The 56,720-nt window shown below is 66.5% G+C and carries 53 protein-coding genes (1 of these 53 running past the window's edge); 24 read left to right on the top strand and 29 right to left on the bottom strand.

Translation table 11 applies throughout. From position 1 onward, the window contains the following. Positions 1-161: 161 nt before the first annotated feature. From AC6H42_RS04685 to AC6H42_RS04745, 13 genes are all read right to left on the bottom strand, one after another. The gene (locus AC6H42_RS04685; RefSeq protein WP_057152990.1) at positions 162-842 is read right to left on the bottom strand and encodes an OmpW/AlkL family protein; all 681 of its coding nucleotides are present in this window, start codon (positions 840-842) and stop codon (positions 162-164) included. Positions 843-869: 27 nt separating this feature from the next. After that, entirely contained in the window at positions 870-2,243 is a 1,374-nt protein-coding gene (locus tag AC6H42_RS04690; RefSeq protein WP_057152989.1) for an SGNH/GDSL hydrolase family protein, read from the bottom strand. Between the two features lie 170 nt (positions 2,244-2,413). Then, a complete protein-coding gene (locus tag AC6H42_RS04695; RefSeq protein ID WP_497547505.1) occupies positions 2,414-3,925 on the bottom strand; it encodes an alpha/beta hydrolase family protein in 1,512 nt (503 codons plus the stop codon). 59 nt (positions 3,926-3,984) lie between these two features. Further along, a complete protein-coding gene (locus AC6H42_RS04700; protein ID WP_082551481.1) occupies positions 3,985-5,619 on the bottom strand; it encodes an alpha/beta hydrolase family protein in 1,635 nt (544 codons plus the stop codon). 56 nt (positions 5,620-5,675) lie between these two features. Then, positions 5,676-6,809 carry an L-threonylcarbamoyladenylate synthase gene (locus AC6H42_RS04705; protein ID WP_497547506.1) on the bottom strand — a complete coding sequence of 378 codons (1,134 nt, stop codon included), beginning with the start codon at positions 6,807-6,809 and terminating at the stop codon, positions 5,676-5,678. Next, entirely contained in the window at positions 6,806-8,038 is a 1,233-nt protein-coding gene (locus AC6H42_RS04710; RefSeq protein WP_497547507.1) for a 5-(carboxyamino)imidazole ribonucleotide synthase, read from the bottom strand. Before AC6H42_RS04710 ends, AC6H42_RS04705 begins: the two co-directional genes overlap by 4 nt. 16 nt (positions 8,039-8,054) lie before the next feature. Further along, positions 8,055-8,567 carry a 5-(carboxyamino)imidazole ribonucleotide mutase gene (gene purE, locus AC6H42_RS04715; RefSeq protein ID WP_057152981.1) on the bottom strand — a complete coding sequence of 171 codons (513 nt, stop codon included), beginning with the start codon at positions 8,565-8,567 and terminating at the stop codon, positions 8,055-8,057. 2 nt (positions 8,568-8,569) lie between these two features. Beyond that, positions 8,570-9,463, bottom strand: a complete 894-nt coding sequence (locus tag AC6H42_RS04720) for a phosphoribosylaminoimidazolesuccinocarboxamide synthase (RefSeq protein WP_497547508.1) — start codon at positions 9,461-9,463, stop codon at positions 8,570-8,572. Positions 9,464-9,578: 115 nt separating this feature from the next. Continuing rightward, positions 9,579-10,643 carry a class II fructose-bisphosphate aldolase gene (fba, locus tag AC6H42_RS04725; protein ID WP_057152977.1) on the bottom strand — a complete coding sequence of 355 codons (1,065 nt, stop codon included), beginning with the start codon at positions 10,641-10,643 and terminating at the stop codon, positions 9,579-9,581. 36 nt (positions 10,644-10,679) lie between these two features. Beyond that, complete coding sequence (gene pyk, locus AC6H42_RS04730; protein ID WP_057152975.1) at positions 10,680-12,134, bottom strand: pyruvate kinase; 1,455 nt, start codon at positions 12,132-12,134, stop codon at positions 10,680-10,682. A gap of 72 nt (positions 12,135-12,206) precedes the next feature. After that, a complete protein-coding gene (locus tag AC6H42_RS04735; protein ID WP_497547509.1) occupies positions 12,207-13,421 on the bottom strand; it encodes a phosphoglycerate kinase in 1,215 nt (404 codons plus the stop codon). A gap of 63 nt (positions 13,422-13,484) precedes the next feature. Next, positions 13,485-13,817 (bottom strand): AzlD domain-containing protein, encoded by a 333-nt coding sequence (locus tag AC6H42_RS04740; protein WP_057152973.1) that lies wholly within the window; start codon positions 13,815-13,817, stop codon positions 13,485-13,487. Continuing rightward, positions 13,810-14,601, bottom strand: coding sequence for an AzlC family ABC transporter permease (locus tag AC6H42_RS04745; protein WP_082551479.1), 792 nt, complete (start codon positions 14,599-14,601; stop codon positions 13,810-13,812). Before AC6H42_RS04745 ends, AC6H42_RS04740 begins: the two co-directional genes overlap by 8 nt. A gap of 152 nt (positions 14,602-14,753) precedes the next feature. On the opposite strand from AC6H42_RS04745, the gene AC6H42_RS04750 reads away from it, so the two are divergent. The 4 genes from AC6H42_RS04750 to AC6H42_RS04765 are packed head-to-tail and all read left to right on the top strand — an operon-like array spanning position 14,754 to position 17,047. Beyond that, positions 14,754-14,951 (top strand): zinc-finger domain-containing protein, encoded by a 198-nt coding sequence (locus AC6H42_RS04750; RefSeq protein ID WP_057152971.1) that lies wholly within the window; start codon positions 14,754-14,756, stop codon positions 14,949-14,951. A 37-nt stretch (positions 14,952-14,988) separates the two neighbouring features. Continuing rightward, a complete protein-coding gene (locus AC6H42_RS04755; protein WP_057152970.1) occupies positions 14,989-15,408 on the top strand; it encodes a YybH family protein in 420 nt (139 codons plus the stop codon). 37 nt (positions 15,409-15,445) lie between these two features. After that, positions 15,446-16,438, top strand: coding sequence for a YheT family hydrolase (locus AC6H42_RS04760; RefSeq protein ID WP_057152968.1), 993 nt, complete (start codon positions 15,446-15,448; stop codon positions 16,436-16,438). A 3-nt stretch (positions 16,439-16,441) separates the two neighbouring features. Then, positions 16,442-17,047 (top strand): DUF2946 family protein, encoded by a 606-nt coding sequence (locus AC6H42_RS04765; protein WP_057152966.1) that lies wholly within the window; start codon positions 16,442-16,444, stop codon positions 17,045-17,047. A 115-nt stretch (positions 17,048-17,162) separates the two neighbouring features. On the opposite strand, the gene AC6H42_RS04770 is transcribed toward AC6H42_RS04765, so the two are convergent. After that, complete coding sequence (locus AC6H42_RS04770; RefSeq protein WP_057152964.1) at positions 17,163-18,653, bottom strand: beta-barrel assembly-enhancing protease; 1,491 nt, start codon at positions 18,651-18,653, stop codon at positions 17,163-17,165. A gap of 119 nt (positions 18,654-18,772) precedes the next feature. On the opposite strand from AC6H42_RS04770, the gene moaC reads away from it, so the two are divergent. Further along, on the top strand, positions 18,773-19,270 hold the full coding sequence (gene moaC, locus AC6H42_RS04775; protein WP_057152962.1) for a cyclic pyranopterin monophosphate synthase MoaC: 498 nt from the start codon (positions 18,773-18,775) through the stop codon (positions 19,268-19,270). A 16-nt stretch (positions 19,271-19,286) separates the two neighbouring features. Here moaC and AC6H42_RS04780 read toward each other — a convergent pair whose 3' ends face one another. Then, on the bottom strand, positions 19,287-22,253 hold the full coding sequence (locus AC6H42_RS04780) for a sensor histidine kinase (protein ID WP_497547510.1): 2,967 nt from the start codon (positions 22,251-22,253) through the stop codon (positions 19,287-19,289). A gap of 131 nt (positions 22,254-22,384) precedes the next feature. Here AC6H42_RS04780 and AC6H42_RS04785 point away from each other — a divergent pair, with 131 nt between their 5' ends. Beyond that, positions 22,385-23,098, top strand: a complete 714-nt coding sequence (locus AC6H42_RS04785) for a flagellar brake protein (protein WP_057152959.1) — start codon at positions 22,385-22,387, stop codon at positions 23,096-23,098. Positions 23,099-23,182: 84 nt separating this feature from the next. Here AC6H42_RS04785 and AC6H42_RS04790 read toward each other — a convergent pair whose 3' ends face one another. The 7 genes from AC6H42_RS04790 to recA form a co-directional block, all read right to left on the bottom strand. Beyond that, entirely contained in the window at positions 23,183-23,680 is a 498-nt protein-coding gene (locus AC6H42_RS04790; RefSeq protein WP_082551478.1) for a pilin, read from the bottom strand. Between the two features lie 182 nt (positions 23,681-23,862). Next, positions 23,863-24,567 (bottom strand): FHA domain-containing protein, encoded by a 705-nt coding sequence (locus AC6H42_RS04795; RefSeq protein ID WP_057152955.1) that lies wholly within the window; start codon positions 24,565-24,567, stop codon positions 23,863-23,865. Between the two features lie 67 nt (positions 24,568-24,634). Further along, positions 24,635-25,516, bottom strand: coding sequence for a succinate--CoA ligase subunit alpha (gene sucD / locus AC6H42_RS04800; RefSeq protein WP_056401948.1), 882 nt, complete (start codon positions 25,514-25,516; stop codon positions 24,635-24,637). A 13-nt stretch (positions 25,517-25,529) separates the two neighbouring features. Further along, complete coding sequence (gene sucC / locus AC6H42_RS04805) at positions 25,530-26,699, bottom strand: ADP-forming succinate--CoA ligase subunit beta (RefSeq protein WP_497547511.1); 1,170 nt, start codon at positions 26,697-26,699, stop codon at positions 25,530-25,532. 68 nt (positions 26,700-26,767) lie between these two features. Continuing rightward, positions 26,768-27,337: a DUF2889 domain-containing protein gene (locus AC6H42_RS04810; RefSeq protein WP_057152951.1), complete on the bottom strand. Its 570-nt coding sequence runs from the start codon at positions 27,335-27,337 to the stop codon at positions 26,768-26,770. A gap of 221 nt (positions 27,338-27,558) precedes the next feature. Beyond that, positions 27,559-28,014: a recombination regulator RecX gene (recX, locus tag AC6H42_RS04815; protein WP_057152949.1), complete on the bottom strand. Its 456-nt coding sequence runs from the start codon at positions 28,012-28,014 to the stop codon at positions 27,559-27,561. Positions 28,015-28,051: 37 nt separating this feature from the next. Then, positions 28,052-29,119 carry a recombinase RecA gene (gene recA, locus AC6H42_RS04820; protein ID WP_057152947.1) on the bottom strand — a complete coding sequence of 356 codons (1,068 nt, stop codon included), beginning with the start codon at positions 29,117-29,119 and terminating at the stop codon, positions 28,052-28,054. Positions 29,120-29,279: 160 nt separating this feature from the next. Here recA and AC6H42_RS04825 point away from each other — a divergent pair, with 160 nt between their 5' ends. The 10 genes from AC6H42_RS04825 (at position 29,280) to AC6H42_RS04870 (ending at position 45,454) form a co-directional block, all read left to right on the top strand. After that, a complete protein-coding gene (locus tag AC6H42_RS04825; protein ID WP_497547512.1) occupies positions 29,280-29,972 on the top strand; it encodes a response regulator in 693 nt (230 codons plus the stop codon). Between the two features lie 51 nt (positions 29,973-30,023). Beyond that, positions 30,024-31,514, top strand: coding sequence for a sensor histidine kinase (locus tag AC6H42_RS04830; RefSeq protein WP_497547555.1), 1,491 nt, complete (start codon positions 30,024-30,026; stop codon positions 31,512-31,514). After that, entirely contained in the window at positions 31,507-31,848 is a 342-nt protein-coding gene (locus tag AC6H42_RS04835; RefSeq protein WP_057152943.1) for a DUF4212 domain-containing protein, read from the top strand. Before AC6H42_RS04830 ends, AC6H42_RS04835 begins: the two co-directional genes overlap by 8 nt. Further along, entirely contained in the window at positions 31,845-33,893 is a 2,049-nt protein-coding gene (locus tag AC6H42_RS04840; RefSeq protein WP_057152942.1) for a sodium:solute symporter family protein, read from the top strand. Before AC6H42_RS04835 ends, AC6H42_RS04840 begins: the two co-directional genes overlap by 4 nt. A gap of 66 nt (positions 33,894-33,959) precedes the next feature. Beyond that, the gene (locus AC6H42_RS04845; protein ID WP_229418017.1) at positions 33,960-35,999 is read left to right on the top strand and encodes an alpha/beta hydrolase family protein; all 2,040 of its coding nucleotides are present in this window, start codon (positions 33,960-33,962) and stop codon (positions 35,997-35,999) included. A 3-nt stretch (positions 36,000-36,002) separates the two neighbouring features. Next, a complete protein-coding gene (locus AC6H42_RS04850; protein ID WP_497547513.1) occupies positions 36,003-38,009 on the top strand; it encodes an alpha/beta hydrolase family protein in 2,007 nt (668 codons plus the stop codon). 45 nt (positions 38,010-38,054) lie between these two features. Next, positions 38,055-40,079 carry an alpha/beta hydrolase family protein gene (locus AC6H42_RS04855; protein WP_497547514.1) on the top strand — a complete coding sequence of 675 codons (2,025 nt, stop codon included), beginning with the start codon at positions 38,055-38,057 and terminating at the stop codon, positions 40,077-40,079. Further along, complete coding sequence (locus AC6H42_RS04860) at positions 40,076-42,103, top strand: alpha/beta hydrolase family protein (RefSeq protein WP_229418016.1); 2,028 nt, start codon at positions 40,076-40,078, stop codon at positions 42,101-42,103. Before AC6H42_RS04855 ends, AC6H42_RS04860 begins: the two co-directional genes overlap by 4 nt. An 83-nt stretch (positions 42,104-42,186) precedes the next feature. After that, positions 42,187-44,196 carry a S9 family peptidase gene (locus tag AC6H42_RS04865; protein WP_082551477.1) on the top strand — a complete coding sequence of 670 codons (2,010 nt, stop codon included), beginning with the start codon at positions 42,187-42,189 and terminating at the stop codon, positions 44,194-44,196. A gap of 43 nt (positions 44,197-44,239) precedes the next feature. After that, positions 44,240-45,454, top strand: coding sequence for a 6-phosphofructokinase (locus tag AC6H42_RS04870; protein WP_497547515.1), 1,215 nt, complete (start codon positions 44,240-44,242; stop codon positions 45,452-45,454). Here the strand turns inward: AC6H42_RS04870 and AC6H42_RS04875 are convergent. The 4 genes from AC6H42_RS04875 to AC6H42_RS04890 are packed head-to-tail and all read right to left on the bottom strand — an operon-like array spanning position 45,444 to position 47,563. After that, positions 45,444-45,836: a nuclear transport factor 2 family protein gene (locus AC6H42_RS04875; RefSeq protein WP_497547516.1), complete on the bottom strand. Its 393-nt coding sequence runs from the start codon at positions 45,834-45,836 to the stop codon at positions 45,444-45,446. The genes AC6H42_RS04870 and AC6H42_RS04875 overlap by 11 nt on opposite strands. A gap of 58 nt (positions 45,837-45,894) precedes the next feature. Further along, entirely contained in the window at positions 45,895-46,545 is a 651-nt protein-coding gene (locus tag AC6H42_RS04880; protein ID WP_057152933.1) for a DsbA family protein, read from the bottom strand. Continuing rightward, positions 46,542-46,781: a tautomerase family protein gene (locus tag AC6H42_RS04885; RefSeq protein ID WP_057152931.1), complete on the bottom strand. Its 240-nt coding sequence runs from the start codon at positions 46,779-46,781 to the stop codon at positions 46,542-46,544. The genes AC6H42_RS04880 and AC6H42_RS04885 overlap by 4 nt, the downstream gene beginning before the upstream one ends. A gap of 41 nt (positions 46,782-46,822) precedes the next feature. Beyond that, positions 46,823-47,563: an SDR family NAD(P)-dependent oxidoreductase gene (locus AC6H42_RS04890; protein ID WP_497547517.1), complete on the bottom strand. Its 741-nt coding sequence runs from the start codon at positions 47,561-47,563 to the stop codon at positions 46,823-46,825. 127 nt (positions 47,564-47,690) lie between these two features. On the opposite strand from AC6H42_RS04890, the gene AC6H42_RS04895 reads away from it, so the two are divergent. After that, positions 47,691-48,623: a LysR family transcriptional regulator gene (locus tag AC6H42_RS04895; protein WP_497547518.1), complete on the top strand. Its 933-nt coding sequence runs from the start codon at positions 47,691-47,693 to the stop codon at positions 48,621-48,623. 34 nt (positions 48,624-48,657) lie between these two features. Here the strand turns inward: AC6H42_RS04895 and AC6H42_RS04900 are convergent, their stop codons facing one another. The 3 genes from AC6H42_RS04900 to purM all read right to left on the bottom strand — a co-directional run bounded on the left by AC6H42_RS04900 (position 48,658) and on the right by purM (position 51,465). Next, positions 48,658-49,641 carry an enoyl-CoA hydratase/isomerase family protein gene (locus tag AC6H42_RS04900; RefSeq protein ID WP_082551475.1) on the bottom strand — a complete coding sequence of 328 codons (984 nt, stop codon included), beginning with the start codon at positions 49,639-49,641 and terminating at the stop codon, positions 48,658-48,660. Between the two features lie 10 nt (positions 49,642-49,651). Next, on the bottom strand, positions 49,652-50,206 hold the full coding sequence (locus tag AC6H42_RS04905) for a flavodoxin family protein (RefSeq protein WP_057152925.1): 555 nt from the start codon (positions 50,204-50,206) through the stop codon (positions 49,652-49,654). Positions 50,207-50,421: 215 nt separating this feature from the next. After that, positions 50,422-51,465, bottom strand: a complete 1,044-nt coding sequence (gene purM, locus AC6H42_RS04910) for a phosphoribosylformylglycinamidine cyclo-ligase (RefSeq protein ID WP_497547519.1) — start codon at positions 51,463-51,465, stop codon at positions 50,422-50,424. Between the two features lie 139 nt (positions 51,466-51,604). Here purM and AC6H42_RS04915 point away from each other — a divergent pair, with 139 nt between their 5' ends. The 7 genes from AC6H42_RS04915 to panB all read left to right on the top strand — a co-directional run. Beyond that, positions 51,605-52,687 (top strand): AI-2E family transporter, encoded by a 1,083-nt coding sequence (locus tag AC6H42_RS04915; protein ID WP_497547520.1) that lies wholly within the window; start codon positions 51,605-51,607, stop codon positions 52,685-52,687. Positions 52,688-52,723: 36 nt separating this feature from the next. After that, positions 52,724-53,392, top strand: coding sequence for a DnaA regulatory inactivator Hda (gene hda / locus AC6H42_RS04920; RefSeq protein ID WP_057152919.1), 669 nt, complete (start codon positions 52,724-52,726; stop codon positions 53,390-53,392). Then, positions 53,392-54,063, top strand: a complete 672-nt coding sequence (locus AC6H42_RS04925) for a histidinol-phosphatase (RefSeq protein WP_497547556.1) — start codon at positions 53,392-53,394, stop codon at positions 54,061-54,063. The genes hda and AC6H42_RS04925 overlap by 1 nt, the downstream gene beginning before the upstream one ends. Further along, a complete protein-coding gene (gene pcnB / locus AC6H42_RS04930; RefSeq protein ID WP_497547521.1) occupies positions 54,056-55,654 on the top strand; it encodes a polynucleotide adenylyltransferase PcnB in 1,599 nt (532 codons plus the stop codon). Before AC6H42_RS04925 ends, pcnB begins: the two co-directional genes overlap by 8 nt. Next, a complete protein-coding gene (gene folK, locus AC6H42_RS04935; protein WP_057152917.1) occupies positions 55,651-56,148 on the top strand; it encodes a 2-amino-4-hydroxy-6-hydroxymethyldihydropteridine diphosphokinase in 498 nt (165 codons plus the stop codon). The genes pcnB and folK overlap by 4 nt, the downstream gene beginning before the upstream one ends. A 6-nt stretch (positions 56,149-56,154) precedes the next feature. Further along, on the top strand, positions 56,155-56,490 hold the full coding sequence (locus AC6H42_RS04940; RefSeq protein WP_056401868.1) for a DMT family protein: 336 nt from the start codon (positions 56,155-56,157) through the stop codon (positions 56,488-56,490). A gap of 120 nt (positions 56,491-56,610) precedes the next feature. Then, positions 56,611-56,720 carry the beginning of a 3-methyl-2-oxobutanoate hydroxymethyltransferase gene (panB, locus tag AC6H42_RS04945; RefSeq protein WP_082551473.1) on the top strand. The gene runs 790 nt beyond the window's last position, so the window shows 110 of its 900 coding nt (coding positions 1-110); its start codon is at positions 56,611-56,613; the stop codon falls past the right edge of the window.

Genomic DNA, 56,720 nt, shown 5'->3' on the forward strand with positions numbered 1-56,720 from the left:
CACATGGTGAACCTGGAAGTGGTCAACACCTATGAAGGCACGCACGACATCCACGCGCTGATCCTGGGCCGCGCCCAGACCGGCATCCAGGCTTTCCAGTAAGCCGGGCCCGGACGAAAAAAAAACCGCCGTGAGGCGGTTTTTTTTTCGTCTGCCGCGGCTTAGAAGTGGGTGCCGAGCATGATGGCAACGGCGGTCGGGTCCAGGCGCGCTTCCTGCGTCTGGCCGGTGGAGTAGCTGGCGGTGGTCTTGAGCCTGGTCTTGACCACGTTCACGTCCGCGAACCACTTGGCGTTGATGGCCATGGTGGCACCCAGTTGCACGCTGGCGGCCCACTTGTTCTTCATCGTGAAGGTCGACGCGGGGCCGCCCGGGTTGAGCAGCGCGGTCAGCTGGCCGGAACCGGTTTCCTTGCGGAAGTAGGCGTAGGTCAGGCCGACGCCGGCGTAAGGACGGATCGTGGCGGTCGGCTGGAACAGGCGGTATTGCAGGAAGGCGGTGGGCGGCAGCACTTCCGAGGTGGCCAGCTGGCCCGTGCCTTCCAGCGATCCGGCGCCATAGATCTTGTGCTTGTACGGCAAGCCCAGGTCCAGTTCGGCCGAGATGTTATCGGTCAGCATGCGGCCGATGGTGAAGATCGGCTGGGTGTCCGCGCCGATGTCGGCTTTGCTCTCCGGCAGCGCCGGGGCGCTGACGTTGCCGCTCTTGACCTTGGGCGTGATCTTGTTGATACCGGCTTTCACCACCCATTCGCCGGCCGCCTGCGCCGACGCGCCCGAGGCGGCGCCCATGGCGGCAGCCAGCGCCAGCATTTTGACAGCGCTATTGAAACGAATTTTCATCTTGTTATGTCTCCAGAATTGCAGTGATTACAGCCAGCCCTTGACGACCATTTTTTCCGACACGTAGCGCGCCAGCAGGAAGTGCAGGAACGGGGTCGGGTGCACGGTGTCGGCGTACGAGTAGTGGCTGACGTCGCCGGCTTTCAGGTTGGAGCCGTTGCAGGTCAGCGAGCTGCTCAGCGGGTTCTTGGCCGCCGTCAGGTCGCAAGCGGTTTCCTTGACGTTGGTCAGGCCGTACGGGCCCGGGTTGGTGGCCTGGTCATGGCTGACGCTGTAGGTGTCGATGATCAGCACGCCGTCGGTGGTGCCCAGTTCGGCGGTCAGCGTATCGTTGAAGCCCTTTACCATGGCGTTGATCAGCGTGCGCGTCGATTCCGAGCGCGACAGGCCGGACGGCGTGTTGGCCACGTCCGGGATGTTGTTGACCACCACGTACTTGGCGCCGTTGGCCAGGATCTGCGTCTTCACCAGGGCCGAAACTTCCTTGGCGGCGGTGATCATCACCGGCACCAGTGCCGGGCCGTTGGCGGCGGCGTAGTCGGCGCCAGCCTTGGCGCCGGCGGCAGCGCCGTCTGCCTTGGCCTTGGTGACGATGGCCAGCTGGTTGGCCGGCACCGCGGCGGCGGTGTTGCCGGCCATGACGGCGGCGGTCACGGCGGCGGTCACCACCGAGGTCTCGGTCTTGCCGGGACGCGCGTTTTCGGTGGCCAGGGCCAGGCCGATGGACGCTGCCGCCGTTTGCGGGTTGGTCGCGCCGGCCGCCAGCTGGGCCACCAGGCTGTTGGCGAAGGCGGTGTTGCCGGCGGCGGCGCCGGCGGCGGTGGCGGCGGTGGACAGGTGCTCCAGGCCCAGCAGCAGGTCGTTATTGCCGCTCCACATGAAGACGATCTCGTCGCCCTTGAACTTGCCGCCCACGGCCGCCAAGTGGTTTTTCACCTGGGTCACGGCCGGCACGGTCAGCGCGCCGACGTCGCTGCCGGTGGACTTGTGGTTGTCGCCCACCGGGTTGGTGACGCGCGAGCCGCCCTGGCCGTAGGCGTAGCAGCCGGTGTGGTTCTGCACCGGCACGCTGAAGCCCTTGGCCGCGTTGCCTTCCAGGCCGGTCTGCGCCGCGCAGGGGGCCGGCAGGCCGAACTGGGCCGCCAGCAGCTCGATCCAGATCTTGCCGGTCAGCGCGGGATTGGCGGCGGTGTTGTTGCCGTTGATGGTGAACTTGCCGCCGCCCAGGGCTGCCACGGTGCCGACCTTGTAGGTGCCGACGTCGGACAGGCTGTCGCCGAACGACACCTGGGATGCGAATTTGACTTTGAGGGTTTGGTCGCCGCCGGTTGGGCTGCCGCTGCCGCAAGCGGCCAGAATTGCCGCGGCCATGACCGCCAGGGCGAGTTTGGTGTGACGCATTGTATCTCCTGAAAAGAATATTCTTGTTTTAAACGCACGGGCGTGCTATTTGCAACCCGATTAATATGCCAGCCCCGGCAGGGGTTGTATAGCGCAATTTTGTAAATTGGGCAGTTTAGACTAAAGCGTCAAATAATTACAGTACGGATACATTTCACTCAGGATACATTTCACCGGGCACGGAAGAAGTCGCGCGCCGCGCGCAGGCAGAACGGCGCCACCAGGCCGGCGTGGTAGGCGTCGCGCACGGCGGCGTCGCCCGAGCCGCCGCTGACGGCGGCATTGGCGCGCACCGCCGTCTTGGCGGCCAGGAAGCCCAGCTTGGGCTGGGAATAATCGTCGCCGAACAGCGACGGGGTGGCGTCGAGGTTCACCACGTGCAGCGTGCCGCCCGGATTGCGGGCGCGGAAATGGTCGGCCGCCGCGCTGGTGTTGTAATAGGGAACCAGGGGATCGGCGTCGCCGCCGCACAACAGCAGCGGCGCGGCCGGCGCGTAATTGCGCAGGTCGTTCTTCTGCAGCCACAGGCGCAGCGGGTGCTGGGGCGCGCAGGCCAGCGCGTCGGCGGCGGCAGTCCCGCTAGCGTCACAGGGCCGCGCGCGCAGGTCGGCCGTGTAGGCATCGCGGTAGCTGGTGCGGACCAGGTTGCCGTCATTGAAGTAGGCCTTGCTGCCGTCCGCCTGCGGCATGGAATCCAAGGCGAACAAGGCACTGGTGGGCAGCTTGCCCAGGCTGGCCAGGTCGCCCAGGCTGAGCGTGCCGGGCAGGATGTCTTCGACGCCGAAGGCGTACGGCGCCTCGTACATCTCGCCGGGGCTGGCGTACAGGCGCGCGCCGGCGTGCTGGCCGGCGTTGACCAGCATGGGCAGGAAGGCGGTGGCGCCGTGCGTGGGCGCGCCGCCGAACATGGCGTCGCCGAATTTGAGCAGCGCGTAGGGACCGGACAGGCCGGCGGCGGCGGTTACCGTGAACTCGGCGGCGTGGCGCGTCTGCATGGCGCGCTGCGTGGCCAGCGCCACGTAGCCGCCCTGCGAATAGCCGGTGACGTACAGCCGCGCCGAGGCGCTGGCGCCGACAGCGCTGAACGCGGCCCGGGCCGCGCGCAGGCCGTCCACCATGTCGGCCGATTGCTGCTCGGCGTCCAGGTAGGCGTGGTAGCCCAGCGAGGAGCCGGCGTAGCCGGCATAGTTGGGCGCGACCACGATGTAGCCTTGCGCGGCGAAGATGGCGGCGATCAGGCGCGCCTCGGTGCCGTCCAGCTTGCTCATATCGTAGGACTTCAGCGGCGAGGTGCCGTGCGCGTACAGCAGCACCGGGCGCGGACCGGTGCAGGCGGGATCGGCGCCGGACGGCAGCATGAGGGCGGTGCTGGCGTCGGTGTCTTCGCCGGCCGAACCGATGGTGCGATAGCGCAGCCTATAGGTGCTGACGGCGCACAGCGGCGTGCTGGTGATGCTGCTGGCGCCGCTCTGCGCGCTGTCAAGCAGCTGCTTGAGCGCTTGCGCGTCGTAGGCAGCGACCGCCGTGGGGCCGCCCACCAGGGTGCCGCGCTGGGATGGCGGCGGCGCCACCACCACGGGGCTGGTGCCGCCCGGCGCGCCGCTGTTGCCGCCGCCACTGCCACTGCCTGCGCTGCCGCCACCGCAAGCGGCCACTGCAACCGCCAGTAGTGAAACTGTCAAAAACTTCTGGTAAAACATGCCAACTCCGCCGATTTTTCTGTCAAATCAGCATAGCAGAGTCAGGGCATTGCGGACTGGAAAAAGCTGCGCGCGGACATCAGGCAGAACTGCGCAGCCAGCCGGCTGTGGTATCGATCGGACACCGCCTTGACAGGATCGCTACCCTTTTTGACAGCATCGGCGCGCATCGTGTCGCGTTCTCGCGCGAAACCTTGTTTGAACGGCAAATAAGGATCGTCCGGCAGCGGCGTTTCCAGGTCCACCAGCACCGCTGCCGCGCCATGCGCGGCAAAGTAGGCATGGGTGGCGACGGCGTTCGCGAACGGCACCACCGGGTCCTTGCCGGCGCCGCACAGCATCAGCGGCGAGGTCGGCGTGAAGGTGCGCAAGTCGTTCTTCTGCATCCATTTGCGCAGATTGTGCTGGGGCGCGCAGGCCAGCGGTTCGGCCGGGTCGCGCTCGCAGGGGTTGCTGGCCATGTCTTGCAGGTAGGCATTGCGGTAGCTGGTGCGCACCAGGTTGCTGTCCGCGAAGAAGGCGGAGGCGTCCGCCGCCTGCGGCTGCGAGTCGCGCGCAAACAGGGCGCCGCCCTTGGGCAGCCGGCCCTTCCTGACCAGGTCGTCCAGCCGGACCTTGTTGGGCAGCAGGCTTTCTATGCCGCTGGCGTAGCGCGCTTCGTACAGGTCTTCCGGCGCGGCGTACAGGGCGGCGCCGGCGCGCTGGCCGGAGGTGGTGAGCAGCGGCAGATAGGACGTGACGCCGGTGTTGGGGCGACCGCTGAAGATGCCGTCGGCCATTCTCACCAGCGCATACGGGCCGGACAGCGCCGCAGTGGCGGTGACGGTGAATTCGTCCGCGTGGTGCAGCTGGATGGCGCGCTGCGTGGCCAGCGCCACGAAGCCGCCCTGGGAGTAGCCGGTCAGGAAAAGCTGGGCGGACGCCTTGGCGCCGAGCACGGCGTAGGCGGTGCGCGCGGCGCGCAGCGCGTCCACCATGTCGCCGGCCTGCTGCTCGGCGTTCAGGTAGGGGTGGTAAGGCAGGCTGGAGTTGCCGTAGCCGGCGTAGTCCGGCGCCACCACGATATAGCCCTGGGCCGCGAACATGGAGGCGACCAGGCGCGCTTCGCCGTTCAGGCGCGCCATGCTGAAGGTCTTGTCGAGCACGGTGCCGTGGGCGTACAGCAGTACCGGGCGGGGGCCGCTGCACTGCGGATCGGCGCCGGAGGGCAGCATGATGACGCCGCCGGCGTCGGCCGGCTCGCCCTGCCCGCCCACGGTCTGGTAGCGCAGGCTGTGGACGGCGATGGTGCAGCGCGGCTCGCCGGTGACGGCCAGCAGGCCGTCGCGCCGTTCCAGCAGCGTGCGCAGCAGCGCAGCTTCAAGCTTGTCGACCTTGTCGGTGACCAGGTCGATCGGCACCACGGCGGGACCGGCCAGCAAGGTGCCGCGCGGGGCCGCCGGCTGCACGGACATGGCGGCCGATGGCACCGTCTTGTGGACCGCGCGGGCGCTTGCAGGGGCGGTCGGGGTGGCAATTGCGGGGGCGGACGGGATGGCAGCAGGAGGCGGCGCGGAGGCGGCGCCCGGCCGGGGCATGCTGACCGGCGCGAACGGCGGCGGCGCGTCCTGGGCCGGCGAGCTTGCAGGTGCGGCGGCAAGGATCGCCGCCAGCCAGGCATACAAGGTTCGGGTCATGGCGACCTCCTCTTCTTGTTATGCGCGCCGGACCGCTCCGGCGTGGTTCCCTTTCACTATTGCAGGAACGTCTCAACAATACCAGAAGAACCGAAAGCTGCGCGCCGGAGTCGGTCATTGACGCCCAGCCATGCGTCGTTTTGTGGCGGCGTTTCGACGAGGATCAACTCGGCGCCGGTCTGGTCCATGGCGCGTAGCGCGGCGTACAGGCCGAAGGCATAGCCGGCGGCGTCCGGCGGCATTTGCTGGTGCGGCCCCTGCTTCGCCTGCGGCAGGGCCGAATAATGGATCACGGCTGCCTTGCGGCCCTTGGCGGCCAGCTTGGCCAGCAGGTCGGGCAGCACCGCGCTGTCGGCCAGGACGACCGGGGCCTTGGGCGCGTAGTGCGATTCCAGCGTGCCGGAGGCGCGCGGGGCGCTCTGGTCGGGCAGGTTGGGCATGGCGCCGATGACGTCGGCGATGTCCTGCGCGCCGATATGGCCGGGGCGCAGCAGCACCGGGCCGTGCGTGGCCAGGCGCGACAGGTCGAGGATGGTCGATTCGATGCCGACCTGGCTGGAACCGCCGTCGAGCACGGCAAGGCGCAGCGCGCCGGCGGCCGACGCCGCGCCGGCGGCTGCATCGGCCGGGTCCGCCATGCTGGCGGTGATGGCGGCGGCGTAGGCGTGGGCGGCGGCTTCGGCCGCTTCCGCCTCGCCCAGCACCATGGCGCCGAATTCGTCGCGCACATGCTGCGCGGTGGTCGGGCTGACGTTGCCGAACTTGTTGGCCGACGGCGCGGCCACGCCGCCCTTGCCGCCCTTGAAGGCGGCCAGCAAGGCGATGGCCACCGGGTGCGACGGGCAGCGCATGCCCACCGTGTCCTGGCCGCCGGACACGGCGTCCGGGATATGGGCGTTGCGCTTGAGGATCATGGTCAGCGGGCCGGGCCAGAAGGCCTTGGCCAGCTGGTAGGCCTCGGCCGGGATGTCGCTGCACCAGTAGCCGAGGTCGGCGCCCGGCGCCACGTGCACGATGACCGGATGGTCCTGCGGCCTGCCCTTGGCGGCGTAGATGGCCGCCACCGCTTGCGGGTTTTCGGCGTCCGCACCGAGGCCGTACACGGTCTCGGTGGGAAACGCCACCAGCTTGCCCGCTTCCAGCAGCACGGCGGCCGCGCGGATGGCGGCCAGGTCGATCGCTGCGGTCACGGTGCGATGCCCAGGATGGCGCAGGCCGCTTCCAGCTGCCGCCGTGCCTCCGCCAGCGTAGGCGCGACGAAGGTCACATGGCCCATCTTGCGCGCGCGGCGCGGGTCGTCCTTGCCGTACAGGTGCAGATTGGCGCCGGACAGCGCCAGCACCTGGTCCCAGGCCGGCTCGCGCGTGGCGTCCGACTCGTCGCTGAACCAGACGTCGCCCAGGATGTTCAGCATCACGGCCGGCGAATGCTGGCGCACGTCGCCCAGCGGCAGCCGCGCCATGGCGCGCACCTGCTGCGCAAACTGGCTGGTGACGCAGGCGTCCATGGTGTAGTGGCCGCTGTTGTGCGGGCGCGGCGCCATCTCGTTGACCACCAGCGAGCCGTCGGCCAGCACAAAGAACTCGATGCACAGCACGCCCACGTAGCCCAGTTCGGCCACGATGGCTTGCGCCGCCGCCTGCGCCTTTTTCGCGCAGTCGTCGGACACATTCGGGCCCGGCACGGTGGTGGTAAACAGGATGCCGTCGCGGTGCACATTTTCGGCGATCGGGTAGACCACCGACTGGCCGTCCGCACCGCGCGCGGTCAGCACCGACACTTCGTAGGCCAGCGGCAGCATTTTCTCCAGCAGGCAGGTCACCTTGCCCATGGATTCAAACGCGGCGCGCACGTCCTCGCGGGAGCGCACGCGCACCTGGCCCTTGCCGTCGTAGCCCATGCGCACGGTTTTCAGGATGCCCGGCAGCAACGCGTCGCCGATGGCGTCGATGTCGTCCTGCGAGGCGATCACCTTGTGCGGCGCCGGCTGCACGCCGGACTTGGCCGCGCAATCGACGAAAAAGCGTTTCTCGGCGATGCGGTCCTGCGCCACCGACACGCCGTGCGCGTCGGGCGCAACGAAGACGTGCTGCGCCAGGCGCGACAGACTGTCGGCCGGCACGTTCTCGAACTCGGTGGTGACGGCGAAGCACTGCGCGGCCAGCACGTCGAGGCCGGGGCCGTCGCTGTAGCCGGCGTTGATCAGGCGCTGCGCGACCTGCCCTGCCGGGCAGTCGTCGGACGGTTCCAGCACGGCCACCTGGTAGCCCATGCTTTGCGCGGCTTGCGCGAACATGCGGCCCAGCTGGCCGCCGCCCATGACGCCCAGCCAGGCTTGCGGATTGGCGGTGGGCAGGAACGGGGCCAGCGCGGTTGCAGGCTGGCGGGCCGCCTGCGGTGAAGACTTGGGATTACTCATTATTCAAGCGCACCATTCAAGCGGCAAAGTCGTGGAGCGGCAAGGTCATGGCCTGGGCCACGCCGGTTTGCTGGACGCGGAACGCTTCCAGCTTGTCGGCCAGCGCGTCGTCGGTGGCGGCAAGCATGGCCACCGCCGTCAGCGCGGCGTTGGCGGCGCCCGCTTCGCCGATGGCGAAGGTGGCCACCGGCACGCCCTTGGGCATCTGCACGATGGACAGCAGCGAGTCCTCGCCGCGCAGGTACTTGGACGGCACCGGCACGCCCAGCACCGGCACGATGGTCATGGCGGCCACCATGCCGGGCAGGTGGGCCGCGCCGCCGGCGCCGGCGATGATGGCGCGCAGGCCGCGCGCGCGCGCGCTCTTGGCGTAGGCGTACATCTGGTCGGGCATGCGGTGCGCGGAAATGACTTGCGCCTCGAACGGCACGCCGAACTGCTTGAGGATGGACACCGCGTTCTGCATCACGTCCCAGTCCGAGGACGAACCCATGATGACGCCGACGACAGGCTTGTTCTGATCGGCCATGCTTATACCTTCAGCTTCTCGCCGGTCAGGCGTTCGATGGCTTCGAAGTACTTGGCCTGGGTTTTGGCGATGACGTCGGCCGGCAGCGCAGGCGCCGGTGCGGTTTTGCCCCAGGCCAGCGTTTCCAGGTAGTCGCGCACGAACTGCTTGTCGAACGACGGCGGCGACATGCCGGGCTGGTAGGAATCGGCCGGCCAGAAGCGCGACGAGTCGGCCGTCAGCACTTCGTCCATCAGGTGCATCACGCCGTTTTCGTCCAGGCCGAATTCGAACTTGGTGTCGGCGATGATGATGCCCTTGGTGGCGGCGTATTCGGCGGCCGCCCGGTACAGGGCGATGCTGGTGTCGCGCATCTTGGCGGCCAGTTCGGCGCCGATGCGGCTTTCCATTTCGGCAAAGCTGATGTTTTCGTCATGCTCGCCCAGGTCGGCCTTGGCGGCCGGGGTGAACAGCGGCTCGGGCAGCTTTTCAGCCTGCTTCAGGCCGGCCGGCAGCGCGATGCCGCAGATGCTGCCGGTGTCCTGGTAATCCTTCCAGCCGGAGCCGATGATGTAGCCGCGCACCACCGCTTCCACCATGATGGGCTTGAGGCGCTTGGCCACCACGGCGCGGCCCTTTACCTGCTCCACTTCATCGGCGGCCACCACGGATTCCGGCGCCACGCCGGTCAGGTGGTTCGGCACGATGTGGCCCAGTTTCTCGAACCAGAAGTCGCTCATCTGGTTCAAAACCATGCCCTTGCCGGGAATCGGTTCGTTCATGACAACGTCGAAGGCCGACAGGCGGTCGGTGGTGACGATCAGGATCTTGTCGTCGCCGACAGCGTAGTTGTCGCGCACTTTGCCATGGCCGAGCAGTGGCAGGGATTTGATGGAGGATTGGTAAAGGCTGTTCATAGCGGGGAGGGTGATGTGATAAAGCGAGACAAAGCGAAACCGGCGCGCGGGCCTGCGTGCCCGCCGGTCAAGAAAATCGGGCCGGGGAATCCCCCGGCCCGTTCCAGACAGAATTTTACTTCACAATCTGCGCCAGGGCGCCGGCCTTGTAACGCTCGGCCATTTTTTCCAGCGGCAGCGGCTTGATCTTGCCGGCCTGGCCTTCGCAGCCGAACGCCAGCAGGCGCGCCTTGACGATCTCTTCAGCGGCGGCGCGGGCCGGCTTCAGGTAGTCGCGCGGGTCGAACTTGGCGGGGTTCTCGAACAGGTATTTGCGGATGGCGGCGGTCATGGCCAGGCGGATGTCGGTGTCGATGTTGATCTTGCGCACGCCGTGGCGGATGCCTTCCTGGATCTCTTCGACCGGCACGCCGTAGGTTTCCTTCATGTCGCCGCCGAATTCGCGGATGATGGCCAGCAGTTCCTGCGGCACCGACGAGGAGCCGTGCATCACCAGGTGGGTGTTCGGAATGCGGGCGTGGATTTCCTTGATGCGGTCGATCGCCAGGATGTCGCCGGTCGGCTTGCGGGTGAACTTGTAGGCGCCGTGCGAGGTGCCGATGGCGATGGCCAGCGCGTCGCACTGGGTGCGCTGCACGAAGTCGGCGGCCTGGGCCACGTCGGTCAGCAGCTGCTCGCGGGTCATGGTGCCGTCGGCGCCGTGGCCGTCTTCCTTGTCGCCCTTCATGGTTTCCAGCGAACCGAGCACGCCCAGTTCGGCTTCCACCGTCACGCCGATGGCGTGCGAGAACTTGACCACTTCGCGCGACACTTCCACGTTGTAGTCGTAGGAAGCCACCGATTTGCCGTCCGCTTCCAGCGAACCGTCCATCATCACCGAGGTGAAGCCGGAGCGGATCGCGGCCATGCAGACCGCCGGCGACTGGCCGTGGTCCTGGTGCATGACGACCGGGATGTGCGGATAGGCTTCGACGGCGGCGTCGATCAGGTGGCGCAGGAAGGCTTCACCGGCGTATTTGCGGGCGCCGGCCGATGCTTGCATGATGACCGGGCTGTTCAGGGCATCGGCGGCAGCCATGATGGCCTGCACCTGCTCCAGGTTGTTGACGTTGAAGGCTGGGATGCCATAGCCGTTTTCGGCGGCATGGTCCAGCAGCTGACGCATGGATACGAGGGACATGGTATTACTCCAAACAATAAAAAAATCGGTACGTGATCAGGCCGGGGAGAATTCCCCCACCTTCACTATCTTCAATGCGTTGGTGCCGCCCACCTGGCCCATCGGCTCGCCCCAGGTGACCACGATCATGTCGCCCTTCTTGACGATGCCGTACTCCACCAGCAGCTCTTCGACCTGGTGCAGCACCACTTCGCTCGAATCGCCCTGCGCCAGCTGGTAGGCGCGCACGTTGCGGTACAGCGAGGCCTTGCGGGCGGTGGTCACGCTCGGGGTGAGCGCGAAAATCGGCGTGTCGATGCTGTGGCGGCTCATCCACAGCGCGGTGGAGCCGGATTCGGTCAGCGCCACGATGGCCTTCACGCGCAGGTGGTGCGCGGTGAACAGCGCGCCGTAGGCGATGGACTGGTCGATGCGGGTGAAACGGACGTTGAGGAAATCGGCGTCCAGCTTGTTGTATTCGGATTGCTCGGCCTCGACGCAAATCGCGGCCATCATTTCGACGGTCTCGATCGGGTACTTGCCGGAGGCCGTTTCGGCCGAGGTCATGACGGCGTCGGTGCCGTCCAGCACGGCGTTGGCCACGTCGGACACTTCGGCCCGGGTCGGCACCGCGTTGACGATCATGGACTCCATCATCTGGGTCGCGGTGATGGCCAGCTTGTTCGATTCGCGCGCCATCTTGATCATGCGCTTTTGCAGCGCCGGCACGGCGGCGTTGCCCACTTCCACGGCCAGGTCGCCGCGCGCCACCATGATGCCGTCGGACGCGTCCAGGATCTCCTGCAGCGCCGGAATCGCTTCGGCGCGCTCGATCTTGGCGATCATCATGGCCTTGTGGCGGTATGGCTCGCCGGCGATGTTGGCCAGCTGGCGCGCCATCGCCATGTCGGTGGCGTTTTTCGGGAAGGAAATGGCCAGGTAGTCGGCCTGGAAGCTCATCGCGGTCTTGATGTCTTCCATGTCCTTGGCCGTCAGGGCCGGCGCGGTCAAGCCGCCGCCGTGGCGGTTGATGCCCTTGTTGTTGGACAGCTCGCCGCCGATTTTCACGGTGGTGTGGATTTCGCTGCCGCTGACGCGCTCCACCACCAGCACGATCAGGCCGTCGTTCAGCAGCAGCACGTCGGCCGGGCGCACGTCGGTCGGCAGCGCCTTGTAGTCCAGGCCCACGCGCTCCTGGTTGCCCAGTTCGCCGTTCTCGCCCCACTTCGCGTCGAGGATGAACTGGTCGCCGTTGGCCAGTTCGATCTTGCCGCTTTCAAACTTGCCGATGCGGATTTTCGGGCCCTGCATGTCCGCCATGATCGCCACCTCGCGGCCGCACTCGGCGGCCGCCTTGCGCACCAGCGCGGCGCGCTCGATATGGTCCTGCGCCTTGCCGTGCGAGAAATTCAGCCGCACCACGTCCACGCCGGCCCGTATCATTTTGACCAGGATGGCGAAGTCGGTGGAAGCGGGGCCGATGGTGGCGACGATTTTGGTACCACGGGACATAGAGTTCCTTTGCTGGGAGCGGACAAGCAGATGCGACGGGCGGGGCAGACCCATCGGGTCCGCCCCCAGGTTTTACTTGTTGAAACGCTGGGTCAGGATTTCCACCGCAGGCAGAGTCTTGCCTTCCAGGAACTCCAGGAAAGCGCCGCCACCGGTCGAGATATAACCAATTTTATCGGTAATGTCATATTTTGCAATCGCCGCCAGCGTATCGCCGCCACCGGCAATCGAATATGCCTTGGAACTGGCGATGGCCAGCGCCAGCGTCCTGGTGCCTTCGCCGAACTGGTCGAACTCGAACACGCCAACCGGGCCGTTCCACACCACGGTGCCGGCCGCGGCGATCTTGTCGGCCAGCAGCTTGGCCGTTTTCGGGCCGATGTCCAGGATCATGTCGTCGTCCGCCACGTCGGCCACATCCTTGATGGTGGCCGCCGCCGTTGGCGAGAATTCCTTGGCGCACACCACGTCCACCGGGATCGGCACTTCGGCGCCGCGCGCGGCCATGATGTCGATGATGGCCTTGGCTTCGGCCACCAGGTCGTTTTCCACCAGCGACTTGCCGATGTTCAGGCCGACCGCCTTCATGAAGGTGTTGGCGATGCCGCCGCCGACGATCAGGCCGTCCACTTTCTCGGACAGCGCCTTCAGGATGGACAGCTTGGACGACACTTTCGAGCCGGCCACGATGGCCAGCAGCGGACGGGCCGGGGCGCCCAGCGCCTTGCCCAGCGCGTCCAGCTCGGCCGCCAGCAGCGGACCGGCGGCAGCCACCGGCGCGAACTTGGCGATGCCGTGGGTGGAGGCCTCGGCGCGGTGCGCGGTGCCGAACGCGTCGTTGACATAGACGTCGCACAGGGCGGCCATCTTCTGCGCCAGCTCGTCGGCATTCTTCTTTTCGCCCTTGTTCACACGCACGTTTTCCAGCAGCACCACCTGGCCGGCCTGCAGGCCTTCCAGACCGGCGCCGTCCACCCAGTCCTGCTTCAGTTCGACCGGCTGGCCCAGCAGCTCGGCCAGGCGCCTGGCGACCGGCGCCAGGCTGTCTTCCGGCTTGAACTCGCCCTCGGTGGGGCGGCCCAGGTGCGAGGTGACCATGACCTTGGCGCCGGCCGCCACGGCGGCGCGGATGGCCGGCACGGAGGCGCGGATGCGGGTATCTTCGGTGATGTTGCCGGCGTCATCTTGCGGCACGTTCAAGTCGGCGCGGATGAACACGCGCTTGCCTTGCAGCGCATGTTGGTCGATCAGATCTTGCAGACGAATGAAGTTCAGAACAGCTTGCATGGCTACCCAAAGGACGAAGGTTGGAAAGACCGCTATTCTACCGCAACGCCGGGCCCGATTCCCTTAGAAGATATGCAACAGTCTCAGGGTTGTGAAGAACAGCATGCCGAAAATGATGGTTTCCAGCATGTTCCTGCGCACCACGTAAAACGCGATTGAGACCGCGCCGGCCACCAGTTTCAGGTTGTCGAAGCCGATATGCACCGCGCCGTCCTGCGCCAGCAGCAAGTCCGGCGCCACGATGGCCGCCAGCGCGCAGGCCGGCGCATAGCGCAGCATTTCGTTGACCCGTTTCGGGATGGTGATGTGGTGCCCCACCAGCCAGAACGAGGCGCGCGTGGCGGCCGTGGCGATGGCCAGCGCCGCGATGGTCAGCCAGATTTCCCAGTCAGCCATGCTTGTCTTCCTTCAGGCGTCCGCGCTTTTCCGTCAATTCTTCCACCGCCATGGCGCTCAGCATGCCGATCACGACAGCGGCCAGCAGGCCCAGCTTGTATGGCAGGCCGGCGCCGGCCACCGCCACCGCGCCCGCCACGATCACGCCGACCACGGCCGGCCGGTTGGCCGTCAGCGGCACCATGATGCAGATGATGGCCAGGGTGCCCGCGAAGCCCAGCCCCCACTCGGCCGGCACGGCGCTGCCCAGGAACACGCCGGCGATGGAGCCGATCTGCCAGGCGGCCCAGTTGGGGTACATCAAGCCTTTCAGATAGGAGACCTTGCCGCGCACCGGTTCCACGCTGGGGTATTTTTGCAGGAACAGCGCGGCCGTCATGTCGCCGGAGCAATAACCGAGCACGAAGCGCTGGCGCCACGGCAAGCCGGCGAAATGCGGCGCCAGGATGACGGAAAAGATCACGAAACGCAGGTTGACGGCAAACGCGGTCAGGAAAATGACCCAGATCGGCGCGCCTGCCGCGATCAGCGGCAGCGAGGCCAGCTGGGCCGAGCCGGCAAACACCATCAAGGTCATGCCCAGCGCCTGCGGCACCGTCAGCCCGCTCTTGACCATGGCCACGCCCACCACCAGGCCCCAGGCGCCGATGCCGAACAAGGTGGGAATGCCGGTGCGCAGTCCCTCGCGCCAGGCGGCTTCGTCGTGCAGGGCTACGTCGGCGGCTGTGACTGTGGCGGTGGCGGCGGCGGTGGCCGGAACAGGGGCAGGCGTGGCTTCGTTCATGTGGTTTTCCTGCCACGCGCGCCTCGTTTCAGTGGAAGCGAACGCCATCGGCCGGTACTGTAGATCAGGTGCTATTCTACCGATGATTCTTGGAATTGCGCGAATCCGTTAAAATCGGTGTTTTCAGCCTAAGTTTCACGGAGATAGCCAAGATGACCCAAGCCACCCAAGCCGCTGCAGTTGAGCTCGACGGAAAAGACCTGCCGGCCCATTGCCCGAACCCAGCCATGCCGCTGTGGTCCTCGCACCCGCGCGTATTCCTGGAGTTCAACCATGATGGCGTGGCCAAATGCCCGTACTGCGGTACCGCCTACCGCCTGAAGCCGGGCGCGGTGGTGCCGCACCACTAAGCATCAGCATGTTTTCCATCAACGCCCGGAGGCTGCCATGCCAAAAAAGCAATTAAACGGTAGCGCAAGCGAAGTCGAAGCCGCTTTTTACGATGCGCTGAACCGGGCCGACGTGGAAGCCCTGATGGCCCTGTGGGCTGACGACGAGGAAATCGCCTGCATCCACCCGGGCGGTCCGCGCCTGGTGGGGCACCGCGCGATCCGCGAATCGTGGTCCATCATCCTGGAACATGGCGGCCTGCACATCCGGCCGGCGGTGTTGCATGAAACGCACAATCTGATGAGTTCCATCCACTCCGTGGTGGAAGGCACCACCGCCGCCACCGGCGAGCCGGCCCACCTGGTGGCCAGCAACGTCTACATCAAGACGCCGAAGGGCTGGCGCATCGTGCTGCGCCATGTGTCCGTGGCGCCCGGCCCGATCCCGGTGGACAATCCGCAGCAGGTGCTGCATTAAGGTTGCCGCAGCCGAGTTCCGTTGTGAGTACAGGGCCATGAACTACACCGCACCACTGTGGCTGCCCAGCGGCCACCTGCAAACCATCTACCCCGCCACCTGCATCAGCAAGCCGCCGGTGGCCTTCCGCCGCGAGCGCTGGCAGGCGCCGGACGGCGACTTCATCGATGTCGATTTCGTCGACGGCCAGCCCGGCCAGCCCTTCGTGGTGCTGTTCCACGGCCTGGAAGGCTCGTCCGACAGCCACTACGCGCGCGCGCTGATGGCCGACGTGTGCGCACGCGGCTGGTCCGGCGCGGTGCCGCATTTCCGGGGCTGCTCGGGCGAGGCCAACCTGGCGCCGCGCTTCTACCATTCCGGCGACGCGGCCGAGATCGAATGGGTCATCCGTCGCCTGCACGCGCGCGCCATGGATGCCGCCTGCAGCCGCTTCTACGCCACCGGCGTGTCGCTGGGCGGCAATGCGCTGCTGCGCTGGCTGGGCGAGTCGCAGCATGGCGCCGAGATCGTCGATGCGGCGTGCGCCGTGTCGGCCCCGCTGGACCTGGCGCGCGGCGGCGAATCGCTGTCGCGCGGCTTCAACCGCATCTACACGCGCATGTTCCTGAACACGCTCAAGCCCAAGTGCGTGGCCAAGCTGAAGCAGTTCCCCGGCCTGTACGACTTGAACGCGCTGATGGCCGCCGACGACCTGTACGCCTTCGACAACGTGGTGACCGCGCCGCTGCACGGCTACCGCAACACGGACGACTACTGGGACCGCGCCAGCGCCAAGCACGTGCTGCTCGACATCACGGTGCCGACCCTGGTGCTGAACGCCAGGAACGACCCCTTCCTGCCCGGCATTCACCTGCCGCGCAAGGCGGCGCCCGGCGTGCTGCTGGAGTATCCGGAACAGGGCGGGCATGTCGGCTTTGCCGTGGGCCGCCCGCCCGGTTCGCTCAACTGGCTGCCCAGGCGCATGATCCACTTCCTGGAAGGCGAAACCGCCAGCCGTGCGGCCGGCCGTGGCCAGATGTGCGAAGCTTGAACCATGGATGACATCGTAAAACAGGCGCTGGCCAAATGGCCGAACGTGCCGCACTGCTACGGCTGGCTCGGCCTGGATGCGCGCGGCAACTGGCGCATGCGCGACGAGCGCGCGCAGCACTTCAACCTGCCCGGCGACAAGCTGACCAACGCCGCGCTGGTGGGCTTCATCGTGCGCAACTACGCCAGCGACGAGCGCGGCTGCTGGTACTTCCAGAATGGCCCGCAGCGGGTGTATCTGAATTTGGAGACCACGCCGTTCGTGGCGCGCACCGATCCGGCGCAGGGCTTTGTGCTGCACACCGGCGAGGCGCTGGGCCGGCCGGAGGCGGCGTATCTGACGGAAGACGGCGAGGTGCTGCTGCAACGCGGCGCCGTGGTGGCGCAGCTGGACGACCGCGACGTGGCGCAAGCGATGGAGCTGCTGCAGATGGATGGCCACCCGGTAGGCGACGACACCTTGCTGGCATGGATCGAGGACAGCGCGGCCACCGCCGCGCTCACCTTGCGCACCGGCGGTGCAACGGTGCCGGTGCAGCGCCTGCGGCGCGACGACATCCCCGCCCGCTTCGGCTTCGTGCGCCTGCCGCAAGCGGACGCGGCGCCCTGACGCCCGGCGGCTTACGGTGCTCCGCACCGAACCCGCGCTACGCGGCCGGCTACCCGCTCGTCCCGCTCGCCCACAGGGCGGATTAGCGCGCAGCGCGTAGTCCGCCAGGCGCCGCCTACGGCTCCTTGTACTTGTCCCCCATTGCATCCTTGCGCCGCTGCTTGAGCTCGCGTTCGCGCGCATCGATCTGCGCCTGGTCGTAGAAGGACGCATCGCTGGCCTTGCGCGCCAGGTTCAGCTGGTCCAGCGCCGCCAGCGTGCCGCCCTGCAAAGTGTACGACTCCGCCAGCGCCATATGCTGCAAGGCCATCTTGCCCTGCTTCGCATACGCCCTGGCCAGCAGATCGTGCACCTCCGGCTCTTCCTTGTAGAACTGCGCCTGCTCGCGCAAGTAGCGCGCCGCCTCCTCCAGCTGGCCGGACAGTATCATCGCCTCCGCGTACTGGTGCGCAATGCCGCGCGACAACGGGAACTGCTGGTGCGCCGCCAGCGCCTCCTTCAAGGCCGCCGCCACCATCGCCTGATTCGACTCCTGCGCCAGCTTGATATCGAGCGACAGGCTGGTGAACACGGTCGGCGCCGTGTCGCGCTTGCCCATGCCGAACACGCCGGCCGGCATCGGCGCCTCGATGGTGGCGCGGGCCTTGTCCAGCCAGCGCTGCGCCGCCACGAAATCGTTCTTCTTGAACATGGCGAAGGCCATGCCGTACTGGCCGGCCGTCTTCTGCTGGCGGTTGTCCTGTTCCATCAGGCTTTCGAAATACTGGATCGACTCCGCCAGCCCCTGCGTGCTCAAATCCTGCAGCACCCGCGCGCGCGAGCGCACCAGGTAGAACGCCAGGCTGTCGAGGCGCTGCTTGTAGGGCTGCTCGCGGATGCGGGCCTGGATGTCGGCGATGCGTTCGGTGGTCAACGGATGGGTCAGCAGATAGGCCGGCACCAGGTCGCTGTAGTTGCGGCTGGCGGTCTGCATGCGCTGGAAGAAAGCCACCATGCCGCTGGTGTCGAAACCGGCCTCGCCCATGATCTGGAAACCGACCCGGTCCGCCTCGCGTTCGGCATCGCGGCCGAAGTTGAGCTGCCGCTGGATGGCCAGGCCCTGCCCGCCCATCATCACCCCCATGGCCGCGTCCGGACTGGACTTGGCCGCCAGGATGGCCAGGATCATGGCCGCCAGCGGGATCAGCGCGTCCTGCTTCTGCTGCCCCAGCTGGCGCGCGATGTGGCGCTGCGCCACGTGGCCGATTTCGTGGCCCAGCACCGACGCCAGTTCGGACTCGGACTGCGCCGCCAGCAGCAGCGCCGAATGCACGGCTATGAAGCCACCCGGCAGCGCGAACGCGTTCAGCTGGCCGTCGCGCACGGCGAAGAAGAAGTAGTTGAAGCTGGCCTCGCCGCGCGCGCCCGGATGGGCCGCCACCAGGGTATTGCCCAGCGTGTTCAGGTATTCCAGGATGGGGGCGTCGTCGAGGTAATCCTTGTTGCTGCGGATGTCATACATGATCTCCTCGCCCAGCTTGCGCTCGATCAGCGGCGACAGCTCCTGCCGCTCGGTGTCGCCGAGGCTGGGGAGATTCAGGGGCTTGGACAGCGGCATCTGGGCCATGCCCGTGGGGGCGGCCAACAGCAGGGATGCAGCCAGAGGGAGCAAGCGCAGCAAAAAACGTTTTGATTTCACAATGATATGATACCTGTCGATACCTGCAACTGACGAACTATACTCCAATGACCAGCACTCCAGCCCCAGACCAGCTCACCCACTTCGACACCACCGGCCAGGCCCACATGGTGGACGTCGGCGCGAAACAGGAAACGCACCGCACCGCCGTGGCCGCCGGCAGTATCCGCATGAAACCGGAGACGCTGGCGATCATTTTAGCGGGAAGCGCAAAGAAGGGGGACGTGCTGGGGATCGCGCGCATCGCCGCCATCATGGGCGCCAAGCGCACCAGCGACCTGGTGCCGCTGTGCCATCCGCTGGCGCTGACGCGCGTGACGGTGGACTTCACCACCGACGAGGCCGCCTCCAGCGTGCACTGCACTGCGCAGGTGGAAACCTACGGCAAGACCGGCGTGGAAATGGAGGCGCTGACTGCGGTGCAGGTGGGGCTGCTGACCGTGTACGACATGTGCAAGGCGGTCGACCGCGGCATGGTGATGTCCGATATCCGCGTGATGGAAAAGCACGGCGGCAAGAGCGGCGACTGGAGCGCGACCAGCTAAGTTTTCAGTACGCGGCTCAGTACGCCCGCTTGCCGGGCACCGTCAGCGTGATCTCGGTGCCGGCGCCCGGCTTGCTGCCGATCTCCAGGCTGGCGCCGATGCCGCCGGCGCGCTCGCGCATGCCGACCAGGCCCCAGTGGCCCGGCCGGTGGCCGGCAGCGGCCACCGACTCGTCCAGCCCCCGGCCGTTGTCCCGGATGCGCAGCACGAAGGCGCTGCCGCCATACGCCAGTTCCAGTTCGATGCGCGTGGCATCGGCGTAACGCGAAGCATTGAACAGCGCCTCCCGCGCGACGGCGTAAATCTCATCCTGCACTTCCTTGCGCAACTGCCTCGGCGTGCCGGCGACCTGCATGGCGAACGCATGCGGACGGTGGTCGGCCAGCGCCTTGCCGAGCTGCTCGAGGGTCAGCTCCAGCATGTCCGGCGAGGCCGACGCGCGCAAGTCCAGGATCTGGTCGCGGCCTTCCACCAGCAGCTGCTCCGCCAGGTTGAGGGTACGGTCCAGGCGGGTGCGCTCCTGCGTGCCCTCCTCCACGTGGCGGCTGTGCGCGTCGAAGGAGATCAGCAACGAGTGCATGCTCTGCAACAGGGTGTCGTGCAGGGCGCGCGCGATGCGGGTGCGCTCCGCCAGGCGCTCTTGCAGCCGTTCCTGCATCCGCCGCGTGAGATAGCGTATGCGCAGCGCATAAGCCGCGTACAACAGCAGCAGCACGAGCGCACCCAGCAGCAGCTTGAACCAGCCGGTTTGCACGAAGGTGGGCGGTATTTCCAGTTCCAGCGCCGCGCCCTTGGTGTTCCATAGATGGTCTTCGTTCGATGCCGTGACCTCGAAACGGTATTTGCCGGGTGCCAGATTGGTGTAGTACGCCTGCCGCCGCCCTTCCGGCTCTTGCCACGCTTGATCCAGCCCGGCCAGCCGATAGCGCAGCCGCACGCGCTCCGGAAGCGACAGGCTCAGCGCGGTGAAGTCGATCTGCAGGTCGCGCGTGCCCTGCGGCAGCGCCAGCGCGCCGGCATCCGGGATGGCGTAGCGCACGCCGCCGGACAGCACGCTGACCACTTCCACCGGGGGCGGCAACGGATTGCGCGGGATCCTGGCCGGATCGATGGTGCCGACCGAGCCGGTGGTGGCGTACCACAACGCGCCCTCGCTTGACAGCCTCAGCGAGGGCACCGGCCGCAACTGCGGCGCGCGCCCCTGCATGCCGTCCTGCGCATTGAAGCGCTCGAATGCCACCGGCTTCGCGCCGCTGTTCAGCCACGCGCCGAGGTCGGCTGAGGAAACGCGGAACAGGCCGTCTGCCCCGTTCAGCCACAGGTCGCCGCCGGGCAGGCGCACGATGCCGGACACGCCCCTGAATTGCTCGCTGCGTTCACCGCGCAGGGGGACGAAACGGCCGTCCCGGTAGGCGGCAACGCCGTTTTCGCCGCCGGCCCACATGGTGTTGCCGTCGAAGTACAGATGCAAGGCGGTCCCGATCTGCAAACCCTGTTGCGGCCCGAGCCGGCGTACCTGCCCTGGTGCGGCGACCGTGATCTGGCTGCGCAGATGCCCCATCCAGACGTTGCCTTCGCCATCGAGCGCCATGGTGGTGATCAGCGGCGCGGGAATGCCCTGCAAAGCGCCCAGCTTCGTCCATGCCCCTTGCACAAGCTTGTATACGCCTTTGCCGGACGAGAAGGAGACCCACAGGGCGCCGTCGCGGTCCTGCTGCATGGCGTGTATGCGCAGGCTTTTCACCTCGTCCGGCGAGCGTATCAGCGTCTCGCTGCCATCGGGCGCGCGGCGCTGCACGCCTTCCATTCCGCCCAGCCACAGTACGCCGTCCGGGCCGGTGTAGCTGGCAGTGATCGGCCCCGCGACCTCGCGGCGGACACGGCCCTCGGCGCGGTAGCTCCACACGTCGCCCGAATAGTCGCCCACCCATACGTCGCCGGACGGCCCGGCCACCAGCGCCGGAAACTCCAGCTGCTTCTCGACGGGCATGGTGCGCAAGCGGTTCGGGCGCAGCCGGTCTATGCCGCGCGAAGTGCCGATCCACAGATTGCCTTCGCGGTCCAGGAATGAGGCGCCCAGCATGGGGCCGCTGATACCGTTCAGTTTCGACAGGCGCTGGTCGGGCAGGCTGGGACCGTCGGGCGCCAGCCTGCGCTCCAGGCTGTCGCGGTGGATCATCCACATGGTGCCCTGCCGGTCGAAGCGCATGAACGAGCCTTCGAGCTCGGGCTTGACGGGTCCCTCCCCGGCGGCGGGGGCGACGGTGTGTATCCGGTAGTAGCCGCCTGCAAAATCGTTGCCCCATAGGGCACCGTCGGGCGCTTCGCACAGCGCCACGAGCGCCTTGCGCGGCCATGCCTGGCTGAAGCGGGTTTCGCCCGGCCGGCGGAAGTAGGCCCCGGTGTTGGTACCGATCCAGGTGACGCCATCGCGGGTGAACAGGATCTGGAACGCGCCCAGCGACGGCAGGCCGGCTTCGGGGCCAAGGTATTGGAAGCGCTTGCCGCCCGGGGGCAGCACCGCCACGCCGTCGCGCATGGCGGCCCAGACCGCCCCGTCCGGCGCCGCTTCGATATGCATGACGCCCACTGTTCGCAGGCCGTCGCTTTCCCCATAGGTGTGCGCGCCGTCCTTCCTGAAGACCGACACGCCGCCGACGCGGTAGCCGACCCAGACTGCGCCATCCTGCGTGGTGGCCAGGCCCATGATGTTGCTGGCGGCAAGCGGATGGCCGTAGACCTTCTCGGTGCGCTCGAAGCGCACGCCGTCGAAGCGATACAGGCCGGTTGGAGTGGAGATCCACAGCCAGCCGTCCGGCGCTTGCGCAAACTTCGTCGCGCCGGCCGGCGCGCCGTCCAGCTCAGTCCAGGCTGTGTGGGTGTAGTCGATGAGCAGCGGCCGGGGCGCGGCCGCAGCGGCGGTTGGATACCCGGCGAGCAATAACAGAAACAACAGGGATGTGATGGCAGGCAGGATCATCATGTGGCACGGCATTGTTACGGTGGAGTGCTGCGATGGTATAGAAAGGAGCGTCATTATTGCAATACTGTAAAAATATTACCCCCGGTATATAATCGATTTCATAGACATAGGAACAACAAAAGGGCGCACGAATGAGCAGTGGTAGCACGCCAGCCGAGATCAAGCCTCAGGAATATGAATTTGAACAGATGAACCTCCAGGTCGGAGGGAGGATACAGTTCATCACGCACCGGACCATGAAGCCGATCCAGCACTTTTCCACGCTGATCGGCTGGGTGAAGGACGAGTACATGATCGTCAAGGTGCCGTTCGAAAGCGGCGCGCCCATCTCGGTCACCGAGGGGGACAAGCTGACCATACGGGTGTTTTCGGGCGTGAACGTATGTTCCTTCTCGGCCATCGTGCAGCGCGTGTTCGGGCGGCCGCTGTTCTACGCCCACCTGTCCTTCCCCGAGAAGATCCAGGGTACCAGCTTGCGCACGGCGATGCGGGTGAAGGTGGATATTCCGGCGCAGCTGAGCTGCGAGACCAGCGGCAGCGTGTCGGTGTTCCTGGTGAACCTGAGCGTGTCGGGGGCGCTGATCGAATCGAAGCGGCAACTGGAATCGGATGATGCGATGGTGGGACTGTCGTTCACGCTGATTGCGCAGCCGGGCAACCGGCAGGTGCTGGTCAACACGCACGCGAGCATCCGCAATATCAACGTGATCAAGCCTGCGGCGGGCGACAAGCCGGAGGTGTTCACCTATGGCGTGCAGTTCGTGAATCTCGACCCGACGCATTACACCTTGCTGCAGAACCTCACCTACGAAGCGCTGATCGCCGACCGGCAGAAGATTGTGTAGGCATAAAAGCAAAAAAACCTGGCCGAGGCCAGGTTTTTTTTCGCGCCGGCGCCGGAGCGCCGTCTGCGGTGATGGGGTGTTAGCTTATGGGGCTGGCGCTGGGGCTGGGGCTGGGGCTGCTGCCGCGGTAACGTTATTCTTCGTAATGGCGGCCAGTGCGGCAGGTTGAGTCACCGTGGTCGTGTTATCCCAAGAAATCGTCGAGCCGTTCAGCGTAGGTGCCATGGTAATGAGCAGACCATCCACACCAGTGCCGATGCCAGTACCCATGGTCAAGACAATGGTACCGTTCGTGACGGTTACGCCGGCGACTTCTTTAGTTGGGGTGAAAACAGGAACGCCGCCGGAGCCGGTATCGCAGGTGTCGAACGAGCCACCGGCTTCTTGCGAGCACAGACCAACCGCAGTCTTGATGGAGTTGACCGAACCCAGTGCATTACCGACCTTGGCTTTGATGGTGTAGTCGCTGTACGCAGGAATTGCCACTGCTGCCAGGATACCGATAATTGCCACGACGATCATCAGTTCGATCAGGGTGAAACCGGCTTGGGCTTGTTTCTTCATCATTTTCATGGATTTCATTTTGCTGCTCCTCAAGGGGTGAACTGGTTGTTTGGTGCCACACTTGAGTTAGAGCAATTGGTGTGCCAGGTCCTAAACCGGCCTTTTGCATGTAATCTGCGCCAATTTTCGTCACTTCGGCCCCGTCTGGCTGACGATTTTTGTCAGCCGGGCTGCCGAAGTTTGGCAGTTGACGATTTTTGTCAGGCTAAATCTTGTTTGAATGCCATCTGCGTGCCGCTCAGGTCAAGCACGTCGCCGTTTTGCAGGCGTTGGGGCTGCCTGCCAAGGGCGGCGCCGTTCAGGGTGGCGATGGCGTCGCCGTCGGCTTGCACCACGGAATAGCCGTCCGCCGCGCGCGAGACGACAATCACCTGCACGCCGGGCCGGCCCAGCGTGGTCAGCGGTTTGGTCAGCGCCAGTTGCTTGCCCGCGTTGGCGCCGTTCAGCACTTCAATGCGGCCAAGCGCGGCAGGGGGTAATGCTGCGGACAGCGCGGCAGGCGCCGCAGCGGCGGCGGGCGTGGACGCGTTTGCGGCCGCCGGAGCGGAGCCCGGGCGGTATGGAGGGGCGACCGGGATGGTGACGCTCTCGCCCATCGGTGCGGGAACCGGGCGCACGCCGTCGGCCAGGTATTCGATCCGGTATCTGGCGATCTTGATGGTGTCCTGGTGCTGCAGGAAGTGCTTGCCCACGCGCTGGCCGTTGACGAAGGTGCCATTGGTGCTGCGCAGGTCTTCCAGGAAGGATTCGTCGAGGATGGTGGTGATGACGGCGTGCTCGCCGCTGACGGCCGGATGGCTCAGCACGATGTCGTTGCGGCTGCGGCGGCCGATGCTCATCCGTTCCCGGCTCAGCGGGACTTCCTGTTCCACCACGCCGTCGCGCGAAATGATGATCTTCCCCAAGCAAAATCTCCAGGCAATAAAAAACGGGGAGCCTAAGCTCCCCGTTATTATTCACTAAAACAGTGAATTACAGCATTGCCTTCAGCAGACGCGCCATTTCGGACGGGTTCTTGGTGACGGTGATGCCGCAGGCTTCCATGATTTCCAGCTTGGCTTGCGCGGTGTCTGCGCCGCCGGAGATCAGCGCGCCGGCGTGGCCCATGCGCTTGCCCGGAGGAGCGGTGACACCGGCGATGAAGCCCACTACCGGCTTCTTCATGTTGTCCTTGATCCAATATGCAGCATTGGCTTCGTCCGGACCGCCGATTTCGCCGATCATGATGACCGCGTCGGTATCCGGATCGTCGTTGAAGGCCTTCATGATGTCGATGTGCTTCAGACCGTTGATCGGGTCGCCGCCGATGCCAACTGCCGACGACTGGCCCAGACCCAGGGCGGTCAGCTGTGCCACTGCTTCATAGGTCAGGGTGCCCGAACGGGAAACCACGCCGATGCGGCCCTTGCGGTGGATGTGGCCTGGCATGATGCCGATCTTGATTTCGTCAGGGGTGATCAGGCCTGGGCAGTTAGGGCCCAGCAGCAGGGTCTTCGAGCCGGCTTTGGCCATGCGGTCCTTCAGGGCCATCATGTCGCGGACAGGAATGCCTTCGGTGATGCAAATGGCCAGGTCCATTTCGGCTTCCACGGCTTCCCAGATGGCGGCAGCTGCGCCTGCTGGTGGAACGTAGATCACGGAAACGTTGGCGCCGGTTTCTTTTTTCGCTTCGGTTACGTTAGCGAAAATTGGAATGCCTTCGAAGTCTTCGCCGGCTTTCTTCGGGTTCACGCCTGCGACGAAGGCATTTTTGCCGTTCGCGTATTCGCGGCACATACGGGTGTGGAACTGGCCGGTCTTGCCGGTGATGCCTTGGGTGACGACTTTGGTGTCTTTATTGATCAGAATGGACATGTTGATTCCTTAATTAAGCTTGACCGGCTGCAGCGGCGACAACGCTCTTGGCTGCATCTTCCATGGTGTCGGCTGCGATGATAGGCAGACCGGATTCGGCCAGCATCTTCTTGCCCAGGTCTTCGTTGGTGCCCTTCATGCGCACCACCAGAGGCACTTTCAGCGAAACGGCTTTCGATGCGGTGATCACGCCTTCGGCGATCACGTCGCAACGCATGATGCCGCCGAAGATGTTCACCAGGATCGCTTTCAGCTCTGGGTTCTTCAGCATGATCTTGAACGCTTCGGTGACTTTCTCTGCAGTGGCGCCGCCGCCTACGTCCAGGAAGTTGGCTGGCTCGCCGCCGAACAGCTTGATGGTGTCCATGGTGGCCATGGCCAGGCCGGCGCCGTTCACCAGGCAGCCGATGTTGCCGTCCAGGGAGATGTAGGCCAGGTCGAATTTCGATGCTTCGACTTCGGCTGGATCTTCTTCGTCCAGGTCGCGGTAGGCGACGATTTCCGGCTGGCGGAACAGGGCGTTGGCGTCGAAGTTGAACTTGGCGTCCAGGGCGATCACTTTGCCCGAACCGGTCAGGATCAGCGGGTTGATTTCGGCCAGCGATGCGTCGGTTTCCCAGTAGGCTTTGTACAGGCCTTGCAGGTTGGCGACGGCGTCGGCGATCGAACCTTCCGGTACGCCGATCTTGGCGGCGATGCCGGCCGCTTCAGCGTCGGTCAGGCCAACTGCAGGATCGATGGCGATGGTGTGGATCAGTTCTGGGTGGGACTCGGCAACTTCTTCGATGTCCATGCCGCCTTCGGAGGAAGCCATCAGCACGACGCGCTGGGTAACACGGTCGGTTACCAGGGATACGTACAGTTCTTTCTTGATGTCCGCGCCTTCTTCGATCAGCAGGCGGCGTACTTTCTGGCCTTCAGGGCTGGTCTGGTGGGTCACCAGCTGCATGCCCATGATCTGGTCAGCGTATTCTTTCACTTGTTCCAGGGACTTGGCTACTTTCACGCCGCCGCCTTTGCCGCGGCCGCCAGCATGGATCTGCGCTTTGACTACCCAAACCGAACCGCCCAGCGTCTCGGCAGCTTTGACTGCGTCGTCTGCGGACAGGCACGGGATACCGCGCGGAACCGTCACTCCGAATTTTCGGAGGATTTCTTTGCCCTGATACTCATGGATTTTCATGCTGGCTTCCCTTCTGATTGAAACTGATGTTTAAAGTTTATGTTTAAAAAACTAGGATAGTGCGTGCGCTAGGCCAACTCGGGTTTGGCTACCCAACGCGGGTAAAACTGGGCAACTGCCCCGCCGTCGGTGCGGAGGGCGTGGCATTTGTCGAGCTGGAAAGGCTTTTCATGCGGAACGTTGTCGCTAGCCGCATCATGCGTCGGCCAGACATCGTTAGCGAAGGCCTGGACTGCCGCCGTTGGCAGGATCTGGGCCAGTTCCGTCAGATGGGTGCAGCCGGCGATGCCATGCAGGCGCTGCTTGAGTTCATGCCGGAATCCTTTCATCAGGTTCAGTCCCACCAGGGCCGCGTAAGCAGGGCCGATGGTGTTGCAAAAACCGGGATAGGGAACCGCGTCAGAGACGGCTTCGGCGGCAACGATGTTCAGTTGGCGGTCTACCGTAATGCGTAAGGAGAGGTCGTGCAGGGGCATGCCGCCGTCGCGCACGCCGGAGGCGAGCTTGGTGGCGTTTACTTTGATGTCGGTGATATGGGCGTCGAGATCCCATAGCCCATCCTCGCGCGCGAACGCCTGGATGTCTATTGCGCGCGTGTGCCGCAGCGCACGTCGGGAGACTGGAGTTGACAGGGACATAAGACCGATGCCGCTCGCGCGGCCAAATTTAGTAAGCAGCCTTGCACTATTCTCTTAACAAGAATGCACGTTGCCGCAGCTTCTACGGACAACCACCGCACCCGCGGTGCTGCAAAAACCCCAAAAGTGTAGCACACCCAAGCGCGACTTGCGACGTGGCATATAACAAGTAGTTGCAAATCCTTAGCCGCCGCAGGGACTTTTACGCTTGCGCACGGGCGTCAGTATTCATCGAGGTCGACGCCTTTCATAGCGGCCTGGATGGCCTTGGAGGAGAAGCCGCGCTGCAGCAGGAAACGCATTTGCTTGTTGCGTTCCTGGGCGTCCTGCGGCAGTTCGCCGAACTTGCGGCGCCACACTTCGCAGCAGCGCGCGGTTTCGTCTTCGGCCAGGCCGGCCTTCAGTTCGTTCAGCGCGTCGCCCTTGATGCCGTTCTGCTGCAGCTCGGCCACGATGCGGGCGTTGCCGTAGCGCGCCGAGCGGCGGTGGATCAGCGATTCGGCGTAGCGTTCCTCGGACAGCCAGTTGTTCTTTTCGAGGAAGTCGAGCAGCGCTTCGATATCGTCGCCCTCTTCCGCGTGGCGCGCCAGCTTGCGCGCCAGCTCCGTGCGGCTGTGCTCGCGCGCGGACAGCAGGCGCAGCGCGCGGGCTTTGAGGCTGACGGGAGGCATGGGCATATGTGAAAAGGGCGGACCGACCGGTCCGCCCCTGGTTTTATTCTACGGCTTTGAGCTTGGGCGCAGGGTCGGCGCCCATGGCCGGCAGCGCGCGCACGCCGAGCGAGGCGCGCACCTTGTTTTCAATCTCGTGCGCCAGTTCGGGACGCTCCACCAGGAAGGTGCGGGCGTTGTCCTTGCCCTGGCCGATGCGTTCACCGTTGTAGCTGTACCAGGAACCGGACTTCTCGACGATCTTCGCTTCCACGCCCAGGTCGATGATTTCGCCTTCGCGCGAGGTGCCCGCGCCGTACAGGATGTCGAAGTGCGCTTCCTTGAACGGCGGCGCGATCTTGTTCTTGACGACCTTGACCTTGGTTTCGTTGCCGATCACCTCGTCGCCCGACTTGATGGAGCCGGTGCGGCGGATGTCCAGGCGCACGGAGGCGTAGAACTTCAGCGCATTGCCGCCGGTGGTGGTTTCGGGCGAACCGAACATCACGCCGATCTTCATGCGGATCTGGTTGATGAAGATGACCAGGGTGTTGGTGCGGTTGATGGAGCCGGTCAGCTTGCGCAGCGCCTGCGACATCAGGCGGGCTTGCAGGCCCGGCAGCGAGTCGCCCATGTCGCCTTCGATCTCGGCGCGCGGCGTCAGCGCGGCGACGGAGTCGACCACCACCATGTCCACGGAACCGGAGCGCACCAGCGCGTCGCAGATTTCCAGCGCCTGTTCGCCCGTGTCCGGCTGCGAGATCAGCAGCTCGTGCAGGTTCACGCCCAGCTTCTGCGCGTAGCCCACGTCCAGCGCGTGCTCGGCGTCGATAAAGGCGCAGGTGCCGCCCAGCTTTTGCATTTCAGCGATGGTTTGCAGGGTCAGCGTGGTTTTACCCGACGATTCCGGGCCGTAGATTTCCACTACGCGGCCGCGCGGCAAGCCGCCTACGCCCAGCGCGATGTCCAGGCCCAGCGAGCCGGTGGAGACCACCTGCACTTCTTCGATCGGCGCGCTGGCGTCCATGCGCATGACGGAGCCCTTGCCGAACTGCTTTTCGATCTGAGCCAGTGCGGCGGCCAGGGCCTTGGCTTTTTCGGCTGCGGGTACTGCGCCTTTTTTATCGTCCATGATTAATCTTTCGGCAAGAGGTTGGTCTGTACAGGTGGTACTGTATAAAAAACCAGTGCTTTTTGCAAGCACTGTTTTCAACGGAGTTTGCAGCAGATCAAAAGCTAGCCACCTTGAGAGAAATGAAACACAATGGAAGCTTCTGAAGCCGGGTGACATTATGCGTATTTTACTTGCCGAGGACGACAGCGTACTGGCCGACGGGCTGACCCGTTCGCTGCGCCAGTCCGGTTATGCGATCGACTGCGTGAAGAACGGGCAGGAGGCCGACACCGCCCTGTCCACCCAGGAGTTCGACCTGCTGATCCTGGACCTGGGCCTGCCCAAGCTGTCCGGGCTGGAAGTGCTGCGCCGCCTGCGCGCGCGCTCCTCGCTGCTGCCGGTGCTGATCCTGACGGCCGCCGACTCCATCGAGCAGCGCGTCAACGGCCTGGACCTGGGGGCGGACGACTACATGGCCAAGCCTTTCGCGCTGTCCGAGCTGGAGGCGCGGGTGCGCGCGCTGACCCGGCGCGGCCAGGGCGGCGGCTCCACCATCATCAAGCACGGCCCGCTGAGCTACGACCAGGTGGGCCGCTCGGCCTACATCAACGACCAGATGCTGGACTTGTCGGCGCGCGAACTGGGCCTGCTGGAGATATTGCTGGCACGCACCGGTCGGCTGGTGTCCAAGGAACAGCTGGTGGACCACCTGTGCGAATGGGGCGAGGAAGTGAGCAACAACGCCATCGAAGTCTACGTGCACCGGCTGCGCAAGAAGATCGAGGTGGGCGGCGTGCGCATCGCCACCGTGCGCGGGCTGGGCTATTGCCTGGAAAAATACAGCGAAACGCCGCGCGGCGAGGCCAAGTAAGCCGTGGACCAGCGCGACGCCGGCACGCTCAAAGAGCAGGACGAGGAAGAGCTGTCCTGGCAGGAGCCCGCCGGCGCCGGCAAGGAAGACGATATCCAGCACTCGCTGTTCGGCGAGATCCTGGACTGGATGCTGGCCCCGCTGCTGCTGCTGTGGCCGATGAGCATCGCGATCACCTACCTGGTGGCCAAGTCCATCGCCAACCAGCCCTTCGACCACGCGCTGGAAGACAGCGTGACCGTGCTGGCGCAGCAAATCCACGAAGTAAACGGCAAGCTGGCGCCGCGCCTGCCCGGTTCGGCGCGCGACATCCTGCGCGCGGACGATGTCGACAGCGTGTACTTCCAGATCGTCGGCCCCAACGGCGCCTACGTGGACGGCGACCGCGAACTGGCGCCGCCGTCGGAGGAGGACCGGGTCAAGCCCGGCCTGGTGCAGTTCCGCAACGGCAACATGCACGGCACGCCGATCCGCATCGCCTATTCCTGGGTCGGGCTGGAGGACCAGGGCGCGGAGGAATCGCGGCTGGCACTGGTGCAGGTGGCCGAGACGCTGGAAAAGCGCGCCAAGCTGGCCAATGAAATCATCAAGGGCGTGATCCTGCCGCAGTTCATCGTGCTGCCCATCGTGCTGGCCCTGGTGTGGTTCGCGCTGGCGCGCGGCCTGTCGCCGCTGGCGCAGTTGCAGGAGCGCATCCGCGCGCGCAGTTCGGACGACCTCAGCCCCATCGATTCGCGCCAGGTGCCGGAGGAGATCACGCCGCTGGTGCGCTCGCTCAACGAGATGCTGAGCCGGCTGTCGCTGTCGATCGAGATGCAGAAACGCTTCATCGCCGACGCCGCCCACCAGATGAAGACGCCGCTGGCCGGCATGCGCATGCAGTCCGAGCTGGCGCTGCGCCAGACCGACCAGGACGAGATCCACCGCTCGCTGGAGCAGCTGGCGAAAAGTTCGGAATCGGCCACCCGGCTGGTAAACCAGCTGCTGGCCCTGGCGCGCGCGGAAAACCAGCCGCAGGCCGGCGCCGCGCTGCTGCCGGTGGACCTGGCCGAGCTGGCGCGCAGCGCCGTGCGCGACTGGGTGCCGGCCTCCTTCAACTACCGCATCGACCTCGGCTTCGAGGCGCCGGCCGACGGCGACGTGCCGATCGAGGGCAATCCCACCATGCTGCGCGAGGCGCTGTCCAACCTGATCGACAACGCGCTGCGCTACACCCCGGCCGGCGGCGCCGTCACGGTGCGGGTGCGGCGCTCCGAGCGCGAGGGCGTGGTGGAAGTGGAAGACACCGGGCCCGGCATTCCGCCCGCCGAGCGCCCCCATGTTTTCGAACGCTTCTACCGCATCCTCGGCAGCAGCGCCGAGGGCAGCGGACTGGGGCTGGCCATCGTGCGCGAGATCGCGCACCAGCACGGCGCCGACATCGACATTTTCAGCAACCCGCGCAGCAACAACGCCAAGCTGCCCGGCAGCCTGTTCCGCCTGAGCTTCCCGCTGCGCGCGGCCGACGGCGAACCCGATCCAGAAGAGCCTTACTATGGTTAAGCCCGCAGACCACGCCGCGCCGCCCGCCCCGGCCGGCGCCGATCCCGGCGCGCTGCGCGCGCGGCGCGCCCTGCACTGGCGCAAGACGCGCCGCGTCACCACTGCCCTGCTGCTGCTGTGGCTGGCCACCAGCTTTGGCGTGGTGTTTTTCGCGCGCGAGCTGACCGGGCTGATGCTGTTCGGCTGGCCGCTGTCGTTCTACCTGGCGGCGCAGGGCGCTTCGCTGGTCTACCTGGCCATCATCGGTCTCTACGCCTGGCGCATGCGCCGGCTGGACCGCCAGTTCCACGCCGCCGCGCCGCCGGCCGCGCCGCCGGCCGGAGAGCACGCATGAGCGCCAAGCCCGGTTACTTCAGGCGCCTGTCGCGCTACTACCTGACCTTCTCGGCCGGCTTCGCCTGCTTCCTGGTGGCGCTGGCGGTGCTGGAGAACGAGGGCATGCCGCGCGTGTGGATAGGCTATCTGTTCATGCTGGCCACCATCACGCTGTACGCGGCCATCGGCCTGGTCAGCCGCACCTCCAACGTGGCCGAATACTACGTGGCCGGTCGGCGCGTGCCGGCCATGTTCAACGGCATGGCCACCGCCGCCGACTGGATCTCGGCGGCCAGCTTCATTTCCCTGGCCGGCACCCTGTACCTGCACGGCTTCGACGGTCTGGCCTACGTGATGGGCTGGACCGGCGGCTACTGCCTGGTGGCGCTGCTGATCGCGCCCTACCTGCGCAAGTTCAGCCAGTACACCATCCCCGACTTCCTGGCCGCGCGCTACGGCGGCCCGCACCACGGGCGCTATGTGCGCATCATGGCGGTGGCGGCCACCATCGTCGTCTCCTTCATCTACGTGGTGGCGCAGATCTACGCGGTGGGCCTGATCGCCTCGCGCTTCACCGGGGTGGACTTCTCGGTCGGCATTTTCCTCGGCCTGGCCTCCATCCTGGTGTGCTCCTTCCTGGGCGGCATGCGCGCCATCACCTGGACCCAGGTGGCGCAATACATCATCATCCTGGTGGCCTTTCTGCTGCCGGCCATGTGGCTGTCGGCCAAGCACAGCGGCAACCCGATCCCGCAAGTGGCTTACGGCAAGCTGCTGCCCACGCTGGGCGCGCGCGAGGCCAGCCTGGCGCACGATCCCAGGGAACAGGAGGTGCGCGCCATCTTCCTGCAGCGCGCCAACGACTACGGCCAGAAGCTCGACGGCCTGCCGGCCAGCTGGGACGCCGGCCGGGTGGAAGCGCAGCGCCGGCTGGACGCGGTCAAGCAGCGCAACGCCACGCTGCTGGACATCCGCGCGGCGGAAAAGGCCCTGATCAACTATCCGAAAACCGTCGAGGAAGCGGCCGCCGCCTGGGACGCCGCGCGCGCCTACAACCTGCGCCGCGCGGCGCCGCCCACGCCGCACGCCGAGCCCTTCCCGGCGCAGGACCGGGCCCAGTCGGACACCAAGCGCAACAACTTCCTGGCGCTGGTGTTCTGCCTGATGGTGGGCACGGCCGCCCTGCCGCACATCCTGATGCGCTCCTACACCACGCCGTCGGTGCACGAAACCCGAGTGTCGGTGTTCTGGACCCTGTTCTTCATCCTGCTGATCTACCTGACCATCCCGGCGCTGGCGGTGCTGGTGAAGTTCGACGTCTACACCGCCATGGTCGGCAGCGACTTTGCCAAGCTGCCCACCTGGGTGTCCTACTGGGCCAACGTGGACAAGCTGCATCCGCTGATCAGCATCGCCGACGTGAACCGCGACGGCATCGTGCAGCTGGCCGAGATCGCCATCGACGGCGACGTGCTGGTGCTGGCCACGCCCGAAATCGCCGGCCTGCCCTACGTGATATCGGGCCTGGTGGCGGCCGGCGGCCTGGCCGCCGCGCTGTCCACGGCGGACGGACTGCTGCTGGCCATTTCCAACGCGCTGTCGCACGACATCTATTACCGCATCGTCGATCCCAGCGCCTCGACCCAGAAGCGGGTCACCATCTCCAAGCTGCTGCTGCTGGCGGTGGCCTTCATCGCCGCCTACGCCGCCTCCACCAAGCCGGCCGACATCCTGTCGCTGGTGAGCGCGGCGTTCTCGCTGGCCGGCTCGACCATGTTCCCGGCGCTGGTGCTGGGCGTGTTCTGGCCGCGCGCCAACCGCCAGGGCGCGGTGGCCGGCATGGTGGCGGGCTTCGGCGTGTGCCTGTACTACATGCTGCACGCCAATCCCATCCTGGGCGGCAGCGCGGCCGGCCAGTGGTTCCACATCGCGCCGGTGTCGGCCGGCATCTTCGGCGTGCCGGCCGGCATGCTGGCGATGGCCGTGGTCAGCCTGCTGACGGCGCCGCCCGGGCGCGACACCCAGGCGCTGCTGGCCCATATCCGTTCACCGGAGCAAAACTAGGCAAACGCGGCGGGAAATGTTATTGTGTGGAAATTATCTAATTTGCAACCGCACTAGCCCGACCGTATGCCTACCTTCCAGCCCATGTGCGCCGCTGCGGCCTGCATCTTCGCCGCCGCGCCCGGCTTGGCAAGCTCGGCAGTCACGGCAGCTCCGGCCGCCCTGGCGGCAGACCGCCCCCTCCCCGCCGCCAGCTTCTTCCAGCCGCCGGCCGTCAGCGCGGCGGCCCTGTCCCCCGGGGGGCACTTCCTGGCGATCCGGGAAGCCGGACCGAAGCGCCAGCAAGTCAGCGTGATCGATTTGCGCGACAACAGCCGCACGGTGGCGGCGCGCTTCGCCGACGCCGACGTGGGCGAGTTCCGCTGGGTCAACGACGAGCGCCTCCTGTTTACTGCGGGCAACCGCTATGCCGAACGCTACTCGGAACGCTACGCGCCAGGCCTGTTCGCGGTCAACCGCGACGGCAGCGGCTACCGGCAACTGGCGGCCCGCACCAGCCGGGCGGTCCGGTCCGAAACCGCCACCCGCCTGTTGCCATGGCATACCTTCATGCTCGACGACGCCGGCGCGCAGGACTCGGACTGGGTCTATGTCGCCGACGTGCGCCACGCCGGCGCAGGCTATGGCTACAGTGCCCGGCTGCTCAAGCTCGACACCGTCACCGGCGACCGGCAGGAGATCGACTCGCCACCCGGCGTGGCGCGCTACCTGCTCGACGCGCAGGGCGAGCCGCGCCTGGGCGTGGCGGGCACCCAGGGCGACACCGGTATCTATTACCGTCAACCGGCCACCGGCAAATGGGAAGTGGTGGCCAGCTTCAAGACATTTACCGGCAGTGAAGACAGCTTCGACCCGCTGGTCTTCCTGCCCAACGGCAAGCTGCTGGCCCGCGCCAACCGGGACAACGACAAAAGCGGCGTGTATGTGTTCGATCCGGACGCGCGGCAACTACTTGACAAGCGCTGGCTCGCGTTGCCGGGCCGCGATTTCGAAGGCGAGTTCATCGTTGGCAAGAACGGGGTGCGCGGCCTGCGCTACGCGGGCGACGACCAGGGCATGTGGTGGGACGACGCGGCCTTGAGCGCGATGCAGAAGGCCATCGACAGCCTGCTGCCCGACACCCGCAACCTGGTGGAACTGCCGGCCCGCGCCGCCACCGCCTGGGTGCTGGTGCAATCGTTCTCGGACCGCCAGCCGGCCGTCTACTCGGTGTTCAACACCGGCACCGGGGCACTGGTGCGCGTGGCCGAGAGCCGTCCCGCCATGGCGCCGCAGCAGATGGGCACGCAGCGCATGGTGCGCTACAAGGCGCGCGACGGCCTGGACATTCCCGCCCTGCTGACCTTGCCTGCCGGGCAGGCCGCGCAGCTGCCGCTGGTGGTGCTGGTGCATGGCGGGCCGGCAGTGCGCGGCACGCTGTGGGGCTGGAACGCCGAGACCCAGTTCCTGGCCTCGCGCGGCTATGCCGTGCTGGAGCCTGAATATCGCGGCAGCACGGGCAACGGCTACGCCCACTACCGCGCCGGATGGCAGCAATGGGGACTGAAGATGCAGGACGACATCGCCGATGGCGCCAGCTGGGCTGTCGGGCAAGGCATCGCGGACGGCAAGCGCATCTGCATCGCCGGCGGCAGCTATGGCGGCTATGCCGCGCTGATGGGCCTGGTAAACGATCCGCAGCTGTTCAAGTGCGGCATAGCCTGGGCCGCCGTCACCGACATCCAGCTGCTGTACGACGGCCACTGGCGCTTCAATGCCAACTTGTCCAAGGACTTCCAGCAATACGGCATGCCCACGCTGCTCGGCGACCCGGTCACGCACGCCGAGCAGTTCAAGGCCACCTCGCCGCTGCAGCAGGCCGCGCGCATCACCCAGCCGCTGCTGCTGGCCTACGGCGACGACGACCGGCGCGTGCTGCCGGTGCACGGCGAACGGCTGCGCAAGGCGCTGCGCGCGGCCGGCAACCAGCAAGTGGAATGGATCGAGTACGAAGACGAGGAGCACGGCTGGAGCAAGCCGGCCACCCGGGTCGACTTCTGGACCCGGGTCGAACAATTTCTGGGCCGCCACATCGGCCCCCGCCAGGCAGCACCAGCCAAGGAGTAAGCCATGCGCAGCCATCCCCTCCAGTCCGCGCGCCTGATCCTGTGCGCGGCGCTTGCCGCGCCGGCCCTGGCCGCCTCGGCCGCGACACCGCCGCCCGCCGGGCATTTCTTCGAAAGCCCCAGCTTCAGCCGGCCCAAGCTGTCGCCCGACGGCAAATATGTGGCCTTCACCGGCAGCCGCGAAGGCGGCCGCGCCGCCCTGTACGCGCTGGAACTGGCCACCCGCAGCGTGAAGGGCGTGGCGCGCTTCGACAATGTCGACATCGATGACTTCGAGTGGGTCAATCCGCAGCGCCTGGTCTTCGACACGCGCGACGCCAGCGTGCCGGCCGGCGACCGCAGCAGCGCCCCCGGCATGTTCGCCGCCAACGTGGACGGCAGCGGCTACCGCATGCTGGTGGACCCCAGCTTCACCCCGGCCAGCGAAACCGGCAGCATGGTCAAGCAGCGCGCGCTGCCCTACAACACTTACCTGCTGGGCCAGCAGGGCGCGCAGGACAGCGACTCGATCTATGTGCGCCGCGCCAACTGGAACGAACTGACCTGGGATCTGGACAACTACGACCTGCTGCGCCTGAACACCGTCACCGGCAAGGCCGACGTGCTACCGCGCCCGGCCAAGGTGCTGAGCTGGCTGCTCGACGCGCAGGGCGAACCGCGTGTGGCCATGTCGGACCAGGACGGCACCGCCACCGTGCATTTCATGGACCCGGCCGGCAAGGCCTGGCGCCAGCTGGCCAGCTTCCCGTCCTACGGCGACTCGCCCGGCAACTTCTGGCCGGTCGGCCTGGCCTCGGACGGCAAGCTGTACGTGAGCAGCCGCGCCGGCAAGGACAAGGAGGCGCTGTACCTGTACGACGCGGCAAAGCAGCAGCTCGCCGCCGAGCCGCTGGTGTCGCTGGCCGACTATGACTACCAGGGCAGGATGATCTACAGCGGCGGCAAGATCGTCGGCCTGGAGCTGTTGTCGGATGCGCGCAGCACAGTCTGGCTGGACGCGCGCATGAAGGCGGTGCAGGCGGACGTGGACGCCAAGCTGCCGGGCCTGGTGAACCTGGTGCGCCCGGCGCTGCGGCCGCAAACGCCGTGGATGCTGGTGACCTCGTATTCGGACCGCCAGCCCAAGATCTACTACGTGTACAACGCCGACACGCAGGAGCTGGGCAGGTTGGGCGCGGCGTACGGCCGCATCGACCCGGCCGCCATGGGCCAGCAGGACCTGGTGCAGATCAAGGCGCGCGACGGCCTGGCCATCCCGGCCTGGCTGACGCTGCCGGCCGGCGGCGGCAAGCAGCTGCCGCTGGTGGTGCTGGTGCACGGCGGGCCTTTCGTGCGCGGCAACGAGTGGGGCTGGGACGAGCAGGCACAGTTCCTGGCCTCGCGCGGCTACGCGGTGCTGGAGCCCGAGTTCCGCGGCAGCACCGGCTTCGGCTCGCGCCATTTCCGCGCCGGCTGGAAGCAATGGGGCCTGGCCATGCAGGACGACATCGCCGACGCCGCCACATGGGCCATCGCGCAGGGCCACGCCGACCCGCAGCGCATCTGCATCGCCGGCGCCAGCTACGGCGGCTACGCCACCCTGATGGGCCTGGCGAACAACCCGGAGCTGTTCAAATGCGGCGTGCAGTGGCTGGGCGTGACCGACCTGGCGCTGCTGTACAAGGACCACTGGAGCGCGATCTCCGATACCGACGAGGGCTGGCGCCAGTACGGCATGCCGCAGCTGGTGGGCGATCCGGTGCAGGACGCGCAGCAATTGCGCGACACCTCGCCGGTCCACCGCGCCGCGCGCATCCGGCAGCCGCTGCTGATGGCGTACGGCAGCGAGGACCGCCGCGTGCCGCTGCCGCACGGGCGCAGCTTCCACGCGGCCGTGCAGGCCCACAACCCGGCGGCCGAACTGGTGGTCTACCCGGGTGAAGGCCACGGCTGGTCGCTGACCCGGACCCGCATCGACTTCTGGACCCGGGTGGAGAAGTTCCTGGGCCAGCACATCGGCCCCCAGCCGTGATCCAAGCTTTGTTATATTGATAATTTTACAATCGGAAGGATAACCATGCAGCGTTTGTTCCAACGCACCATCCTGGCCGCCGCGCTGTCGCTGGCGGCGCTGGGCGCCCCGTTCGCCTGCGCCGCCGCGCCGTCCGCCACGGCGGCCGCCCTGCCGCCGGTTGAGGACTTCTTCAGCACGCCCGAGTTCAGCAGCCCGACCCTGTCGCCCAGCGGCCGCTACCTGGCCGCGCGCCTGGGCGGCAAGGGCCAGCGCGACCGCCTGGCCGTGCTGGACCTGAAGGACAACAGCGCCAAGGTGGTGGCGCAGTTCAGCAATGCCGACATCAGCAGCATCACCTGGGTCAACGATGAGCGTATCGCCTTCGATTCGACCGACCGCACGCTGGCGCCGGGCGACGAAAAGTCCGGCCCCGGCCTGTACGCCGTCAACCGCGACGGCAGCGGCTACAAGCAGCTGGTCAACCGCAACATCGCCTACGACCACCCGTCCCCGGCGGCCAAGCTGGTGCCGTCCAACGTCGTCCTGCTGCAGCAGCGGGGGCCGCAGGACAGCGAGTTCGTCTACGTCCTCAGTCCGCAATACAGCGCCGGCGGCATCGACTATGTCGACCTGCTGCGCCTGAACACGCTCACCGGCAAGGCCAGCCAGGTCAGCCGTCCCGGCCCGACGCGCGCCTGGCTGCTCGATTTCAAGGGCAACGCGCGGGTGGCCCTGACGCTCGACCGCGACCAGGCGGCCATCCACTACCTGGACCCGGCCACGGAAAAATGGCGCCAGCTGACCGCGTTCCCCGCCTATGCCGAGCTGAACAGCTTCACGCCGGTGGGACTGGGACCGGACGGCACCCTGTATGTCAGCGCGCGCGCCGGGCAGGATAAGACGTCGCTATACAGCTACGATATCGCCAGCGGCAAGCTGGCCGCCAAGCCGCTGGTGACGGTGGCCGATTATGACTTCGCAGGCAGCCTGATCATGGACAAGGACAAGCTGCTCGGCGTGCGCTACTCGGCCGACGCCGTCGACACGGTGTGGCTCGATCCGGCCATGAAGGCGATGCAGGCGCGGATCGACGCCCTGATGCCGCACACCACCAACCTGGTGACCTTGCCGCGCCGCCCGGAAACCCCGATGGTGCTGGTGACGGCTTACTCGGACAGCCAGCCGTCCAGCTACTACCTGTACGACCGCGAAAAGAACAAGCTGGACCGCGTGGGCAGCAGCTATCCGAAGATCGATGCGGGCGCCATGGGCAAGCAGGCCGTGGTGCGCTACGCTGCGCGCGACGGGCTGCAGATCCCCGCCCTGCTGACGCTGCCGCCCGGCCGCAGCAAGCATTTGCCGCTGGTGGTGCTGGTGCATGGCGGCCCGTACTCGCGCGGCAGCAGCTGGGGCTGGAATCCGCACACCCAGTTCCTGGCCACGCGCGGCTACGCCGTGCTGGAACCGGATTTCCGCGGCAGCACCGGCCTGGGCGACGCGCACTTCCGCGCCGGCTGGAAGCAGTGGGGCCTGAAGATGCAGGACGACGTGGCCGACGCGGCCAAGTGGGCGACCGCGCAAGGCATCGCCGACGGCAAGCGCATCTGCATCGCCGGCGCCAGTTACGGCGGCTACGCTGCGCTGATGGGCCTGGTCAACGACGGCGACCTGTACCAGTGCGGCATCAACTGGGTGGGCGTGACCGATATCGCGCTGATGTACAGCGCCAAGGGCAAGTGGCATATCCGCCCCGACCTGAGCGACGACTGGAAGCAGTACGCCATGCCGCTGCTGGTGGGCGATCAGGACAAGGACGCCGCCCAGCTGAAGGCCACCTCGCCGCTGCAGCAGGCCGCGCGCATCCAGCGTCCGCTGCTGATGGCGTACGGCGGCGCCGACCGCCGCGTGCCCCAGGAGCACGGCACGCAGATGCGCGACGCGCTGCAGGCCGCAGGCCAGGCGCCTGAATGGGTGCTGTACCCGGACGAGGGGCATGGCTGGAAACTGACCAAGACCCAGATCGATTTCTGGACCCGCGTGGAACGCTTCCTGGATAAAAACATCGGCCCTGCGAAAGGAGCGCAATGATGCGTATCGCCCATTTGCACCTGGCCCTGCGCACCGCACTGCCGGCCGCCCTGGCAGCCCTGCCCGGTCCGGCCGCCGCCGCGCCGCCCGCCATCGAAAGCTTTTTCAACCACCCCAGCTTCAGCGACGCGGAATTGTCGCCGGACGGGCGCTACGTGGCCTTCAAGGTCAACAACGGCAAGGAACGCGACGGCCTGGCCGTGGTGGAGCTGGACACCCGCAAAGTCAGCGGCGTGGCGCGCTTTAGCGACGCCGACATCGGCAAGTTCCAGTGGGTAAACAACCAGCGCCTGGTGTTCGATACGGTGGACCTTGCCGAAGCGCCCGGCGCCGTGCGCTACGCGCCGGGCATGTATGCCGCCAACCGCGACGGCAGCGACATGCGCCAGCTGGTGGAACGCGCCACGTACGCGCGCGACAGCACGCAAACCAGCATCCGCACGCGGGTGCTGCCGTTCAACGTCTACCTGCTGTCCCAGGTGGGCGCGCAGGACTCCGATTCCATCTACGTGCAGCGCGCCAATTTCAACGAGGTGCGCAACGAGGTGAAGAGCTACGACCTGCTGCGCATGAACACCGTCAACGGCGCAGTCGAAACGCTGACGCGGCCCGGCGAGGTGCAGAGCTGGCTGCTCGACCAGAACGGCGCGCCGCGCCTGGTGCTGACCGAAGAACAGGACAAGACCTCGGTAATGTACCTGGACCCGGCGCAAAACAGCTGGCGCAAGCTGGCCAGCTTCGCGAGCTATGGCCTCACGACCGGCGTCTTCACGCCGCTCGGTTTCGGCGCGAACAGCAAGCTGTACGTCAGCGCGCAGCACGGCAAGGACAAGCGCGGCCTGTACACCTACGACCTGGCCAGGTCCGGCATGGACAAGGATGCGCTGCTTGAGCTGGCCGACTACGACTTTTCCGGCGCACTGGTGTACAGCCAGGGCCGCATGGTGGGCGTGGAACTGCTGAGCGACGCGCGCGGCACCACCTGGCTCGATCCTGCCATGGCGGCAGTCCAGCAGGCCGTCGATGCGCTGCTGCCGGACACCGCCAACATCGTGCGCCCGCCGCGGCGGCCGCAATCGCCATGGATGCTGGTGGAGGCGTTTTCCGACAAGCAGCCGGCGCTATACCTGGTGTACAACACCGAGACCAAGGCGCTCAGCAAGATCGGCGCCGCCCAACCGGCAGTCGACCCGGCAGCGATGGCCCAGCAGGACCTGCACCGCGTGACGGCGCGCGACGGCCTGGTGATCCCGACCTGGCTGACGCTGCCAAAGGGCAGCGAGAAGCAGGCGAAGAAAATGCTGCCCATGGTGGTGCTGGTGCACGGCGGCCCGTATGTGCGCGGCAACGAATGGCAGTGGGAAGCGCAAGCGCAGTTCCTGGCCTCGCGCGGCTACGCGGTGCTGCAGCCGGAGTTCCGCGGCAGCACCGGCTTTGGCGCGCGCCACGCCCACTCGGGCTGGAAGCAATGGGGCCTGGCCATGCAGGACGACGTGGCCGATGCCACCCGCTGGGCGGTGGCGCAAGGAATAGCCGATCCCAAGCGCATCTGCATCGCGGGCGCCAGCTACGGCGGCTACGCCACGCTGATGGGCCTGGTCAAAGATCCGCAGCTGTACCAGTGCGGCATCAGCTGGGCGGGCGTGTCGGACCTGACCATGCTGGCCAGCCAGAACAACCGCTTCGTGTCCGACATGGGCGACACCTACCGCCAGTTCGGCTTGCCGGTCCTGCTGGGCGACCCGGTCAAGGACGCGGCGCGCTTCAAGGCCACCTCCCCGCTGCAGCAGGCGGCCGCCATCCACCGTCCGGTGCTGCTGGCGCACGGCGGCGCGGACCAGCGCGTGCCGGTGGCGCAGACCAAGCTGCTGTACGACGCGCTCAAGCCCGGCAGCCCGGACAGCGAGCTGGTCATCTACGGCGACGAGGGCCACGGCTGGACGCTGCCCAAGACCCGCGTCGACTTCTGGGGCCGGGTGGAGAAATTCCTGGACCGCCACATCGGCCCGAACGCAGCGCGCTAGGGCCTGCGCACACGCAGTGGAAGCGCGCGCCGCACTCAACGGCGGCAAGCTACGCTCTCTCATCATTAAAGGGGAGAGCGGCTATGGGATTGAAAGTGTTGCAAGGCGGTCTGCAAGGCGTCGCTGCGCTGCTGTTCGCGCTGATGTTGACGGCGCCAGCGGAGGCCGAGGTGCCGGTCCGCAGGTTCTTTGAAAAGGCCCCGGTCAGCGGCGCCAAGCTTTCGCCCTCCGGGCGCTATCTGGCGCTGCGCACCGGCGGCTACCGTACGCGCGACGGCCTGTCGGTGATGGAACTGGACACCGGCAAGCTGCAAGTACTGGCGCAGTACGACGAAGCCGACGTGAACCAGTTCATGTGGATCAGCGACGAGCGCCTGGTCTACAACCTGGGCGACAAGTCGACCGCCATTGGCAACCGGTACTACGCGCCGGGGCTGTTCGCCGTCAACCGGGACGGCAGCGGCGAGCGGCAGCTGGTTTCCCGCGACGGCCAATCCAGCGAAGTTCATGGCAGCGCCCCGGGCGAGATACTGCCCTACAACACCTACTTTCTGGATCAGCCGCCCGGGCGGGACAACAACACGGTCCATGCCGCACGGGCCCAATGGGACAACAAGGGCACCTCCGTCAGTTTTGAGCTGCTCCAGATCGACACCTTGAGCAGAAACACCAGCGTTGTGTCCTTGCCGGCACCGATGCATGGATTGCTGCTCGATGCGCAAGGCCGGCCGCGTCTGACGCTCTCGGTTATGAACGGCAAGAGCACCTACTACTATCTGCAGCCCGACAGCGACAGCTGGCGCGTGCTGGCCAGCTTCGACGCCGCTGGGGAATCAGCCAGCAGTTTCGACCCGGTCGCATTTAGCCCCGATGGCAAACTGCTGGTCAGCACGCGTGCCGGAGGCGACAAGCTGGCCTTGCGCCGCATGGACCCGGCTACCGGTGAATTGGAACGTGATGCGCTGGTCGCACTGCCGGCCTTCGATTTCAGCGGAGTACCCGTGCTGAGCAACGGAAAATTGCTCGGCTACGAAGTGCTGGCCGACGGGCGCACCATGGCCTGGCTGGACGAGGACATGAAGGCGGTGCAAAAGCACATCGATACGCTGGCGCCAGGCCTGATCAACCTGGTGACGCCGCCGCTGCGCCCGCAATCGCCGTGGCTGCTGGTGCGCAGCTACTCGGACCAGCAACCGATGGTCTACATGGTGTATCGCCGCGACACCGGGAAGCTCACCACCATTGCCGCCACCCGGCCGGCCATCCGGCCCGACGACATGGGGCAGAAGGACTTGAAATGGCTCAAGGCGCGCGACGGCTTGCCGCTGCCGGCCTGGCTGACACTGCCCAGTGGCAGGAAAAAAAGCCTGCCGATGGTGGTGCTCGTGCATGGCGGTCCCTGGCAACGGGGCGGCGAGCTGCAATGGGACGAGCAAGCGCAATTCCTCGCCTCGCGGGGCTACGCCGTGCTGGAGCCCGAATTCAGGGGCAGCACCGGCTATGGCAACAGGCACTTCCGCGCCGGCCTCAAGCAGTGGGGCCTGTCGATGCAGGACGACGTGGCGGACGCGGCGCGCTGGGCCATCGAGCAGGGCATCGCTGACCCGCAGCGTATCTGCATCGCCGGTGCCGGCTACGGCGGCTACTCCGCCTTGATGGGCCTGTTGAAAGATCCACAGTTGTTCAAATGCGGCGTCAACTGGGCCGGCGTGACCGACATCGCGCTGATGCAACAGGAAGATCGGTTTGAACCGTACTACCTGCCTGTGGACTGGCGCGGCCCCGGCATGCCGGCGCTGGTGGGCGACTTGAAGCAAGATGCAGCGCAGCTGGCAGCCACCTCGCCACTGCAGCAGGCATCGCGCATCCGCCAGCCCCTGCTGATGGCTTACGGCAGCACCGACAGACACGTTCCACTCAGCCACGGCCGCAGCCTCTACAAAGCGCTCAAGGCCCATAATCCGCAAGCCGAGCTGATGGAGTACGAGAACAAGGAGCACAGCTGGGACATTCCCCAGACCAAGATCGACTTCTGGAGCCGGGTGGAGAAATTCCTGGCCCGGCAAATCGGCGGGGCCGCCAAAGCCGAGTAAAAACGGAGTAAGCTGGCGGCAGTCCACTCACGAGGAGATACGCATGCCGTCGGGAAAAATTCTGGTCGCACAGGGAGGCGGTCCCACCGCCGTCATCAACCAGTCGCTGGTGGGCGTGGTGCTGGAGGCGCGCCGCTTCCAGCATGTGACGCGGGTGTACGGTGCGCTGCACGGCGTGCGCGGCATCGTCAACGAGGACTTCGTCGACCTGACCCAGGAAACCAGCCACAACCTGGAGATGGTGGCCGCCACGCCCTCCTCCGCGCTCGGCTCCACCCGCGACAAGCCGGACGCGGCCTACTGCGAGCAGATCTTCGAAGTGCTGCGCGCGCACGAGATCGAGCACTTCTTCTACATCGGCGGCAATGACTCGTCCGACACGGTGCGCATCGTCAGCGAGCGCGCCAGGGCGGCCGGCTACCCGCTGCGCTGCATCCACATCCCCAAGACCATCGACAATGACCTGGTGGGCAGCGACCACACGCCCGGCTTCCCTTCGGCGGCGCGCTTCGTGGCGCAAGCGTTCGCCGGCGCCAACCTGGACAACGCCGCGCTGCCCGGGGTCTACGTGGGCGTGGTGATGGGGCGCCATGCCGGCTTCCTGACGGCCGCCTCCGCGCTGGGCAAGAAGTTCCCCGACGACGGCCCGCACCTGATCTACCTGCCCGAGCGCGTGTTCTCGCTGGAGCAGTTCCTGGCGGACGTGCAAGCCACTTACGCGCAGTACGGCCGCTGCGTGATCGCGGTGTCCGAAGGCATCCACGACGCGTCCGGCGAAGCCATCGCCACCCTGCTGGCCAAGGAGGTGGAGCGCGACGCGCACGGCAATGTGCAGCTGTCGGGCACCGGCGCGCTGGCCGACCTGCTGTGCGACCAGATCAAGGCCAGGCTGGGCATCAAGCGCGTGCGCGGCGACACCTTCGGCTATCTGCAGCGCTCCTTCATCGGCTGCGTGTCGGACGTGGACCAGCGCGAGGCGCGCGAAGTGGGCGAGAAGGCGGTGCAGTTCGCCATGTGGGGCGATCGCTGCGGCTCGGTGGCTATCAAGCGCACCGGCTACTATTCGGCCGACTACGTGCTGCTGCCGCTGGCCGACGTGGCGGGCAAGACGCGCACCATGGAGGACGAATTCATCACCGCCAGCGGCACCGGCGTGACGGACGCCTTCCGCCTGTACCTGCGGCCCCTGCTCGGCTCCGGCATGCCGGACGCGTTCCGCCTGCGCCCGGCGCCGGTGGCCAAGATCCTCAAAAAGTGAGGTGGGCGAAGGTCTTGTTGACGATGCGCCACGCGCCGTCGGCCAGGCGCAAGGTCAGGTATAGGTGGTAATTGAATCCCAGCATGGGCGAATGCAGCCGCACAGTGGCGATGCTGCCCATGCTGTCCACCGACAGCACCCGCATGCGGTACGGCTCGCCCAGCGACTGTGGACTGGCGCGGCTGGCCACGCCTGCCAGGTAGGCGGCGATGGTCTTGAAGTAGGGCTGGCCGTCGATGTCGCCGTAGACCTGGGCCTCGGGCGCGAACAGCGCCGCCAGGGCGGCGCTGTCCCCTTCATATACGCCGCGCAGATAGCCTTCGGCCACGGCGGCGATCCCGGCGATGTCGGCCGCTGCGGGCCGCGTGGGTGGCTGGTTCATCTCATGCTCCTTTCAAAAAGGGGAACACGCCGGCTGGCGCCCTCCCCGTGCCGCAGCGCTATGCGGCGGCAGCGACGTGCTGCAAGGTTGCCTGCAATTGCTGCTCCAGCTTGTCGGCATGGGCATAGCCGGGGCTGATCTCGTACAAACCGTCGCCGGTGTCCAGCAGCAGCGCGGGGAAGCTGCGGATGCCCAGCGAACGCACATGCGAGAACTCGGCCGCCGTCACGGCGATGGCCGCCGCGCTATTCCACTCCGCATGCAGGGCGGCGGCCGGCACCGCGTGGCCGGCCTTGGCCAGCGCCGCCGACGCCACCTCGGCCAGCACCGCGCCGTCGGTCGTGTCCAGGCCGTCGACATAGAACGCATGCTGCAGGGCGCGGAACACGGCCAGCTGGTCGGCCTGCGGCGCCACGCGCCGCACCGCCACCACAGCGCGGCAAATCGGCTCGGTGTCGTAGACGAAGTTCTCGCGCGCCAGGAACGCGGCGCGGTTGAACGGCAGGCCGCTGCTGTCCTCGACCCGGGCCCAGTGGCCCAGGCGGAATTGCTTGCCGGTGTCGTCCAGCAGGTCGGTGGCGCCGGCCCGCACGCCGCCCACCAGGATCTGCAGTTCCAGCTCCGGGTGGCGCTGCGTCAGCGCGGTCAGCTCTTTGCCAAAGCCGTAGCACCACGAGCACATCGGGTCGCCGGCGAAGACCAGTTTCATGACTTGTCTCCCAGCTTGGCCGCCGCGCGGGCTGCCGCTTCGCGCGCGCGCATGGTGACCACGTTCTCGCGGTTCACGCCCCAGCTGTCCATCTCCACTTCGTCGATGATGACGAAGGTGGTGGCCGGGTTCTTGTTCAGCACGCGCTGCAGCAGGTCGGTTGCGCCTTCGATCAGTTCCAGCTTCTGCGCAGCGGTGGCGCCTTCCTTGGTGATGCGGATATTTACGTACGGCATGGTGATTCTCCTTGGGGTGAAGTGATGGGCGGTGGGGGTGCTTACCAGGTGCCGGCCGCTGCGCCGCCGTCGACCACGGCCACGGTGCCGCTGACGAAAGACGAGTCGGTCAGGTACAGCACGGCGTTGACGATGTCGTCGGTCTCGCCGACGCGGTTGGCGGGCGACAGGCCTTTCAGGAAGTGCTGGGTGCCTTCGTCGGTGCCGTGCATCGGGGTGCGGATAATGCCGGGCGCCACCGCGTTGACTTGCACATTGGAGCCGGCCAGTTCAATCGCCAGGCCGCGCGTGGCGTGGTTCAGGCCGCCCTTGATCAGGATGGGCAGCAGCGCGTTGACCTTGGCGTTGGGCTGCTCGGCGATGGCAGCGGTGATGGTGACGATGTGGCCGGCCTGGTTGGCGCTCATGTGGCGCGCGGCCTGCTGCGACGGGTAGAAGAAACCCATCAGGTTGGTGCCGACAATGGTGTTGACTTCTTCTTCCGTGTAGTCGCCCACGGCCTTGGGCAGGAAGATGCCGGCGTTGTTGATCAGGATGTCCACCTTGCCGAACGCGGCAACGGCTTGCTCGAACAGCGCGGCGGCGGTGGAGGCCAGTGCGATGTCGCCGGCCACCGGCAGGAAGTTGGCGGGGTTGCCCAGCTGGGCGGCGGCGGTCTGCAGGCCGTCGGCGCTGCGGGCGTTGCCGACCACGTTGTGGCCGCGCGCCAGGTAAGCCTTGGCGATGGCAAAGCCGATGCCGCTCGATGCGCCGGTGACGATGACGGTTTTGTTGCTGTTCATGGTGTGCTCCAGTTCAGGTTTGAGAGGGTTACCGCTGGGTTTGTTTGCGGCATGAACACACTTTACTTATTCCATCCGGGCCAATAAATGGCTAATATGGAACATGACTTAATACACGGTGTAATCTATGCAGCGTAACTTCGACGAAATGCAGCTCGGCACCATCGAGCTGTTCTGCCAGGCGGCGGAACTGGGCAGCTTCACGGCGGCGGCCAACCAGAGCGGCGTGACGCCGGCGGCGGTGAGCCGCTCGATCGCGCGGCTGGAGGAGCGGCTGGGGGTGCGCCTGTTCGTGCGCACCACGCGCCAGATCCGGTTGACGGACGGCGGCCAGCGCTACTACGAGCAGTGCCGCGAGGCGCTGGACCGGCTGCTCGAGGCGGAGCGGGAAGTCACCGGCGCGCAGATGGCGCCGGCGGGCCCGCTGCGCATCAGCGTGCCCACGCCCTACGGCCACTACCGGCTGCTGCCCATGTTGCCCGAGTTCCGTGCGCTGTATCCGGAGGTGACGGTGCAGGTCCACATCAGCAACCGCAACATCGATTTCGCCGACGAAAGCTACGACATGGTGGTGCGCGGACGCGACCCGGCCGATTCATCGCTGATCGCGCGCAAGCTGGAGGATGCGGAACTGGTGCTGGTGGCGGCGCCGGCCTACCTGAGACGCGCTGGCGCGCCCAAGTCGCTGGACGAGCTGAAACAGCACGAGTGCATCCAGTTCGACCTGCCCAGCAGCGGGCGCAAGATCCCGTGGCAGTTCAAGGTGGACGGCAAGCAGATCGACATGATGACCAGCGGCGGCTACACCTGCGCCGAAGACGTGCTGGGCATCGTGACCCTGGCGCGCGCGGGCGCGGGGCTGGTGCAGACCTACCGCTACATCGTCGAGCGCGACCTGGCGGACGGCTCGCTGGTGGAGCTGCTGCCGCAGTTCGGCGGCACCTCGCGCCCCTTCATCCTGCTGTACCCGCACGCGCGCCACCTGTCGCTGCGGGTGCGCGCCTTTGTCGATTTCATGACGGGGCGCCTGGGGCAAGCCGCGCCCCGGGAGCGGGTGTAACACGCGCCGGGCAGGGCCGGCGGCCCTTGGCGGCTTATTTGCGGTAGGCGGCGGTGGCGCGGCCGAGGTTGTCCTCGATGGCGCCGGGTTGCTGCAAGCCCTGCTCCACCAGCGCTTTCAGGCGCTGCTGGGTGGCGGGACGCTTGACCGAGGCGATGAAGGCGTCCCAGCCCGGCTGCATTTCGGCGTCCGGCGGCAGGCTGGCCAGGTTCACCAGCGCCTTGGTGTCGACGATGGCGGCGCGCTCGAAGGAGGCGATGCGGCGCGCCATGGTGTCGACGAAACCGTCCAGCTCGGCATCCGGCAGCGAACGGTTCACGTAGCCGTAGCGCTCGGCCACGTCGCCGTTGATGTCGTCCGAAGCCACCAGGATTTCCAGCGCGCGGCCGCGTCCCACCAGGCGCGGCAGGCGCGCCATCGGGCCGCCGCCCGCCACCAGGCCGGCGCCCACCTCCCACTGCGACAGCACGGCTTTTTCGCGGCTGGCGAAGCGCATGTCGGTGGCCAGTATCAGCTCGCTGCCGATGCCGGTGGCGCGGCCGCGGATTGCCGAGATGGTGACGATCGGCAGGCGGGCGATGCGCACCATGAGGTCCGGCACCGGGTGCATGCCGGTGGGGCCGGGCGCCATGCCGGTCGATTCTTCCAGCGGGGTAAGCAGGTCGTAGTGGGCGATGAAACTGCCGGGGATGGCGCTGTCGAACACCACCACCTGCACCTGCTGGTCGGCTTCGATGGCTTCCACGATCCGGACCAGTTCGCGTACTTCCTTCGGGCCGACGATGTTCAGCGGCGCGTTGGCGAAGGTCACTTTCCAGTATGCCGGCGTGACGCGGGTCAGGCGGATCTTGGCGTCCGGCGCTTCGGCGCCAATCGGGGCGGCGCTGATCGGGGCGGCGCTGGCGGCAGGCGCCTTCGGTGCGGCAGCCTGGGCGGCGCCGGCGAAGCTCGCGGCAAGGGTGGCGGCGGCGAAGGCGGCCGCCAGCGCACCGGCGATGCGTTTGATGGCGAAGGTCATGATGGTCTCCTCAGGCCAGGCGTGCCGTGACTTGGCGGATGCGTTCGCCGAACAGGCGCGCGGTCTTCAGGTCGCCGGCGGGGATTTCGTCCACTGCGGCGTCGGACGGGGTGGCGGTGGCCAGGCCGGCAAAGGAGGACAGGTAGTTGACGTCGTCGCGGTGCGCGCTCTTGGCGTTGCTCGGCATCATGCCGGTACCGGCCCACAGCATGCCGTGCTGCTGCGCCAGGGTGAACAGGGTGTACAGCGTGGTCTGCTTGTCGCCCGCCACCGAGGCCGAGTTGGTGAAGCCGGCCGCCAGCTTGTCCTTCCAGCCCTGCTTGAACCACACCGACGAGGCGGTGTCGGCAAAGCGCTTGAACTGCCAGCTCACGTTGCCCATGTAGGTGGGCGAGCCGAAGATGATGGTTTGCGCCTTGGCCAGCAAGTCCCAGCCCGCTTCAGGCAGCTGGCCTTCGGCGTCGATGGCCAGCAAGGTGGCGCCGCTGCCTTCGGCAACTGCCTCGGCGATCCTGGCGGTGTGGCCGTAGCCGCTGTGGTACACGATGACGATGTGCGAGTTCATGATGGTTCTCCAGGTTGTGATGGTGGGGTTTCCTTAGCTGCTGCCGTCGTTTCCGTTCGGCATGGAACCACTATAGTTGTTCCCCAATCGAACATAAATCCCACAATCGGCAATTCATTTGATACATCATGTAACCAATAAAGACGTAAAAAAGGCATGCCGCAGCATGCCTGGGATGGTGTGCTGCGGCGCGGATCAGGTCCGCGCCTTGGCCATTAGACCACCACGCACTGGTGTTCGCCTGCCGCCGACGCGCGGATGGCGCCGATGCGGTAGACGGTTTCGCCGGCCGCTTGCAGCTGGGCCATGGCGGCGTCGGCGTTGTCGGCCGAGACGATCACGGTCATGCCGATGCCGCAGTTGAACACGCGGTGCATTTCAGCGTCGGCCACGCCGCCGTGCTGTTGCAGCCACTGGAACAGCGGCGGCAGGGTCCACGACTTGCCGTCCAGCTCGGCCGTCAGGCCGGGCTGCAGCACGCGCGGGATGTTTTCCACCAGGCCGCCGCCGGTGATGTGCACCAGGCCCTTCACTTCCATCGAGGCCATCAGCGCCAGCAGCGGCTTGACGTAGATGCGGGTCGGCTCCATCAGCACGTCGGCCAGCTTGCGGCCTTGGAAGTCGCCTTCCAGGTCCGGCTTGGCCACTTCGATGATCTTGCGCACCAGCGAGTAACCGTTCGAGTGCGCGCCCGACGAGGCCAGGCCCAGCACCACGTCGCCCGGGGCGATCTTGGTGCCGTCGATGATTTTCGATTTTTCCACCACGCCCACCGCGAAACCGGCCAGGTCGTACTCGCCGGCCGGGTACATGCTCGGCATTTCCGCCGTCTCGCCGCCGATCAGCGCCGCGCCGGACTGCTCGCAGCCCTTGGCGATGCCCTTGATGACGTCGGTCGCCTGCGGCACGTCCAGCTTGCCGCACGCGAAGTAGTCCAGGAAGAACAGCGGCTCGGCGCCCTGCACCAGGATGTCGTTGACGCTCATGGCCACCAGGTCGATGCCCACCGTGTCGTGGCGGTTCAGTTCGAAGGCCAGCTTCAGCTTGGTGCCGACGCCGTCCGTGCCGGACACCAGCACCGGCTCCTGGTACTTCTTGCTGATCTCGAACAGCGCGCCGAAGCCGCCGATGCCGGCCATGACGCCTTCGCGCATGGTGCGCTTGGCAAACGGCTTGATCGCTTCGACTAAAGCATCACCAGCGTCGATATCGACGCCGGCGTCACGGTAGGACAGGGAAACATTAGAAGGTTGGCTCATGGTGTATTTCGCAGCGGAGGCGGTAAAATAGAAGGCGGTGGCCGGAATTCGTGCATTTGTGACGCAAAACCCGGCAAGTCCGCTATTTTATCAAAATGCCCCGTCAACCTGCCGTTTTTACGAAAAACATCTTCCCCACATGCCATTCCCCCTCTCGGTCGAACAAAAACAAACGGCATTCTGGGTAGCATTGTGGCTGGCATTCGGCGTCCTGCTGGTGGCGCTGGGCCCTGTCCTGACACCATTCCTGGCGGCGGCCATCATCGCCTACGCCCTCAATCCCGGCGTGGACCGCATCGACCGCCTGCGCGTGGGCCGCTTCGACGTGCCGCGCCCGATCGCGGTGGTGGCGGTGGTGCTGCTGTTCCTGTGCGCGGTGCTGTCGATGGTGCTGATCGTGGTACCCGTGCTGCAAACCGAGATCCCGCTGCTGCAGGCGCAGATTCCCGCTTTCCTGGCCAAGGCCAACGACCTGCTGAGCCCGCGCCTGCGCGAAATGGGCATCAAGGTGCAGCTCGATTCGGCCGGCATCAAAAAACTCGTCTCGCAGCAGATGGTCACCAGCGGCGACGAAATCTGGACCGCCGTGCTGGCCTCGGCGCGCGTGGGCGGCACCGCCGTACTGGGCTGGATCGCCACCCTGGTGCTGGTGCCGGTGCTGCTGTTCTACCTGCTGCTGGACTGGCACCAGATGATGGCGCGCATCGCCGGCGCCGTGCCGCGCCGCTATATCGGCGCCACCGTGGCCATGGCCGAGGAGGTCGACACCCTGCTGGCGCAGTACCTGCGCGGCCAGCTGCTGGTGATGGTGGTGCTGGCCGTGTACTACTCGAGCTGCCTGGCCATCGCCGGCTTCGACGTGGCGCTGCCGGTGGGCATCCTGACCGGCCTGCTGGTGTTCATCCCCTACCTGGGCTTCGGCCTGGGTCTGGTGCTGGCGCTGATCGCCGCCGTGCTGCAGTTCACCGACTGGAGCGGCGTGATCGCGGTGGCCGTGATCTACGGCGCCGGCCAGGTCATCGAAGGCTTTTTCCTCACGCCGCGCCTGGTGGGCGAGCGCATCGGCCTCAACCCGCTGGCGGTGATCTTCGCGCTGCTGGCCTTCGGCCAGCTGTTCGGCTTCGTCGGCGTGCTGCTGGCCCTGCCCGCCTCGGCCATCCTGATGGTGGCCTTCAAGCATCTTCGCGGCCACTACTTGCGCAGCAGCTTTTATAATGCGTAGTGTGAAGACGAATATGCAAACTGCGGGGCGGGAGCCATGAAGCAACTGGTGCTGGATTTAGGCGCCGAGCCTGTGCTCACCCTCGACTCCTTCGAGGTGGGCCAGAACGCCGAGGTGGCCGCGCTGATGCGCGAGTTCGCCGGCCGCACCTCGCGCGAGCATTTCGCCTACCTGTGGGGCGACACCGGCGCCGGCAAGAGCCACATCCTGAAGGCGCTCGGCGCCCTGGAAGGGGCGCGCTACATCTCGCCGTTCTCGATCGAATCCGAATTCGTCTATTCGCCGGAGGTGGACCTGTACCTGCTCGACGACTGCGAGAAGCTGTCGCCGCTGGCGCAGATCGACGCCTTCGCCCTGTTCAACGAGATCCGCGCCAACAACGCCTTCATGGTGTGCAGCGGCGCGGTGGCGCCGGCCGTGCTGCCGGTGCGCGAGGACTTGCGCACGCGCATGGGCTGGGGCCTGATCTACCGCCTGCACGGCCTGACCGACGATGAAAAGGTTGCCGCATTGACCACGGCGGCGGCGGCCCGCGGCTTGACGCTGTCGCCCGGCGTGTTACCCTATTTGCTTTCGCATTACCGGCGCGACATGCGCTCGCTGTCGGAAATGCTGGACGCGCTCGACCAATATTCCCTTGAAACCCAACGTCCCATTACCCTGCCGCTGCTGCGCGAATGGCTGCAGGCGGAAGCGAAAGAATGATGAACCTGGCCCTGTTTGACCTCGACCACACCCTCCTGCCCATCGATTCGGACTACGAATGGGGCCAATTCCTGTGCCGCATCGGCGCCGTCGACGCGCAGGCCTTCGCGGCCCGCAACCAGGCCTTCTTCGAGCAGTACCAGGCCGGCACGCTGGACCCGGTGGAGTACCTGGAGTTTTCGCTCGGCACCCTGGCCGGCTTCCCGCGCGCCAGACTGGACCAGATGCACGCGCAGTTCATGCGCGAAGTGATCGCCCCGGCCATCCGCCCGACCGCGCGCGCGCTGCTGCAAAAGCACCTGGACGCCGGCGACCTGGTGGCCATCGTCACCGCCACCAACCACTTCATCACCGCGCCCATCGCCGAGGCGCTGGGTATCGAGCACCTGATCGCGGCCATGCCGGAAGTGGCGGCCGACGGCAGCATCACCGGCAAGCTGGTGGGCACGCCGACCCAGGGCCACGGCAAAGTGGTGCACACCAAGGCCTGGCTCGAGAAACTGGGCAAGCGCCTGGAAGACTTCGAGACCGTGTATTTCTACAGCGACTCGCACAACGACATCCCGCTGATGTCGGTCGTCACCCACCCGGTGGCCACCAATCCGAACGCCGCACTGACCAGCCACGCCGCCGAAAAAGGCTGGCCAACGATAAATATATTCAATGATTAAGAAATTGATCCGCAAAATCCTCGGTGTCAAAGAAGCCCCCGTGCGAGACACCAGTGTCCCGGTGGTACTTGGCGCCAACCAGCACGGCATCGACCCGCGCCTGCTGTCCTCGAACGCCGTGCGCGTCACCAGCACCCTGCAGGAAGCGGGCTACCAGGCCTTCGTGGTCGGCGGTGCCGTGCGCGACCTGCTGCTGGGCGTGAAGCCGAAAGACTTCGACATCGCCACCGACGCCACGCCCGAGCAGGTCAAGCGCCTGTTCCGGCGCGCCTTCATCATCGGCAAGCGCTTCCAGATCGTGCACGTGATGTTCGGCCAGGACCTGCTGGAGGTGACCACCTTCCGCGGCCCCTCGATCGAGAACGCGCCCAAGGATGAACACGGCCGCGTCCTGCGCGACAACACCTTCGGCAGCATGGCCGAGGACGCCGAGCGGCGCGACTTCACCATCAACGCCATGTACTACAACCCGGCCAACGAGGAAGTGTGGGACTACCACGGCGGCATCGAGGACATCCGCGCCAGGACGCTGCGCATCATCGGCGTGCCCGAAGCGCGCTACCGCGAAGACCCGGTGCGCATGCTGCGCGTGACGCGCTTCGCGGCCAAGCTGGGCTTCCAGATCGAGCCGGGCACGCGCGAGCCGATCACCATCATGGCGCCGCTGATCAACAACGTGCCCCCGGCGCGCGTGTTCGACGAGATGCTCAAGCTCCTGATGTCGGGCCAGGCGCTGGCCTGCCTGCTGCAGCTGCGCAAGGAAGGCCTGCATCACGGCCTGCTGCCGCTGCTCGACGTGGTGCTGGAGCAGCCGCTGGGCGTGAAGTTCGTGACCCTGGCGCTGGACTCGACCGACAAGCGCATCCACGCCGGCAAGACCGTCTCGCCGGGCTTCCTGTTCGCGTCGCTGCTGTGGCACCAGGTGCTGGAGAAGTGGAACGCCTACAAGGCCGCCGGCGAATTCCCGATCCCCGCGCTGCACCTGGCGGCGGACGACGTGCTCGATTCGCAAACCGAAAAACTGGCCCTGCAGCGCAAGATCGGTTCGGACATGCGCGACATCTGGTCGATGCAGCCGCGCTTCGAACGCCGCACCGGCAAGAACCCGTACAAGCTGCTGGAACACCTGCGCTTCCGCGCCGGCTATGACTTCCTGCTGCTGCGCTGCGCCTCGGGCGAGATCGACGCCGAGCTGGGCGAATGGTGGACCGCCTTCTACGACGGCGACGAAACCGAACGCGAACAGCTGGTGGCCGGCTTGAGCCACGGCGGCGGCGCTGCCGGCGGTGCGAAGCGCAAGCGTCCTCCGCGCCGCGGCGGCCGCAGCAAAGGCGAAGGCGGCGAAGGCGGCGAAGGCGGCGATGCCGGCCAAGGCAGCCAGGACGGCGACAGCGACTACAGCGGCGGCAGCCGCGCCGACGCGGGCCAGGCCGGCGGCCGCACAGCGGGGGGCAATGCGCACGCGGAAGCAGGCGCCGACGCCGCGCCGCGCGAACCGCGTCCGCCGCGCTCGCGTGCACCGCGCGCGCCCCGCAAACGCGCCCCTGCCGGCGCCGACACCGGCAACGGCGGCGGCAACGACGGCCAATGAGCGCGGTGCTGAACGCCATGGGCACCACCGCCTACATCGGCATCGGCGCCAACCTGGGCGACGCACAGGCCAACGTGCAGGACGCCATCGCGCGCCTGCGCGCCCTGCCCGGCTGCACCGTGAGCGCCGTCTCCTCGCTGTACCGCACCGCCCCGATCGACTCCAGCGGCGACGACTACATCAACGCCGTGGCCTGCCTGGAAACGGAACTGGGTGCGCAAGCGCTGCTGCAGGCGCTGCAGGGCATCGAGCAGGCGCACGGCCGCGAGCGCCCCTACCACAACGCCCCGCGCACGCTGGACCTGGACCTGCTGCTCTACGGCCGGCAACAGATCAACAGCCCCGAGCTGACCGTGCCGCACCCGCGCATGTGCGAGCGCGCCTTCGTCATCGTGCCGCTGCTGGAAATCGCCGGCAACATCGCCATCCCCGGCCGCGTCCCCGCGCGCTGCTTCGAATCGGCCGTCGCCGGCCAGGCCATCACCAAGCTGTAAGCGCCCATGCAAACCCTCCTTCTGCTCGCCGCCTCCAACATCTTCATGACCATTGCATGGTACTGGCACCTGAAGGGCGGCATGAACAAGCCGCTGTTCACGGTCATCATGATCAGCTGGGCCATCGCGTTCGTGGAGTACTGCCTGGCGGTGCCGGCCAACCGGATCGGCTTTGCCAGCGGCTGGAGCGCCGGGCAGCTGAAGGTGACGCAGGAGGCCATCGCGCTGATCGTGTTCGGCGTGTTCATGGTGACCGTGCTGGGCGAGCCGGTGAGCTGGCGGCACCTGGCGGCGTTCGGCTGCATCATGGCGGCCGTAGCCTTCCTCTTTGTGGGCAAATAGTGGCCGCCGTCTATTTCGGATCCCCACGCTGAAAAGAAAGTTCTTTCGCAGGTAGAATACGCGGTTTGGCGGCAGGCATTACACTGGCGCCACCGGGATCACACTACTTGAGGAACATCCATGTCTGGTTATTTGCAAGGTAACGAAATGGCGGGCAGCGCTCCTGTGCCGGCCGCTGGTGCAAGCGCTGCCGCCGCTCCGGCCGCGGCGCCGGCAAAACCCGTGGCGCA

Source organism: Massilia sp. NBRC 108631, assembly GCF_059704565.1.

Coding starts and splice junctions, on each gene's coding strand:
- AC6H42_RS04940 (WP_056401868.1), top strand. CDS start 56,155: ATGCAAACCCTCCTTCTGCTCGCCGCCTCCAACATCTTCATGACCATT.
- AC6H42_RS04685 (WP_057152990.1), bottom strand. CDS start 842: ATGAAAATTCGTTTCAATAGCGCTGTCAAAATGCTGGCGCTGGCTGCC.
- fba (WP_057152977.1), bottom strand. CDS start 10,643: ATGTCCCTCGTATCCATGCGTCAGCTGCTGGACCATGCCGCCGAAAAC.
- AC6H42_RS04875 (WP_497547516.1), bottom strand. CDS start 45,836: ATGAACCAGCCACCCACGCGGCCCGCAGCGGCCGACATCGCCGGGATC.
- AC6H42_RS04720 (WP_497547508.1), bottom strand. CDS start 9,463: ATGAACAGCCTTTACCAATCCTCCATCAAATCCCTGCCACTGCTCGGC.
- AC6H42_RS04915 (WP_497547520.1), top strand. CDS start 51,605: ATGCCATTCCCCCTCTCGGTCGAACAAAAACAAACGGCATTCTGGGTA.
- AC6H42_RS04755 (WP_057152970.1), top strand. CDS start 14,989: ATGCCAAAAAAGCAATTAAACGGTAGCGCAAGCGAAGTCGAAGCCGCT.
- AC6H42_RS04845 (WP_229418017.1), top strand. CDS start 33,960: ATGCCTACCTTCCAGCCCATGTGCGCCGCTGCGGCCTGCATCTTCGCC.
- AC6H42_RS04700 (WP_082551481.1), bottom strand. CDS start 5,619: ATGACCCGAACCTTGTATGCCTGGCTGGCGGCGATCCTTGCCGCCGCA.
- AC6H42_RS04750 (WP_057152971.1), top strand. CDS start 14,754: ATGACCCAAGCCACCCAAGCCGCTGCAGTTGAGCTCGACGGAAAAGAC.
- recX (WP_057152949.1), bottom strand. CDS start 28,014: ATGCCCATGCCTCCCGTCAGCCTCAAAGCCCGCGCGCTGCGCCTGCTG.
- pcnB (WP_497547521.1), top strand. CDS start 54,056: ATGATTAAGAAATTGATCCGCAAAATCCTCGGTGTCAAAGAAGCCCCC.
- AC6H42_RS04865 (WP_082551477.1), top strand. CDS start 42,187: ATGGGATTGAAAGTGTTGCAAGGCGGTCTGCAAGGCGTCGCTGCGCTG.
- AC6H42_RS04735 (WP_497547509.1), bottom strand. CDS start 13,421: ATGCAAGCTGTTCTGAACTTCATTCGTCTGCAAGATCTGATCGACCAA.
- pyk (WP_057152975.1), bottom strand. CDS start 12,134: ATGTCCCGTGGTACCAAAATCGTCGCCACCATCGGCCCCGCTTCCACC.
- sucC (WP_497547511.1), bottom strand. CDS start 26,699: ATGAAAATCCATGAGTATCAGGGCAAAGAAATCCTCCGAAAATTCGGA.
- recA (WP_057152947.1), bottom strand. CDS start 29,119: ATGGACGATAAAAAAGGCGCAGTACCCGCAGCCGAAAAAGCCAAGGCC.
- purE (WP_057152981.1), bottom strand. CDS start 8,567: ATGGCCGATCAGAACAAGCCTGTCGTCGGCGTCATCATGGGTTCGTCC.
- AC6H42_RS04855 (WP_497547514.1), top strand. CDS start 38,055: ATGCAGCGTTTGTTCCAACGCACCATCCTGGCCGCCGCGCTGTCGCTG.
- AC6H42_RS04840 (WP_057152942.1), top strand. CDS start 31,845: ATGAGCGCCAAGCCCGGTTACTTCAGGCGCCTGTCGCGCTACTACCTG.
- AC6H42_RS04710 (WP_497547507.1), bottom strand. CDS start 8,038: ATGAGTAATCCCAAGTCTTCACCGCAGGCGGCCCGCCAGCCTGCAACC.
- AC6H42_RS04870 (WP_497547515.1), top strand. CDS start 44,240: ATGCCGTCGGGAAAAATTCTGGTCGCACAGGGAGGCGGTCCCACCGCC.
- AC6H42_RS04905 (WP_057152925.1), bottom strand. CDS start 50,206: ATGAACTCGCACATCGTCATCGTGTACCACAGCGGCTACGGCCACACC.
- AC6H42_RS04885 (WP_057152931.1), bottom strand. CDS start 46,781: ATGCCGTACGTAAATATCCGCATCACCAAGGAAGGCGCCACCGCTGCG.
- AC6H42_RS04880 (WP_057152933.1), bottom strand. CDS start 46,545: ATGAAACTGGTCTTCGCCGGCGACCCGATGTGCTCGTGGTGCTACGGC.
- folK (WP_057152917.1), top strand. CDS start 55,651: ATGAGCGCGGTGCTGAACGCCATGGGCACCACCGCCTACATCGGCATC.
- AC6H42_RS04745 (WP_082551479.1), bottom strand. CDS start 14,601: ATGAACGAAGCCACGCCTGCCCCTGTTCCGGCCACCGCCGCCGCCACC.
- AC6H42_RS04825 (WP_497547512.1), top strand. CDS start 29,280: ATGCGTATTTTACTTGCCGAGGACGACAGCGTACTGGCCGACGGGCTG.
- AC6H42_RS04690 (WP_057152989.1), bottom strand. CDS start 2,243: ATGCGTCACACCAAACTCGCCCTGGCGGTCATGGCCGCGGCAATTCTG.
- AC6H42_RS04860 (WP_229418016.1), top strand. CDS start 40,076: ATGATGCGTATCGCCCATTTGCACCTGGCCCTGCGCACCGCACTGCCG.
- moaC (WP_057152962.1), top strand. CDS start 18,773: ATGACCAGCACTCCAGCCCCAGACCAGCTCACCCACTTCGACACCACC.
- AC6H42_RS04925 (WP_497547556.1), top strand. CDS start 53,392: ATGAACCTGGCCCTGTTTGACCTCGACCACACCCTCCTGCCCATCGAT.
- AC6H42_RS04785 (WP_057152959.1), top strand. CDS start 22,385: ATGAGCAGTGGTAGCACGCCAGCCGAGATCAAGCCTCAGGAATATGAA.
- AC6H42_RS04765 (WP_057152966.1), top strand. CDS start 16,442: ATGGATGACATCGTAAAACAGGCGCTGGCCAAATGGCCGAACGTGCCG.
- hda (WP_057152919.1), top strand. CDS start 52,724: ATGAAGCAACTGGTGCTGGATTTAGGCGCCGAGCCTGTGCTCACCCTC.
- AC6H42_RS04770 (WP_057152964.1), bottom strand. CDS start 18,653: ATGGCCCAGATGCCGCTGTCCAAGCCCCTGAATCTCCCCAGCCTCGGC.
- AC6H42_RS04780 (WP_497547510.1), bottom strand. CDS start 22,253: ATGATGATCCTGCCTGCCATCACATCCCTGTTGTTTCTGTTATTGCTC.
- AC6H42_RS04900 (WP_082551475.1), bottom strand. CDS start 49,641: ATGACCTTCGCCATCAAACGCATCGCCGGTGCGCTGGCGGCCGCCTTC.
- AC6H42_RS04760 (WP_057152968.1), top strand. CDS start 15,446: ATGAACTACACCGCACCACTGTGGCTGCCCAGCGGCCACCTGCAAACC.
- AC6H42_RS04790 (WP_082551478.1), bottom strand. CDS start 23,680: ATGAAATCCATGAAAATGATGAAGAAACAAGCCCAAGCCGGTTTCACC.
- purM (WP_497547519.1), bottom strand. CDS start 51,465: ATGAGCCAACCTTCTAATGTTTCCCTGTCCTACCGTGACGCCGGCGTC.
- AC6H42_RS04895 (WP_497547518.1), top strand. CDS start 47,691: ATGCAGCGTAACTTCGACGAAATGCAGCTCGGCACCATCGAGCTGTTC.
- AC6H42_RS04810 (WP_057152951.1), bottom strand. CDS start 27,337: ATGTCCCTGTCAACTCCAGTCTCCCGACGTGCGCTGCGGCACACGCGC.
- AC6H42_RS04740 (WP_057152973.1), bottom strand. CDS start 13,817: ATGGCTGACTGGGAAATCTGGCTGACCATCGCGGCGCTGGCCATCGCC.
- AC6H42_RS04850 (WP_497547513.1), top strand. CDS start 36,003: ATGCGCAGCCATCCCCTCCAGTCCGCGCGCCTGATCCTGTGCGCGGCG.
- AC6H42_RS04835 (WP_057152943.1), top strand. CDS start 31,507: ATGGTTAAGCCCGCAGACCACGCCGCGCCGCCCGCCCCGGCCGGCGCC.
- AC6H42_RS04890 (WP_497547517.1), bottom strand. CDS start 47,563: ATGAACAGCAACAAAACCGTCATCGTCACCGGCGCATCGAGCGGCATC.
- sucD (WP_056401948.1), bottom strand. CDS start 25,516: ATGTCCATTCTGATCAATAAAGACACCAAAGTCGTCACCCAAGGCATC.